The sequence below is a fragment of the Pseudomonas sp. ES1 genome, from assembly GCF_050586605.1.
GTDB classification, from domain to species: Bacteria; Pseudomonadota; Gammaproteobacteria; order Pseudomonadales; family Pseudomonadaceae; genus Aquipseudomonas; species Aquipseudomonas sichuanensis.
Genome location: NZ_JBOBDM010000024.1, coordinates 1 through 55,732 on the forward strand (window position 1 = coordinate 1; position 55,732 = coordinate 55,732).

General features: G+C 60.4%; 59 protein-coding genes and 4 tRNA genes (1 of these 63 cut by a window edge). 62 read left to right on the top strand and 1 reads right to left on the bottom strand.

Translation table 11 applies throughout. The features are described from left to right. Positions 1–113: 113 nt before the first annotated feature. The 50 genes from birA to bfr all read left to right on the top strand — a co-directional run bounded on the left by birA (position 114) and on the right by bfr (position 36,615). Positions 114–1,073, top strand: a complete 960-nt coding sequence (birA, locus tag ACQ4N9_RS12100; protein ID WP_390966500.1) for a bifunctional biotin--[acetyl-CoA-carboxylase] ligase/biotin operon repressor BirA — start codon at positions 114–116, stop codon at positions 1,071–1,073. Next, positions 1,063–1,812, top strand: coding sequence for a pantothenate kinase (locus ACQ4N9_RS12105; RefSeq protein WP_390966502.1), 750 nt, complete (start codon positions 1,063–1,065; stop codon positions 1,810–1,812). Before birA ends, ACQ4N9_RS12105 begins: the two co-directional genes overlap by 11 nt. 7 nt (positions 1,813–1,819) lie before the next feature. Next, positions 1,820–2,245, top strand: coding sequence for a hypothetical protein (locus ACQ4N9_RS12110; protein WP_390966504.1), 426 nt, complete (start codon positions 1,820–1,822; stop codon positions 2,243–2,245). Between the two features lie 152 nt (positions 2,246–2,397). After that, positions 2,398–2,481: transfer RNA gene (locus ACQ4N9_RS12115), tRNA-Tyr, on the top strand. A gap of 24 nt (positions 2,482–2,505) precedes the next feature. Next, positions 2,506–2,579, top strand: a tRNA-Gly gene (locus ACQ4N9_RS12120). A 28-nt stretch (positions 2,580–2,607) separates the two neighbouring features. Further along, positions 2,608–2,683, top strand: a tRNA-Thr gene (locus ACQ4N9_RS12125). A gap of 79 nt (positions 2,684–2,762) precedes the next feature. Continuing rightward, positions 2,763–3,956, top strand: a complete 1,194-nt coding sequence (gene tuf, locus ACQ4N9_RS12130; RefSeq protein ID WP_016484647.1) for an elongation factor Tu — start codon at positions 2,763–2,765, stop codon at positions 3,954–3,956. 54 nt (positions 3,957–4,010) lie between these two features. Next, positions 4,011–4,086 (top strand) — tRNA-Trp (locus ACQ4N9_RS12135). Between the two features lie 43 nt (positions 4,087–4,129). After that, entirely contained in the window at positions 4,130–4,498 is a 369-nt protein-coding gene (secE, locus tag ACQ4N9_RS12140) for a preprotein translocase subunit SecE (RefSeq protein ID WP_125462379.1), read from the top strand. A gap of 9 nt (positions 4,499–4,507) precedes the next feature. After that, the gene (nusG, locus tag ACQ4N9_RS12145; protein WP_110996446.1) at positions 4,508–5,041 is read left to right on the top strand and encodes a transcription termination/antitermination protein NusG; all 534 of its coding nucleotides are present in this window, start codon (positions 4,508–4,510) and stop codon (positions 5,039–5,041) included. Between the two features lie 119 nt (positions 5,042–5,160). Next, positions 5,161–5,592, top strand: coding sequence for a 50S ribosomal protein L11 (gene rplK / locus ACQ4N9_RS12150; RefSeq protein ID WP_003255500.1), 432 nt, complete (start codon positions 5,161–5,163; stop codon positions 5,590–5,592). Then, positions 5,592–6,287 (top strand): 50S ribosomal protein L1, encoded by a 696-nt coding sequence (rplA, locus tag ACQ4N9_RS12155; protein ID WP_125462380.1) that lies wholly within the window; start codon positions 5,592–5,594, stop codon positions 6,285–6,287. Before rplK ends, rplA begins: the two co-directional genes overlap by 1 nt. 199 nt (positions 6,288–6,486) lie before the next feature. After that, positions 6,487–6,987, top strand: a complete 501-nt coding sequence (gene rplJ, locus ACQ4N9_RS12160; protein ID WP_110996444.1) for a 50S ribosomal protein L10 — start codon at positions 6,487–6,489, stop codon at positions 6,985–6,987. A gap of 77 nt (positions 6,988–7,064) precedes the next feature. Then, on the top strand, positions 7,065–7,430 hold the full coding sequence (gene rplL, locus ACQ4N9_RS12165; RefSeq protein WP_007957596.1) for a 50S ribosomal protein L7/L12: 366 nt from the start codon (positions 7,065–7,067) through the stop codon (positions 7,428–7,430). A 218-nt stretch (positions 7,431–7,648) separates the two neighbouring features. Further along, entirely contained in the window at positions 7,649–11,722 is a 4,074-nt protein-coding gene (rpoB, locus tag ACQ4N9_RS12170) for a DNA-directed RNA polymerase subunit beta (RefSeq protein WP_390966507.1), read from the top strand. A 64-nt stretch (positions 11,723–11,786) separates the two neighbouring features. Next, entirely contained in the window at positions 11,787–15,986 is a 4,200-nt protein-coding gene (rpoC, locus tag ACQ4N9_RS12175) for a DNA-directed RNA polymerase subunit beta' (RefSeq protein WP_110996443.1), read from the top strand. A gap of 211 nt (positions 15,987–16,197) precedes the next feature. Beyond that, a complete protein-coding gene (gene rpsL, locus ACQ4N9_RS12180) occupies positions 16,198–16,569 on the top strand; it encodes a 30S ribosomal protein S12 (protein WP_003255492.1) in 372 nt (123 codons plus the stop codon). A 106-nt stretch (positions 16,570–16,675) separates the two neighbouring features. Next, a complete protein-coding gene (gene rpsG / locus ACQ4N9_RS12185; protein ID WP_003246741.1) occupies positions 16,676–17,146 on the top strand; it encodes a 30S ribosomal protein S7 in 471 nt (156 codons plus the stop codon). Between the two features lie 30 nt (positions 17,147–17,176). Continuing rightward, positions 17,177–19,324: an elongation factor G gene (fusA, locus tag ACQ4N9_RS12190; RefSeq protein WP_390966510.1), complete on the top strand. Its 2,148-nt coding sequence runs from the start codon at positions 17,177–17,179 to the stop codon at positions 19,322–19,324. 27 nt (positions 19,325–19,351) lie between these two features. Then, positions 19,352–20,545, top strand: coding sequence for an elongation factor Tu (tuf, locus tag ACQ4N9_RS12195; RefSeq protein WP_016484647.1), 1,194 nt, complete (start codon positions 19,352–19,354; stop codon positions 20,543–20,545). A 141-nt stretch (positions 20,546–20,686) separates the two neighbouring features. Beyond that, a complete protein-coding gene (rpsJ, locus tag ACQ4N9_RS12200; protein WP_003186070.1) occupies positions 20,687–20,998 on the top strand; it encodes a 30S ribosomal protein S10 in 312 nt (103 codons plus the stop codon). Between the two features lie 80 nt (positions 20,999–21,078). Continuing rightward, a complete protein-coding gene (gene rplC / locus ACQ4N9_RS12205) occupies positions 21,079–21,714 on the top strand; it encodes a 50S ribosomal protein L3 (RefSeq protein WP_011531887.1) in 636 nt (211 codons plus the stop codon). 12 nt (positions 21,715–21,726) lie between these two features. Next, entirely contained in the window at positions 21,727–22,329 is a 603-nt protein-coding gene (gene rplD / locus ACQ4N9_RS12210) for a 50S ribosomal protein L4 (protein WP_003255485.1), read from the top strand. Then, on the top strand, positions 22,326–22,625 hold the full coding sequence (gene rplW, locus ACQ4N9_RS12215) for a 50S ribosomal protein L23 (RefSeq protein ID WP_003255484.1): 300 nt from the start codon (positions 22,326–22,328) through the stop codon (positions 22,623–22,625). The genes rplD and rplW overlap by 4 nt, the downstream gene beginning before the upstream one ends. 14 nt (positions 22,626–22,639) lie before the next feature. Continuing rightward, a complete protein-coding gene (gene rplB / locus ACQ4N9_RS12220) occupies positions 22,640–23,464 on the top strand; it encodes a 50S ribosomal protein L2 (RefSeq protein WP_003255483.1) in 825 nt (274 codons plus the stop codon). A gap of 16 nt (positions 23,465–23,480) precedes the next feature. Beyond that, positions 23,481–23,756 (top strand): 30S ribosomal protein S19, encoded by a 276-nt coding sequence (gene rpsS, locus ACQ4N9_RS12225; RefSeq protein ID WP_003255482.1) that lies wholly within the window; start codon positions 23,481–23,483, stop codon positions 23,754–23,756. 11 nt (positions 23,757–23,767) lie between these two features. Beyond that, positions 23,768–24,100 carry a 50S ribosomal protein L22 gene (gene rplV, locus ACQ4N9_RS12230; protein ID WP_003103908.1) on the top strand — a complete coding sequence of 111 codons (333 nt, stop codon included), beginning with the start codon at positions 23,768–23,770 and terminating at the stop codon, positions 24,098–24,100. 13 nt (positions 24,101–24,113) lie between these two features. Beyond that, on the top strand, positions 24,114–24,800 hold the full coding sequence (gene rpsC, locus ACQ4N9_RS12235; protein WP_011531889.1) for a 30S ribosomal protein S3: 687 nt from the start codon (positions 24,114–24,116) through the stop codon (positions 24,798–24,800). Between the two features lie 12 nt (positions 24,801–24,812). Next, positions 24,813–25,226, top strand: coding sequence for a 50S ribosomal protein L16 (gene rplP / locus ACQ4N9_RS12240; protein WP_009397508.1), 414 nt, complete (start codon positions 24,813–24,815; stop codon positions 25,224–25,226). Further along, entirely contained in the window at positions 25,226–25,417 is a 192-nt protein-coding gene (gene rpmC / locus ACQ4N9_RS12245) for a 50S ribosomal protein L29 (protein ID WP_002555481.1), read from the top strand. Before rplP ends, rpmC begins: the two co-directional genes overlap by 1 nt. Before the next feature lie 2 nt (positions 25,418–25,419). Continuing rightward, positions 25,420–25,686 carry a 30S ribosomal protein S17 gene (gene rpsQ, locus ACQ4N9_RS12250; RefSeq protein WP_003255478.1) on the top strand — a complete coding sequence of 89 codons (267 nt, stop codon included), beginning with the start codon at positions 25,420–25,422 and terminating at the stop codon, positions 25,684–25,686. Positions 25,687–25,709: 23 nt separating this feature from the next. Next, on the top strand, positions 25,710–26,078 hold the full coding sequence (gene rplN, locus ACQ4N9_RS12255; RefSeq protein WP_008089810.1) for a 50S ribosomal protein L14: 369 nt from the start codon (positions 25,710–25,712) through the stop codon (positions 26,076–26,078). An 11-nt stretch (positions 26,079–26,089) separates the two neighbouring features. Next, on the top strand, positions 26,090–26,404 hold the full coding sequence (gene rplX / locus ACQ4N9_RS12260; protein ID WP_023629180.1) for a 50S ribosomal protein L24: 315 nt from the start codon (positions 26,090–26,092) through the stop codon (positions 26,402–26,404). A 20-nt stretch (positions 26,405–26,424) separates the two neighbouring features. Then, on the top strand, positions 26,425–26,964 hold the full coding sequence (gene rplE, locus ACQ4N9_RS12265; protein ID WP_003255474.1) for a 50S ribosomal protein L5: 540 nt from the start codon (positions 26,425–26,427) through the stop codon (positions 26,962–26,964). A gap of 13 nt (positions 26,965–26,977) precedes the next feature. Continuing rightward, the gene (gene rpsN / locus ACQ4N9_RS12270) at positions 26,978–27,283 is read left to right on the top strand and encodes a 30S ribosomal protein S14 (RefSeq protein ID WP_023629181.1); all 306 of its coding nucleotides are present in this window, start codon (positions 26,978–26,980) and stop codon (positions 27,281–27,283) included. Between the two features lie 210 nt (positions 27,284–27,493). Continuing rightward, the gene (rpsH, locus tag ACQ4N9_RS12275; protein ID WP_110996348.1) at positions 27,494–27,886 is read left to right on the top strand and encodes a 30S ribosomal protein S8; all 393 of its coding nucleotides are present in this window, start codon (positions 27,494–27,496) and stop codon (positions 27,884–27,886) included. Between the two features lie 12 nt (positions 27,887–27,898). Beyond that, positions 27,899–28,432 (top strand): 50S ribosomal protein L6, encoded by a 534-nt coding sequence (rplF, locus tag ACQ4N9_RS12280; protein WP_110996349.1) that lies wholly within the window; start codon positions 27,899–27,901, stop codon positions 28,430–28,432. 10 nt (positions 28,433–28,442) lie between these two features. Next, on the top strand, positions 28,443–28,793 hold the full coding sequence (gene rplR, locus ACQ4N9_RS12285) for a 50S ribosomal protein L18 (protein WP_011531893.1): 351 nt from the start codon (positions 28,443–28,445) through the stop codon (positions 28,791–28,793). Positions 28,794–28,796: 3 nt separating this feature from the next. Continuing rightward, positions 28,797–29,297: a 30S ribosomal protein S5 gene (gene rpsE / locus ACQ4N9_RS12290; RefSeq protein WP_046857343.1), complete on the top strand. Its 501-nt coding sequence runs from the start codon at positions 28,797–28,799 to the stop codon at positions 29,295–29,297. Between the two features lie 2 nt (positions 29,298–29,299). After that, positions 29,300–29,476, top strand: a complete 177-nt coding sequence (gene rpmD / locus ACQ4N9_RS12295; RefSeq protein WP_011531895.1) for a 50S ribosomal protein L30 — start codon at positions 29,300–29,302, stop codon at positions 29,474–29,476. 3 nt (positions 29,477–29,479) lie between these two features. Next, complete coding sequence (rplO, locus tag ACQ4N9_RS12300) at positions 29,480–29,914, top strand: 50S ribosomal protein L15 (RefSeq protein ID WP_110996350.1); 435 nt, start codon at positions 29,480–29,482, stop codon at positions 29,912–29,914. Beyond that, positions 29,915–31,246, top strand: coding sequence for a preprotein translocase subunit SecY (gene secY / locus ACQ4N9_RS12305; protein ID WP_003257108.1), 1,332 nt, complete (start codon positions 29,915–29,917; stop codon positions 31,244–31,246). Between the two features lie 30 nt (positions 31,247–31,276). Continuing rightward, the gene (gene rpmJ, locus ACQ4N9_RS12310) at positions 31,277–31,393 is read left to right on the top strand and encodes a 50S ribosomal protein L36 (RefSeq protein ID WP_032116397.1); all 117 of its coding nucleotides are present in this window, start codon (positions 31,277–31,279) and stop codon (positions 31,391–31,393) included. Positions 31,394–31,522: 129 nt separating this feature from the next. Then, positions 31,523–31,879 carry a 30S ribosomal protein S13 gene (rpsM, locus tag ACQ4N9_RS12315; protein WP_003255457.1) on the top strand — a complete coding sequence of 119 codons (357 nt, stop codon included), beginning with the start codon at positions 31,523–31,525 and terminating at the stop codon, positions 31,877–31,879. Positions 31,880–31,897: 18 nt separating this feature from the next. Beyond that, on the top strand, positions 31,898–32,287 hold the full coding sequence (rpsK, locus tag ACQ4N9_RS12320; RefSeq protein ID WP_003255454.1) for a 30S ribosomal protein S11: 390 nt from the start codon (positions 31,898–31,900) through the stop codon (positions 32,285–32,287). Between the two features lie 15 nt (positions 32,288–32,302). After that, entirely contained in the window at positions 32,303–32,923 is a 621-nt protein-coding gene (gene rpsD / locus ACQ4N9_RS12325) for a 30S ribosomal protein S4 (protein ID WP_110996351.1), read from the top strand. Between the two features lie 22 nt (positions 32,924–32,945). Next, the gene (locus ACQ4N9_RS12330; RefSeq protein WP_003255452.1) at positions 32,946–33,947 is read left to right on the top strand and encodes a DNA-directed RNA polymerase subunit alpha; all 1,002 of its coding nucleotides are present in this window, start codon (positions 32,946–32,948) and stop codon (positions 33,945–33,947) included. Positions 33,948–33,989: 42 nt separating this feature from the next. Beyond that, a complete protein-coding gene (gene rplQ, locus ACQ4N9_RS12335; RefSeq protein ID WP_003255451.1) occupies positions 33,990–34,376 on the top strand; it encodes a 50S ribosomal protein L17 in 387 nt (128 codons plus the stop codon). Positions 34,377–34,547: 171 nt separating this feature from the next. Continuing rightward, the gene (locus ACQ4N9_RS12340) at positions 34,548–35,987 is read left to right on the top strand and encodes a catalase (RefSeq protein ID WP_390966524.1); all 1,440 of its coding nucleotides are present in this window, start codon (positions 34,548–34,550) and stop codon (positions 35,985–35,987) included. A 163-nt stretch (positions 35,988–36,150) separates the two neighbouring features. Then, the gene (gene bfr, locus ACQ4N9_RS12345) at positions 36,151–36,615 is read left to right on the top strand and encodes a bacterioferritin (RefSeq protein ID WP_347150017.1); all 465 of its coding nucleotides are present in this window, start codon (positions 36,151–36,153) and stop codon (positions 36,613–36,615) included. 65 nt (positions 36,616–36,680) lie between these two features. Here bfr and uvrA read toward each other — a convergent pair whose 3' ends face one another. Next, positions 36,681–39,515, bottom strand: coding sequence for an excinuclease ABC subunit UvrA (uvrA, locus tag ACQ4N9_RS12350; RefSeq protein ID WP_347150018.1), 2,835 nt, complete (start codon positions 39,513–39,515; stop codon positions 36,681–36,683). A gap of 129 nt (positions 39,516–39,644) precedes the next feature. Here uvrA and ACQ4N9_RS12355 point away from each other — a divergent pair, with 129 nt between their 5' ends. The 12 genes from ACQ4N9_RS12355 to tssH form a co-directional block, all read left to right on the top strand. Next, positions 39,645–41,039: an MFS transporter gene (locus ACQ4N9_RS12355; protein WP_110996354.1), complete on the top strand. Its 1,395-nt coding sequence runs from the start codon at positions 39,645–39,647 to the stop codon at positions 41,037–41,039. Positions 41,040–41,048: 9 nt separating this feature from the next. Next, positions 41,049–41,597, top strand: a complete 549-nt coding sequence (locus ACQ4N9_RS12360) for a single-stranded DNA-binding protein (protein ID WP_110996355.1) — start codon at positions 41,049–41,051, stop codon at positions 41,595–41,597. Positions 41,598–41,791: 194 nt separating this feature from the next. Then, positions 41,792–44,125: a hypothetical protein gene (locus ACQ4N9_RS12365; protein WP_390966526.1), complete on the top strand. Its 2,334-nt coding sequence runs from the start codon at positions 41,792–41,794 to the stop codon at positions 44,123–44,125. Continuing rightward, positions 44,122–45,324, top strand: coding sequence for a hypothetical protein (locus tag ACQ4N9_RS12370; RefSeq protein WP_390966528.1), 1,203 nt, complete (start codon positions 44,122–44,124; stop codon positions 45,322–45,324). Before ACQ4N9_RS12365 ends, ACQ4N9_RS12370 begins: the two co-directional genes overlap by 4 nt. 10 nt (positions 45,325–45,334) lie before the next feature. Further along, entirely contained in the window at positions 45,335–45,991 is a 657-nt protein-coding gene (locus tag ACQ4N9_RS12375) for a DUF1266 domain-containing protein (RefSeq protein ID WP_258705592.1), read from the top strand. Positions 45,992–46,434: 443 nt separating this feature from the next. Continuing rightward, positions 46,435–47,991, top strand: coding sequence for a type VI secretion system protein TssA (gene tssA / locus ACQ4N9_RS12380; protein ID WP_125462390.1), 1,557 nt, complete (start codon positions 46,435–46,437; stop codon positions 47,989–47,991). 33 nt (positions 47,992–48,024) lie between these two features. After that, complete coding sequence (gene tssB, locus ACQ4N9_RS12385) at positions 48,025–48,525, top strand: type VI secretion system contractile sheath small subunit (RefSeq protein ID WP_110996291.1); 501 nt, start codon at positions 48,025–48,027, stop codon at positions 48,523–48,525. 28 nt (positions 48,526–48,553) lie between these two features. Further along, complete coding sequence (gene tssC, locus ACQ4N9_RS12390; protein ID WP_110996292.1) at positions 48,554–50,026, top strand: type VI secretion system contractile sheath large subunit; 1,473 nt, start codon at positions 48,554–48,556, stop codon at positions 50,024–50,026. A 6-nt stretch (positions 50,027–50,032) separates the two neighbouring features. Continuing rightward, the gene (gene tssE, locus ACQ4N9_RS12395; protein ID WP_125462391.1) at positions 50,033–50,455 is read left to right on the top strand and encodes a type VI secretion system baseplate subunit TssE; all 423 of its coding nucleotides are present in this window, start codon (positions 50,033–50,035) and stop codon (positions 50,453–50,455) included. 133 nt (positions 50,456–50,588) lie between these two features. Further along, positions 50,589–52,376, top strand: coding sequence for a type VI secretion system baseplate subunit TssF (gene tssF / locus ACQ4N9_RS12400; protein WP_110996294.1), 1,788 nt, complete (start codon positions 50,589–50,591; stop codon positions 52,374–52,376). Then, positions 52,340–53,347 carry a type VI secretion system baseplate subunit TssG gene (gene tssG, locus ACQ4N9_RS12405; RefSeq protein WP_125462392.1) on the top strand — a complete coding sequence of 336 codons (1,008 nt, stop codon included), beginning with the start codon at positions 52,340–52,342 and terminating at the stop codon, positions 53,345–53,347. Before tssF ends, tssG begins: the two co-directional genes overlap by 37 nt. A 6-nt stretch (positions 53,348–53,353) precedes the next feature. After that, positions 53,354–55,732, top strand: partial view of a type VI secretion system ATPase TssH gene (gene tssH / locus ACQ4N9_RS12410; protein ID WP_390966534.1) — the 5' portion only. 246 nt of this gene lie beyond the right edge of the window; only the first 2,379 of its 2,625 coding nucleotides appear in the window; its start codon is at positions 53,354–53,356; its stop codon lies off the right edge, out of view.

Sequence of the window (55,732 nt, forward strand, 5' to 3'; positions counted from 1 at the left end):
GCAGAAATTATTGCAGAGTTGGCGACGGTTTGCCCCCTGCAGGGTGGCCCTTTTCCTATGCAAGGCTTCGGGGCGTGGCTATCATGCCAGCCTTATTCCGAGTCGAGACTGGCATGCTGAAGTTGTTGAATCTCCTCAAGGATGGCCGGTTCCATTCCGGAGAAGCGCTGGGTGCTGCCCTTGGTGTAAGCCGCAGCGCTGTCTGGAAACAGCTGCAACATCTTGAGAGTGAGCTGAACCTGACCATTCATAAGGTCCGTGGGCGCGGCTATCAGCTGGCAGCGCCGTTGAATCTGCTGGAATCGCACGCGATTACCGCGTTCTCCCAGGGCGAGCAGTGGCCTGTGTTCATCCATGAATGCATCGACTCGACCAATGCCGAGGGCTTACGGCTTGCGGCGCAAGGCCAAGCCGCTCCCTTCCTGGTGCTGGCCGAGCGCCAGACTGCCGGTCGTGGCCGTCGCGGGCGGCAGTGGGTAAGCCCGTTTGCTGAAAACCTTTATTACAGCCTTGTGTTGCGGGTTGAGGGTGGCATGCGCCAGCTCGAAGGGCTGAGTCTGGTGGTTGGCCTGGCGGTGATGCGTACCCTGCAAGCTTTTGGGCTCAAAGACGTCGGGCTCAAGTGGCCAAACGATGTCCTGGTAAGGGGGCGCAAGATCACCGGGATCCTGCTGGAGTTGGTCGGTGATCCGGCCGATGTTTGCCATGTGGTGCTGGGTATCGGCATCAACGTGAACATGCAGTCCAGTGAGCAGATCGACCAGCAATGGACCTCCATGCGTAGCGAAGCTGGTCTGGTGATTGACCGTAATCAATTGGTTGCGTTACTCAGTCAGCAGCTGCAGCACGAGCTGGCGCGTCATCGCCGATACGGCTTCGCCGCGTTCCAGGAGGAATGGGAGCAAGCGCACCTGTGGCAGGGGCGTAAAGTCTCACTGGTGGCTGGCAATGCCCGTATTGATGGGGTGGCGCGAGGTGTGGATGGTCAAGGCGGCTTGCGTCTTGATGTAGATGGTGTGGAGAAGAGCTTCAGCGGTGGCGAGCTCAGTCTGAGGTTGCGTGATGATTCTTGAGCTCGATTGCGGGAACAGCTTTATCAAATGGCGGGTGATACACGCTGCAGATGCGGCTATCACTGGGGGAGGAATCGTCGACTCCGACCAGGCCCTTGTGGCAGCTATCTGTGCGCTTCCTGGCTTGCACCTGGCAGGTGGTCGAATGGTCAGCGTGCGCAGCGAGGAAGAAACTACGGCACTTTGTGCTCTTCTTCAGCAAGCGTTCGCCATTGACGTTAAGGTGGCTCAGCCGGTGCAGGAAATGGCTGGGGTGCGCAATGGCTATGAGGATTTCCAGCGCCTGGGAATGGATCGCTGGCTGGGTGCTCTGGGTGCTTTCCATTTGGCCAAAGCTGCTTGCCTGGTCATTGATTTCGGCACGGCGGCAAAGGCGGACTTTGTTGCGGCCGATGGTGAGCATCTGGGGGGGTACATTTGCCCTGGCATGCCGCTGATGCGCAGTCAGTTGCGGACCCACACGCGCCGAATTCGCTATGACGATGCGTCGGCTGAGCGCGCTCTTGGCAGTCTGGCTCCTGGGCGCTCCACGGTAGAGGCGGTAGAGCGCGGCTGTGTGCTGATGCTCCAGGGTTTTGCCCGGATGCAAATCGAGCAGGCGAAAGCCTTGTGGGGTGATGACTTCACGATCTTCCTCACAGGTGGCGATGCTCCGTTGGTGCACGAGGCCGTTCCCCAGGCGCGGATTGTGCCGGATCTGGTATTCGTTGGTCTGGCCATGGCCTGCCCTTTGAGTTGAGGTGTCTATGCGCTGGTTATTTCTGCTGTTACTCGTGCTGAACGTTTTCTATTACGTATGGCATCAGCAGGAGGCTCCGCTGAGGGTCAAAGAGGTCGCACCTCTCTCCTTATATAAAGGCAGCCAGCAAGAGATTCGTCTGCTGCGTGAAACGGGTGTTGCTACACCTGCTCGGCGCCGGGATGAATGCCTGGTGGTGGGTGGGGTTGCTGGGCGAGAGCAACTCGATGCGCTGCGGCAGCGGCTGCTGAGCCTCGATATCGCCTCGCAGCCGGTCGCAGGGCAGCTGCCTGGTGCCGATGGCTTCTGGCTCAAGGTGGCCCCTGAAAGCGAGCGTTTGCTGGACCAATCGGTGCTGGCCATTCTTTCCAAGGATTTCAAAGACTTAAAACACAAAATTATTTTGTGCGAGGGTATTGCAACTGCTGAATAGCTTGATAGAATGGCGCCCGCTTCACAGGGAACGCCACTCAGGTAGCAGAACCAGAAGCAGTGTCAAAGCCGCTAAGTTTCAGATTTGATTGAAAAAATTTGAAAAAGAGCTTGACGCTAGGGCGGCAGCCAAGTAGAATGCCGGCCACATCTGGAGGGATTCCCGAGCGGCCAAAGGGGACGGACTGTAAATCCGTTGCGAGAGCTTCGAAGGTTCGAATCCTTCTCCCTCCACCAGTTTTAGCGAGAGCCGCAAGCTCCGCGGGTATAGTTTAGTGGTAGAACCTCAGCCTTCCAAGCTGATGATGCGGGTTCGATTCCCGCTACCCGCTCCAAGTTTGCAGTTGTTGCGCAAAGTGTTTCGCTCTTGTAGCTCAGTTGGTAGAGCACACCCTTGGTAAGGGTGAGGTCAGCGGTTCAAGTCCGCTCAAGAGCTCCATATAAACAAGGCAGATATGAAAATATCTGCCTTTGTTTTATCGGCGGTATGACTATTTCTTCTGCGGAGGACTGTATCGATGGCTAAGGAAAAGTTTGATCGTTCCCTACCTCACGTTAACGTCGGCACTATCGGCCACGTTGACCACGGTAAGACCACTCTGACTGCAGCGCTGACTCGCGTTTGCTCCGAAGTTTTCGGTTCGGCCGTCGTTGAGTTCGACAAGATCGACTCGGCTCCGGAAGAAAAAGCTCGCGGTATCACCATCAACACCGCGCACGTCGAGTACAACTCGAACATTCGTCACTACGCTCACGTTGACTGCCCAGGTCACGCTGACTACGTGAAGAACATGATCACCGGTGCTGCCCAGATGGACGGCGCGATCCTGGTTTGCTCGGCCGCCGATGGTCCGATGCCACAAACCCGTGAGCACATCCTGCTGTCCCGTCAGGTTGGCGTTCCGTACATCGTGGTCTTCCTGAACAAGGCTGACCTGGTGGACGACGCTGAGCTGCTGGAACTGGTCGAGATGGAAGTTCGCGACCTGCTGTCCACCTACGACTTCCCAGGCGACGACACCCCGATCATCATCGGTTCGGCTCGTATGGCTCTGGAAGGCAAAGACGACAACGAAATGGGCACCAGCGCTGTTAAGAAGCTGGTTGAAACTCTGGACAGCTACATCCCAGAGCCAGAGCGTGCTATCGACAAGCCGTTCCTGATGCCAATCGAAGACGTGTTCTCGATCTCCGGTCGCGGTACCGTTGTTACCGGCCGTATCGAGCGCGGTATCGTTCGCGTTCAAGACCCGCTGGAAATCGTTGGTCTGCGTGACACCACCACCACCACCTGCACCGGCGTTGAGATGTTCCGCAAGCTGCTGGACGAAGGTCGTGCTGGCGAGAACTGCGGCGTTCTGCTGCGTGGTACCAAGCGTGACGACGTTGAGCGTGGCCAGGTTCTGGTCAAGCCAGGTTCGGTCAAGCCGCACACCAAGTTCACCGCAGAAGTCTACGTTCTGTCGAAGGAAGAAGGCGGTCGTCACACTCCGTTCTTCAAAGGCTACCGTCCTCAGTTCTACTTCCGTACCACTGACGTGACCGGTAACTGCGAACTGCCGGAAGGCGTTGAAATGGTAATGCCAGGTGACAACATTCAGATGACTGTCACTCTGATCAAGACCATCGCAATGGAAGACGGTCTGCGTTTCGCCATCCGTGAAGGCGGTCGTACCGTCGGCGCCGGCGTCGTAGCAAAAATTATCGAATAAGTAGTTGATTTACTTGATCAGGTCGGTATAATGGCCGGCCTGATACAGCGTTACAGGTCAGTAGCTCAATTGGCAGAGCGACGGTCTCCAAAACCGTAGGTTGGGGGTTCGATTCCCTCCTGACCTGCCATTCACCTCGGTGTGATGGCTTTCTTCTTACAGGATCCTCCTCGATGACCCCCAAAACTGAAGCCCAAGAATCGCGTTTTGATCTGTTCAAGTGGCTGGCTGTAGTGGCTTTGGTGGTTGTTGCTGTCGTGGGTAATCAGTATTACTCGGCATCCCCGATCCTGTATCGCGTTCTCGCACTTCTTGCTCTGGCTGCGGCTGCTGGCTTTGTTGCTCTGCAGACTGCGAAGGGTAAGTCGTTTTTTGCGTTGGCGAAGGAAGCTCGTACTGAGATCCGTAAAGTCGTGTGGCCGACCCGCCAAGAAACCACTCAGACCACGCTCATCGTAGTGGCTGTTGTTCTGGTTATGGCACTGCTGCTGTGGGGTCTAGACTCCCTGCTCGGCTGGGCGGTCTCCTTGATTGTTGGCTAAGGGTGTCCCGTGGCTAAGCGTTGGTACGTAGTGCATGCTTACTCGGGTTACGAGAAGCATGTGATGCGCTCCCTGGTAGAGCGCGTCAAGCTGGCTGGCATGGAAGACGAGTTCGGCGAGATCCTGGTCCCGACCGAAGAAGTCGTTGAAATGCGCAACGGCCAGAAGCGCAAAAGTGAGCGCAAATTCTTCCCTGGCTATGTATTGGTCCAGATGGAAATGAACGAAGGGACTTGGCACCTTGTCAAGGATACCCCTCGCGTCATGGGTTTCATTGGTGGTACCGCAGACAAACCTGCGCCGATCACTGATAAAGAGGCTGAAGCCATCCTGCGTCGCGTAGCTGACGGCAGTGATAAGCCGAAGCCGAAGACGCTGTTCGAGCCGGGTGAAGTGGTTCGCGTCATTGATGGTCCGTTCGCCGACTTCAATGGCAGTGTCGAAGAGGTTAACTACGAGAAGAGCCGTCTGCAGGTTGCAGTGCTCATTTTCGGTCGCTCTACTCCGGTGGAGCTCGAGTTCAGCCAGGTCGAGAAGGTCTAGCCGAACGAAGCATCCCATACCCCGCAGCCCTATGTGCTGCGGGGTTTTGTCGTCACTGGGATAAAACGCAAGTCATCCGGGGAGCCATCTGGCGTTCGTACCCGATATTGGAGTAGCTCATGGCTAAGAAGATTCAGGCTTACATCAAGCTGCAAGTAAAGGCCGGCCAGGCCAACCCTAGCCCACCCGTTGGTCCAGCACTGGGTCAACACGGTGTGAACATCATGGAATTCTGCAAGGCCTTCAACGCCCGTACTCAGGGTCAAGAAGCCGGCCTGCCGACTCCTGTGATCATCACTGTTTACAGTGACCGTAGCTTCACCTTCGAAACCAAGAGCACCCCTGCCTCGGTTCTGCTGAAGAAAGCTGCTGGCCTGACCAGCGGTTCGGCTCGCCCGAACACCGTCAAAGTCGGTACCGTGACCCGCGCTCAGCTGGAAGATATCGCCAAGGCTAAACAGGCTGATCTGACCGCTGCTGACCTGGACGCTGCTGTACGCACCATCGCTGGCTCTGCCCGCAGCATGGGCCTGAACGTGGAGGGTGTGTAATGGCTAAGCTGACCAAGCGCCAAAAGGCAATCGCCGAGAAAATCGAAGCAGGCAAGGCCTACAACTTCGAAGAAGCCGCAGCTCTGCTGGCTTCGCTGCCGAACGCCAAGTTCGTCGAGTCGTACGACATCGCCGTAAACCTCGGTGTTGACCCGCGTAAATCCGACCAGGTCGTACGTAGCGCTACCGTGCTGCCACACGGCACTGGCAAGACCGTACGCGTTGCCGTCTTCACCCAGGGTCCAGCTGCTGAGGCCGCTCTGGCTGCCGGCGCTGACCGTGTAGGTATGGACGACCTGGCTGCCGAGATGAAAGCCGGCGACCTGAACTACGACGTCGTTATCGCATCGCCTGATGCCATGCGCGTTGTGGGTCAGCTGGGTCAGGTTCTGGGTCCTCGCGGCCTGATGCCTAACCCGAAAGTCGGTACCGTTTCGCCAGACGTAGCCACTGCCGTGAAAAACGCCAAGGCTGGTCAGGTTCGCTACCGCACCGACAAAAACGGTATCATCCACACCTCCGTTGGCAAAGTCGGCTTCGAAGCTGGCAAGCTGAAGGAAAACGTTGAAGCCCTGATCGCTGATCTGAAGCGTATCAAGCCAGCTTCCTCGAAAGGTATCTACGTCAAGCGCGTTACCCTGAGCACCACCATGGGCCCAGGTCTGATCATCGATCAGAGCTCGCTGAGCGTGTAAGACAATGTTGGCGGGTGTCATGCCCGCCAACAGCAAAAATTGGGGTCCCTGCCTGGCGGGGGCTATCCAAGACCGTAGGCGGCGCAAGCCTTAAACAACCAGCCTACGCAGATGGTGCTCCCGGTTCCTTACCGAATCAGACACCAAAACGACATCCGGCTTCGGCCAGATGAAACGGTAACAAGCAGGAGTTTTACCCGTGGCAATTAAACTCGAAGACAAGAAGGCCATCGTCGCTGAAGTCAACGAGGCTGCCAAAGTCGCTCTGTCCGCTGTCGTGGCTGATGCCCGTGGTGTGACTGTAGGCGCAATGACCGGACTCCGTAAAGAGGCTCGTGAAGCTGGCGTATACGTACGTGTCGTACGTAACACCCTGCTCAAGCGCGCTGTTGCTGACACTGAATTCAGTGTCCTCAACGACGCCTTCACTGGCCCTACCCTGATCGCTTTCTCCAACGAGCACCCGGGCGCTGCTGCCCGTCTGTTCAAAGAGTTCGCCAAGGGTCAGAGCAAGTTCGAGATCAAGGCAGCTGCGTTTGACGGCAAGTTCATTGCAGCGAACCAGATCGACGTGTTGGCTACCCTGCCGACCCGCGACGAGGCCATCGCGAAGCTGATGAGCGTGATCCAAGGCGCTACCAGCAAGCTGGCCCGCACCCTGGCAGCTATTCGCGACCAGAAAGAAGCAACCGCCGCCTAAGGCGCGCGAAACTCTTTCGAATCATACGTTTAATTTGATAGCTGCTTAGGCTGTCACCCCAATACAGGATTTAAGTCATGTCCCTGACTAACGAGCAAATCATCGAAGCAATCGGCCAGAAAACCGTTCTGGAAGTTGTTGAGCTGATCAAAGCAATGGAAGAAACCTTCGGCGTTACCGCTGCTGTTGCCGCTGCTGGCCCAGCTGCTGCTGCTGCCGTTGTTGAAGAGCAGACCGAGTTCAACGTTGTTCTGGTTGAAGCCGGCGAGAAGAAAGTGAACGTCATTAAAGCCGTTCGCGAGCTGACCGGTCTGGGCCTGAAAGAAGCCAAAGAGAAAGTCGATGGCGCTCCTCAGGTTGTAGCTGAAGGCGTTTCGAAAGAAGCCGCTGAAGACGCTAAGAAGAAGCTGGAAGAAGCAGGCGCCAAAGTCGAGCTGAAGTAATTTCGACTGTGCGATGCCAGCCCGAGCGTTAAGCGAAGGGCTGATGGCTGGTGGCTTATGCCACCGGCCTTTTTCCGTTATTGGTGGCCGATCAGGTCGGCCCCGATAACGAGCGGTAACCACCATGAGGGTGGCGCAAACCAAAGGGTTTGCACGATTTTCTGGCTGCTCCCGCCGGGAGATGCCAAACAAGCAGGTGACCAAGCTGGGGAATGCTGATGGCTTACTCATACACTGAGAAAAAACGTATCCGCAAGGACTTTAGCAAGTTGCCGGACGTCATGGACGTGCCTTACCTCCTGGCAATCCAGCTGGATTCGTATCGCGAATTCCTGCAGGCAGGAGCATCCAAGGACCAGTTCCGCGACATCGGCCTGCATGCGGCCTTCAAATCGGTATTCCCGATCATCAGCTACTCCGGCAATGCTGCCCTGGAGTACGTCGGCTACCGCCTGGGTGAGCCGGCCTTCGATGTGAAGGAATGTGTCCTGCGCGGTGTGACCTTCGCGGTCCCGCTGCGGGTGAAGGTGCGCCTGATCATCTTCGACAAGGAATCGTCGAACAAAGCGATCAAGGACATCAAAGAGCAAGAAGTCTACATGGGTGAAATCCCCCTGATGACTGAGAACGGTACCTTCGTTATCAACGGTACCGAGCGTGTGATCGTGTCCCAGCTGCACCGTTCGCCGGGTGTGTTCTTCGACCACGACCGTGGCAAGACCCACAGCTCGGGCAAGCTGCTGTACTCCGCACGCATCATCCCTTACCGCGGTTCGTGGCTGGACTTCGAGTTCGACCCGAAGGACTGCGTGTTCGTCCGTATCGACCGTCGCCGCAAACTGCCGGCCTCGGTACTGCTGCGCGCCCTGGGTTACAGCACCGAAGAGGTTCTGAACACCTTCTACACCACCAACGTGTTCCACGTTTCCGGCGAAAAACTGAGCCTGGAGCTGGTACCTCAGCGTCTGCGTGGTGAAGTCGCGGTCATGGACATCCATGACGAGTCCGGCAAGGTCATCGTCGAGCAGGGCCGTCGTATCACCGCACGCCACATCAACCAGCTGGAAAAGGCTGGCGTGAAACAGCTGGACGTGCCGCTGGAGTACATGCTGGGTCGCACCACCGCCAAGGCGATCGTGCACCCGGCTACCGGCGAGATCCTGGCCGAGTGCAACACCGAGCTGACCACCGACCTGCTGGTCAAGGTCGCCAAGGCTCAGGTCGTTCGCATCGAAACGCTGTACACCAACGACATCGACTGCGGTCCGTTCATTTCGGATACCCTGAAGATCGACACCACCAGCAACCAACTGGAAGCGCTGGTCGAGATCTACCGCATGATGCGTCCAGGCGAGCCGCCAACCAAGGACGCCGCCGAGACCCTGTTCAACAACCTGTTCTTCAGCGCCGAGCGTTACGATCTGTCCGCCGTTGGCCGCATGAAGTTCAACCGTCGTATCGGTCGTACCGAGATCGAAGGTTCGGGCGTGCTGAGCAAGGAAGATATCGTCGAGGTTCTCAAGACCCTGGTCGACATCCGTAACGGCAAAGGCATCGTCGACGACATCGACCACCTGGGTAACCGTCGCGTCCGTTGCGTCGGCGAGATGGCCGAGAACCAGTTCCGCGTTGGCCTGGTGCGCGTAGAGCGTGCGGTCAAAGAGCGTCTGTCGATGGCTGAAAGCGAAGGCCTGATGCCGCAAGACCTGATCAACGCCAAGCCGGTTGCGGCGGCGGTGAAAGAGTTCTTCGGCTCCAGCCAGCTCTCGCAGTTCATGGACCAGAACAACCCGCTCTCCGAGATCACCCACAAGCGCCGTGTTTCTGCACTCGGCCCTGGCGGTCTGACCCGTGAGCGTGCTGGCTTCGAAGTCCGTGACGTACACCCGACCCACTACGGCCGTGTGTGCCCGATCGAAACGCCGGAAGGCCCGAACATCGGTCTGATCAACTCCCTGGCGGCCTACGCCCGCACCAACCAGTACGGCTTCCTGGAAAGCCCGTACCGCGTGGTGAAAGAGGGTGTGGTCAGCGACGACATCGTGTTCCTGTCCGCGATCGAAGAAGCCGATCACGTCATCGCCCAGGCTTCGGCCGCGATGAACGAGAAGAAGCAACTGATCGACGAGCTGGTAGCGGTCCGTCACCTGAACGAATTCACCGTCAAGGCGCCGGAAGACGTCACCCTGATGGACGTTTCGCCGAAGCAGGTAGTTTCGGTTGCTGCGTCGCTGATTCCGTTCCTCGAGCACGACGACGCCAACCGTGCGTTGATGGGTTCGAACATGCAGCGTCAGGCTGTACCTACTCTGCGTGCCGACAAGCCGCTGGTCGGTACCGGCATGGAGCGCAACGTTGCCCGTGACTCCGGCGTCTGCGTCGTGGCCCGTCGTGGCGGCGTGATCGACTCCGTCGATGCCAGCCGCATCGTGGTACGTGTTGCCGATGACGAAGTAGAAACCGGTGAAGCCGGTGTCGACATCTACAACCTGACCAAATACACCCGTTCCAACCAGAACACCTGCATCAACCAGCGTCCGCTGGTGAGCAAGGGTGACGTGGTCAAGCGCAACGACATCATGGCCGACGGCCCGTCCACCGACATGGGTGAACTGGCGCTGGGTCAGAACATGCGCATCGCGTTCATGGCCTGGAACGGTTTCAACTTCGAAGACTCCATCTGTCTGTCGGAGCGCGTGGTTCAGGAAGACCGCTTCACCACGATCCACATCCAGGAACTGACCTGTGTGGCCCGTGACACCAAGCTTGGCCCAGAGGAAATCACCGCGGACATCCCGAACGTGGGTGAAGCTGCGCTGAACAAGCTGGACGAAGCCGGTATCGTCTACGTAGGTGCCGAAGTCGGCGCTGGCGACATCCTGGTCGGCAAGGTCACTCCGAAAGGCGAGACCCAGCTGACGCCGGAAGAAAAACTGCTGCGCGCGATCTTCGGTGAGAAGGCCAGCGACGTCAAAGACACCTCCCTGCGCGTGCCGACCGGCACCAAGGGTACCGTCATCGACGTACAGGTCTTCACCCGTGATGGCGTTGAGCGCGACAGCCGCGCCCTGTCCATCGAGAAGATGCAGCTGGACGAGATCCGCAAGGACCTGAACGAAGAGTTCCGCATCGTCGAAGGCGCAACCTTCGAGCGTCTGCGTTCCGCGCTGAACGGCCAGGTGGTTGACGGTGGTGCGGGCCTGAAGAAAGGCACCGTGATCACTGACGACGTGCTGAACGGTCTGGAGCACGGCCAGTGGTTCAAACTGCGCATGGCCGAAGATGCACTGAACGAGCAGCTGGAAAAGGCTCAGCAGTACATCGTCGACCGCCGCCGTCTGCTGGACGACAAGTTCGAAGACAAGAAGCGCAAGCTGCAGCAGGGCGATGACCTGGCTCCGGGCGTACTGAAGATCGTCAAGGTCTACCTGGCAATCCGTCGTCGCATCCAGCCGGGCGACAAGATGGCCGGTCGTCACGGTAACAAAGGTGTGGTCTCGGTGATCATGCCGGTTGAAGACATGCCGCACGACGCCAACGGCACGCCGGTCGACGTCGTACTGAACCCGCTGGGCGTACCTTCGCGTATGAACGTCGGTCAGATCCTTGAAACCCACCTGGGCCTCGCGGCCAAAGGCCTGGGCGAGAAGATCGACCGCATGATCGAAGAGCAGCGCAAAGCCGCTGAGCTGCGTGGTTTCCTCACCGAGATCTACAACGAGATCGGTGGTCGTCAGGAGAACCTGGACGAGTTCACCGACGAAGAGATCCTCGCCCTGGCGCACAACTTGAAGAAGGGCGTGCCAATGGCCACTCCAGTCTTCGACGGTGCCAAGGAGAGCGAGATCAAGGCCATGCTGAAACTGGCAGACCTGCCAGAAAGCGGCCAGATGGTGCTGTTCGATGGCCGTACCGGCAACAAGTTCGAGCGTTCTGTGACCGTCGGTTACATGTACATGCTCAAGCTGAACCACTTGGTGGACGACAAGATGCACGCGCGTTCCACTGGTTCTTACAGCCTGGTTACCCAGCAGCCGCTGGGTGGTAAGGCGCAGTTCGGTGGTCAGCGTTTCGGGGAGATGGAAGTGTGGGCGCTGGAAGCATACGGCGCGGCATACACCCTGCAAGAAATGCTCACAGTGAAGTCGGACGACGTGAACGGCCGTACCAAGATGTACAAGAACATCGTGGATGGCGATCACCGTATGGAGCCGGGCATGCCCGAGTCCTTCAACGTGTTGATCAAAGAGATCCGTTCGCTCGGTATCGACATCGATCTGGAAACCGAATAACACGTGACGCGAAGGGGAGTGCGGCAGCTGCTGCCCACTCCCTGCTCCGCCAGGAGGAAAGGCCTTGAAAGACCTACTGAATTTGCTGAAAAACCAGGGTCAAGTCGAAGAGTTCGACGCCATCCGTATCGGTCTGGCGTCGCCTGAAATGATCCGTTCGTGGTCGTTCGGTGAAGTCAAAAAGCCCGAGACCATCAACTACCGTACGTTCAAGCCTGAGCGTGACGGCCTGTTCTGCGCCAAGATCTTTGGCCCAGTCAAGGACTACGAGTGCCTGTGCGGCAAGTACAAGCGCCTGAAGCACCGTGGTGTGATCTGCGAGAAGTGCGGCGTTGAAGTTGCCCTGGCCAAGGTTCGTCGTGAGCGCATGGCGCACATCGAGCTGGCCTCGCCGGTTGCCCACATCTGGTTCCTGAAGTCGCTGCCGTCCCGTATCGGCCTGCTGATGGACATGACCCTGCGTGACATCGAGCGCGTGCTCTACTTCGAGAGCTACGTCGTGATCGACCCGGGCATGACCACCCTCGAGAAGGGCCAGCTGCTCAACGACGAACAGTACTTCGAAGCGCTGGAAGAGTTCGGTGACGACTTCGACGCCCGCATGGGTGCCGAGGCTGTCCGCGAGCTGCTGCACGCTATCGACCTGGAGCACGAGATTGGCCGCCTGCGCGAAGAAATTCCGCAAACCAACTCGGAAACCAAGATCAAGAAGCTGTCCAAGCGCCTGAAGCTGATGGAAGCTTTCCAGGGCTCGGGCAATCTGCCTGAGTGGATGGTCCTGACCGTCCTGCCAGTGCTGCCGCCGGACCTGCGTCCGCTGGTACCGCTGGATGGCGGCCGCTTCGCGACCTCCGACCTGAACGACCTGTATCGTCGGGTAATCAACCGTAACAACCGTCTGAAGCGTCTGCTCGATCTGTCGGCGCCGGACATCATCGTGCGCAACGAAAAGCGCATGCTGCAGGAAGCGGTCGACGCCCTGCTCGACAACGGCCGTCGCGGTCGCGCCATCACTGGCTCGAACAAGCGTCCGCTGAAGTCGCTGGCCGACATGATCAAAGGTAAGCAAGGTCGCTTCCGTCAGAACTTGCTCGGTAAGCGCGTGGACTACTCCGGTCGTTCGGTAATTACCGTAGGCCCGACCCTGCGCCTGCACCAGTGCGGTCTGCCGAAGAAGATGGCCCTCGAGCTGTTCAAGCCGTTCATTTTCGGCAAGCTGGAAATGCGTGGTCTGGCGACCACCATCAAGGCCGCCAAGAAGATGGTCGAGCGCGAGCTGCCAGAGGTGTGGGACGTTCTCGCCGAAGTGATTCGCGAACACCCCGTACTGCTCAACCGTGCACCGACCCTTCACCGTCTGGGTATCCAGGCCTTTGAACCGGTACTGATCGAAGGTAAGGCTATTCAGCTGCACCCGCTGGTCTGTGCCGCGTACAACGCCGACTTCGACGGTGACCAGATGGCCGTTCACGTGCCGCTGACGCTGGAAGCCCAGCTCGAAGCGCGCGCGCTGATGATGTCGACCAACAACATTCTGTCGCCAGCCAACGGTGAGCCAATCATCGTTCCGTCGCAGGACGTTGTACTGGGTCTGTACTACATGACCCGTGAAGCCATCAACGCCAAGGGCGAAGGTCGCGTATTCGCCGACCTGCAGGAAGTCGACCGCGTATTCCGCGCCGGCGAAGCTGCCCTGCACGCGAAAATCAAGGTTCGTATCAACGAAACCGTGAAAGACCGTGATGGCAGCGTGACCAAGAACACCCGCATCGTCGACACCACCGTTGGCCGTGCGCTGCTGTTCCAGGTTGTACCGGCAGGCCTGCCGTACGACGTGGTCAACCAGCCGATGAAGAAGAAGGCGATCTCCAAGCTGATCAACCAGTGCTACCGCGTGGTTGGTCTGAAAGAGACCGTTATCTTCGCTGACCAACTGATGTACACCGGTTTCGCTTACTCGACCATTTCCGGCGTTTCCATCGGTGTTAACGACTTCGTTATCCCGGACGAGAAAGCCCGCATCATCGGTAACGCCACCGATGAAGTGAAGGAAATCGAGAGCCAGTACGCCTCCGGCCTGGTAACCCAGGGCGAGAAGTACAACAAGGTCATCGACTTGTGGTCGAAGGCGAACGACGAAGTGTCCAAGGCGATGATGGCCAACCTCTCGAAAGAGAAGGTCATCGACCGCGAAGGCAAGGAAGTCGAGCAAGAGTCCTTCAACTCGATGTACATGATGGCTGACTCCGGTGCTCGTGGTTCCGCGGCCCAGATCCGTCAGCTGGCCGGTATGCGTGGCCTGATGGCCAAGCCGGACGGCTCGATCATCGAGACGCCGATCACCGCGAACTTCCGTGAAGGTCTGAGCGTACTGCAGTACTTCATTTCGACTCACGGTGCTCGTAAAGGTCTGGCGGATACCGCATTGAAGACTGCGAACTCCGGTTACCTGACTCGCCGTCTGGTGGACGTTGCCCAGGATCTGGTCGTGACCGAGATCGACTGCGGCACCGACCAGGGTCTGCTGATGACCCCGCACATCGAAGGCGGCGACGTTGTTGAGCCGTTGGGTGAGCGCGTACTGGGTCGTGTCATCGCCCGTGACGTGTTCAAGCCAGGTACCGAGGACGTCATCGTTCCTGCCGGCACCCTGGTCGACGAGCAGTGGGTCGAGTTCATCGAGCTGAACAGCATCGACGAAGTGATCGTGCGTTCGCCGATCAGCTGCGAAACCCGCTACGGCATCTGCGCCAAGTGCTACGGTCGCGACCTGGCTCGCGGTCACCAGGTGAACATCGGTGAAGCTGTCGGCGTAATCGCTGCACAGTCGATCGGTGAGCCGGGCACCCAGCTGACCATGCGTACGTTCCACATCGGTGGTGCTGCAAGCCGTACTTCGGCTGCCGACAGCGTCCAGGTGAAGAACGGCGGTATGGTGCGTCTGCACAACCTGAAGCAGGTCGAGCGTGCCGATGGCAACCTGGTTGCCGTATCGCGTTCCGGCGAGCTGGCCATTGCCGACGAGTTCGGTCGTGAGCGTGAGCGCTACAAGCTGCCTTACGGTGCGGTGATTTCGGTCAAGGAAGGTGACAAGGTCGAAGCTGGCGCCATCGTCGCCAAGTGGGACCCGCACACCCACCCGATCGTTACCGAGCTGAAAGGTACCGTGACCTTCGTGGGCATGGAAGAAAACATCACCATCAAGCGCCAGACCGACGAACTGACCGGTCTGACCAACATTGAAGTCCTGGACGTCAAGGATCGCCCTGCCGCTGGCAAGGAAATCCGTCCGGCCATCAAGATGGTCGATGCCAATGGCAAGGATCTGTACCTGCCAGGTACCGACGTACCTGCTCAGTACTTCCTGCCAGCCAACGCCCTCGTCGGTGTGGCTGACGGTGCTCAGATCGGCGTCGGTGACGTTATTGCGCGTATCCCGCAAGAAACTTCGAAGACCCGTGACATCACCGGTGGTCTGCCACGCGTTGCCGACCTGTTCGAAGCGCGTCGTCCGAAAGAAGCCTCGATTCTGGCTGAAGTCAGCGGCACCATCGCCTTCGGTAAAGAGACCAAGGGCAAGCGCCGTCTGGTCATCACCCCGACCGATGGCAGCGATCCGTACGAAGAGCTGATTCCGAAGTGGCGCCACCTGAACGTCTTCGAAGGCGAACAGGTAAACCGCGGCGAAGTTATCTCCGACGGCCCGAGCGATCCGCACGACATCCTGCGTCTGCTGGGTGTGAGCGCGCTGGCGAAGTACATCGTCAACGAGATCCAGGACGTTTACCGTCTGCAAGGCGTTAAGATCAACGACAAGCACATCGAGACCATCCTGCGTCAGATGCTGCGCAAGGTCGAGATCGCCGAGTCGGGTGACTCCAGCTTCATCAAGGGCGACCAGATGGAACTGACTCACGTGCTGGTCGAGAACGAGCGTCTCGCCGCCGAAGACAAGTTCATCTCGAAGTTCACCCGCGTGCTGCTGGGTATCACCAAGGCCTCGCTGTCGACCGAATCGTTCATCTCCGCGGCTTCCTTCCAGGAAACCACCCGCGTACTGACCGAAGCGGCCGTTACCGGCAAGCGCGATTACCTGCGCGGCCTGAAAGAGAACGTGGTTGTGGGTCGTCTGATCCCGGCCGGTACCGGTCTGGCCTATCACAGCGAGCGCAAGCGTCGCCGTGAAGCCGACAAGCCGCTGCGTGTGAGCGCCAGTGAGGTGGAAGCCGCACTGACCGAAGCGCTGAACTCCAGCGGTAACTAAGTACAGGGCAGGGCCCCGGCAAACCCCGCGTGACCATCGCTGACATGAAATGTTGCCGATGATCGGGCGGGGAGGGCCGGGGCCTCGTCTTGACTGGGTGCAAGATCCTCCGTAGACTTTTGTACCCTTAAATTTGGTGAGGCTCCGTCTCGCCAATTTTTGGCTTTCTTGCAAGACAATTGAGTCGCAAGGCAATCAGTGGAGCTAGTAGATGGCAACTATCAACCAGCTGGTACGTCAGCCGCGTAAGCGTTCGGTCGAGAAATCGGACGTTCCTGCGCTGCAGAACTGCCCGCAACGTCGTGGCGTGTGCACCCGCGTGTACACCACTACGCCGAAAAAACCTAACTCGGCACTGCGTAAAGTATGCCGTGTGCGTCTGACCAACGGTTTCGAGGTTTCCTCGTACATCGGCGGTGAAGGCCACAACCTGCAAGAGCACAGCGTCGTCCTGATCCGTGGCGGCCGTGTAAAAGACTTGCCAGGTGTTCGTTACCACACCGTTCGCGGCTCTCTGGATACTTCGGGCGTCAAAGGCCGTAACCAGGGTCGTTCGAAGTACGGTACCAAGCGTCCGAAGTAATCGGCCGTTTGCAGACATCCATTTTTTTGAGTCGATAAGAGTAAGGTCGGGCAGGGGTCGAAGACCCACGTCCCGGGCTAACCTGAAGACCGTTTGAGGGCTTATCATGCCAAGACGTCGTGTAGCAGCAAAACGTGAGATCCTTGACGATCCGAAGTACGGATCCCAGATCCTCGCCAAGTTCATGAACCACGTGATGGAAAGCGGCAAGAAGGCCGTAGCCGAGCGCATCGTTTACGGTGCCCTGGATACCGTCAAAGCACGCAAGAACAGCGACCCCCTGGAAATCTTCGAGAAAGCTCTCGACGCCATCGCTCCGCTGGTCGAAGTTAAGTCCCGCCGTGTTGGCGGTGCCACTTACCAGGTCCCGGTTGAAGTTCGTCCATCCCGTCGTAACGCTCTGGCAATGCGCTGGCTCGTAGACTACGCCCGCAAGCGCGGCGAGAAGTCGATGGCTCTGCGTCTGGCCGGTGAACTGCTGGATGCTGCCGAAGGCAAAGGTGCTGCAGTCAAGAAGCGTGAAGACGTTCACCGTATGGCTGAAGCCAACAAAGCGTTCTCGCACTACCGCTTCTAATTCAAGCATCAATCATTTTGCGAGGGCTTTATGGCTCGTACTACAGCAATTAACCGCTACCGTAACATTGGTATCTGTGCCCACGTTGACGCGGGCAAGACCACCACTACCGAGCGGATCCTGTTCTACACAGGTCTGAGCCACAAGATGGGCGAGGTGCATGACGGCGCCGCGACCACCGACTGGATGGTGCAGGAGCAGGAGCGCGGTATCACCATTACCTCCGCTGCCGTTACCACCTTCTGGAAAGGTTCCCGTGGTCAGTACGACAACTACCGCGTAAACGTCATCGATACCCCCGGCCACGTTGACTTCACCATTGAAGTAGAGCGTTCGCTGCGCGTACTCGACGGCGCGGTCGTTGTGTTCTGCGGTACCTCCGGCGTTGAGCCGCAGTCCGAAACCGTATGGCGTCAGGCCAACAAGTACGGCGTTCCACGTGTTGTTTACGTGAACAAGATGGACCGTGCTGGTGCCAACTTCCTGCGCGTTATCGGCCAGATCAAGAACCGCCTGGGGCACACCCCGGTTCCGGTCCAGCTGGCTATCGGTGCAGAAGACGACTTCCAGGGTCAGGTTGACCTGATCAAGATGAAAGCCATCTACTGGAACGACGACGACAAAGGTACTACCTACCGCGAGGAAGAGATTCCTGCCGAGCTGGTGGACCTGGCCAACGAATGGCGCAGCAACATGGTCGAGGCTGCTGCCGAGGCCAACGAAGAGCTGATGAACAAGTACCTTGAAGAAGGTGACCTGTCCGTCGAAGACATCAAGGCTGGTCTGCGCGCCCGTACCCTGGCGAGCGAGATCGTTCCTGCAGTCTGCGGTTCCTCGTTCAAGAACAAGGGCGTTCCCCTGGTTCTCGATGCCGTTATCGACTTCCTGCCTGCTCCGACCGAAATCCCGGCGATCAAGGGTATCCACCCTGACCTGATCGACGTGCCGAAGGACGAAGTCACTGCAGAACAGTACGATGAGCGTCCTGCTGACGACAACGCGCCGTTCTCGGCCCTGGCGTTCAAGATTGCCACCGACCCGTTCGTTGGTACTCTGACCTTCGTCCGTGTTTACTCGGGCTTCCTGACCTCCGGTGACTCCGTCATCAACTCGGTCAAGGGCAAGAAAGAGCGCGTTGGTCGTATGGTGCAGATGCACGCCAACCAGCGTGAAGAGATCAAAGAAGTACGCGCTGGCGACATCGCTGCTCTGATCGGCATGAAGGACGTCACCACCGGTGACACCCTGTGCAACGCCGACAAGCCGATCATCCTCGAGCGTATGGACTTCCCTGAGCCGGTAATTTCGCTCTCCGTAGAGCCGAAAACCAAGGCTGACCAGGAGAAGATGGGTATCGCACTGGGCAAGCTGGCCCAGGAAGACCCGTCGTTCCGCGTCAAGACCGACGAAGAAACCGGCCAGACCATCATCTCCGGTATGGGTGAGCTGCACCTGGACATCCTCGTTGACCGCATGAAGCGCGAGTTCAACGTCGAGTGCAACGTCGGCAAGCCGCAGGTTTCGTACCGCGAGAAGATCACCAAGTCCAACGTCGAGATCGAAGGCAAGTTCGTTCGTCAGTCGGGTGGTCGTGGTCAGTTCGGTCACTGCTGGATCCGTTTCTCGGAGCCGGACGTGGACGAGAAGGGCAACATCACCGAAGGTCTGGTGTTCACCAACGAAGTCGTTGGTGGTGTGATTCCTAAGGAATTCATCGCCCCGATCCAGAAGGGTATCGAAGAGCAGATGAAGAACGGCGTTGTTGCCGGCTATCCGCTCCTCGGCCTGAAGGCCACGGTATTCGACGGTTCGTACCACGACGTCGACTCCAACGAAATGGCGTTCAAAATCGCTGCTTCGATGGCAACCAAGCAACTGGCCCAGAAGGGCGGTGGCGTGGTCCTCGAACCGATCATGAAGGTCGAGGTTGTAACCCCGGAAGATTACCTGGGTGACGTGATGGGTGACCTGAGCCGTCGTCGTGGGATGATCCAGGGTAATGAAGACTCGGTGTCCGGCAAGGTAATCACTGCTGAGGTGCCGCTCGGAGAGATGTTCGGTTACGCGACCGACGTTCGTTCCATGTCTCAGGGTCGCGCAAGCTACTCCATGGAATTCTCCAAATACGCCGAAGCTCCGTCGAACATCGTCGAAGCACTCGTTAAAAAACAAGGCTAATCCCCTTTAGGCAAGAGGTTCACTGTCGTGGCTAAAGAAAAATTTGATCGTTCCCTTCCCCACGTTAACGTCGGCACTATCGGCCACGTTGACCACGGTAAGACCACTCTGACTGCAGCGCTGACTCGCGTTTGCTCCGAAGTTTTCGGTTCGGCCGTCGTTGAGTTCGACAAGATCGACTCGGCTCCGGAAGAAAAAGCTCGCGGTATCACCATCAACACCGCGCACGTCGAGTACAACTCGAACATTCGTCACTACGCTCACGTTGACTGCCCAGGTCACGCTGACTACGTGAAGAACATGATCACCGGTGCTGCCCAGATGGACGGCGCGATCCTGGTTTGCTCGGCCGCCGATGGTCCGATGCCACAAACCCGTGAGCACATCCTGCTGTCCCGTCAGGTTGGCGTTCCGTACATCGTGGTCTTCCTGAACAAGGCTGACCTGGTGGACGACGCTGAGCTGCTGGAACTGGTCGAGATGGAAGTTCGCGACCTGCTGTCCACCTACGACTTCCCAGGCGACGACACCCCGATCATCATCGGTTCGGCTCGTATGGCTCTGGAAGGCAAAGACGACAACGAAATGGGCACCAGCGCTGTTAAGAAGCTGGTTGAAACTCTGGACAGCTACATCCCAGAGCCAGAGCGTGCTATCGACAAGCCGTTCCTGATGCCAATCGAAGACGTGTTCTCGATCTCCGGTCGCGGTACCGTTGTTACCGGCCGTATCGAGCGCGGTATCGTTCGCGTTCAAGACCCGCTGGAAATCGTTGGTCTGCGTGACACCACCACCACCACCTGCACCGGCGTTGAGATGTTCCGCAAGCTGCTGGACGAAGGTCGTGCTGGCGAGAACTGCGGCGTTCTGCTGCGTGGTACCAAGCGTGACGACGTTGAGCGTGGCCAGGTTCTGGTCAAGCCAGGTTCGGTCAAGCCGCACACCAAGTTCACCGCAGAAGTCTACGTTCTGTCGAAGGAAGAAGGCGGTCGTCACACTCCGTTCTTCAAAGGCTACCGTCCTCAGTTCTACTTCCGTACCACTGACGTGACCGGTAACTGCGAACTGCCGGAAGGCGTTGAAATGGTAATGCCAGGTGACAACATTCAGATGACTGTCACTCTGATCAAGACCATCGCAATGGAAGACGGTCTGCGTTTCGCCATCCGTGAAGGCGGTCGTACCGTCGGCGCCGGCGTCGTAGCCAAAATCATCGAGTAATCACTCGACCGATTGAAAAAGCCCCCGCTCAGCGGGGGCTTTTTTTATTGGGTTGACACTAAATTGGGGCGTCTATAGAATCACGCCTCCTTTTAGCGGGCGTAGTGCGTCCGTTGGGAACAGCCTGGAGTCTGAAATCCAATGCAAAATCAGCAAATCCGTATCAGGTTGAAGGCTTTCGACCATCGCCTGATCGACCAATCCACCCAGGAAATCGTGGAAACCGCGAAACGTACTGGTGCACAAGTGCGTGGTCCAATTCCACTGCCTACCCGCAAAGAGCGTTTCACCGTTCTGGTCTCCCCGCACGTCAACAAAGACGCGCGTGACCAGTACGAGATTCGCACTCATAAGCGTGTTCTGGACATCGTCCAGCCAACGGATAAAACCGTTGACGCGCTGATGAAGCTTGATCTGGCGGCCGGTGTGGAAGTACAGATCAGCCTCGGCTAAGACTTCGGTCTGGTCGTGTAACGCTCTGAAATGGGCGGCCATAGCGGGTGAAAGCCCCGTACACTCATGAGGTTTACAACATGACTATTGGTGTAGTCGGTCGAAAAGCGGGTATGACCCGTATTTTCACCGAAGAAGGTGTCTCCATTCCGGTCACGGTCATTGAGATCGAGCCGAATCGCGTCACCCAGTTCAAAACCGAAGAAACTGATGGCTACCGTGCAGTGCAAGTCACTGTCGGCGAGCGTCGTGCTTCGCGTGTGACCGCCGCTCAGGCTGGCCACTTTGCCAAGGCCAACGTTGCCGCTGGTCGCGGTGTCTGGGAGTTCCGTCTTGAAGAAGGCGATTTCCAGGCTGGCGATCTGATCAAAGCTGAACTCTTCACTGCAGGCCAGCTGGTAGACGTAACCGGTCAGTCCAAAGGTAAAGGCTTCGCCGGTACCATCAAGCGTTGGAATTTCCGTGGTCAAGATAACACCCACGGTAACTCCGTATCGCACCGTGTCCCTGGCTCCATCGGCCAGTGCCAGACTCCTGGTCGTGTATTCAAGGGCAAGAAAATGTCCGGTCACATGGGCGCTGAGCGCGTGACTGTGCAGTCCCTGGAAGTAGTACGCGTAGACGCTGAACGCAACCTGCTGCTGATCAAGGGTGCCGTTCCAGGCGCTACTGGCGGCGACGTGGTTGTGCGTCCAGCTGTCAAGGCTCGCGGGTAAGGGGAAACTGACATGCAACTTAATGTAAATGACGCTCAGGCGATCGAAGTTTCCGAACTGACTTTCGGTGGCGAATTCAACGAGACGCTGGTACACCAAGCAGTCGTGGCCTACATGGCCGGCGGCCGTCAGGGCACCAAGCAGCAGAAGACCCGTTCTGACGTGGCCGGTGGCGGTAAGCGCCCATGGCGTCAGAAAGGTACTGGCCGTGCTCGTGCCGGTACTACCCGTGGTCCGATCTGGCGTGGCGGTGGTGTAACCTTCGCAGCTCGTCCTCAGGATCACTCGCAGAAGCTCAACAAGAAGATGTATCGCGCAGCTCTGCGCTCCATCCTCGCTGAGCTGGTGCGTAGCGACCGTCTGGTCGTGGTTCAGGACTTCGCTGTTGAAGCTCCGAAAACCAAAGACCTGCTGAACAAGCTGAACGGCATGGGTCTGAGCGATGTTCTGATCGTTTCGGACGCTGTTGATCAGAACCTGTACCTGGCTGCTCGCAACCTGCCGCACGTCGATGTACGTGACGTTCAAGGTTCCGACCCGGTCAGTCTGATCGCATACGAGAAGGTGTTGATCACCGTTTCGGCCGTGAAGAAATTCGAGGAGCTGCTGGGATGAACCAGGAACGCGTATTCAAAGTCCTCCTTGGCCCGCACGTTTCCGAGAAGGCTACCGTTCTGGCTGAGAAGAAAGGCCAGTTCGTATTCAAGGTTGCTACCGATGCAACCAAGCTGGAAATCAAGAAAGCTGTCGAAGGCCTGTTCAACGTAAAAGTTGAAAACGTGTCGACTGTTAACGTTCTGGGTAAAACCAAGCGTACCGCACGTGGTCTGGGCAAGCGTAATGACTGGAAGAAGGCGATCGTCTCCCTTCAGCCAGGCCAAGATCTCGATTTCAGCAGCAGTGCTGAGTAAGGAAGGGGTGCATCATGGCAATCGTTAAATGCAAACCGACTTCCCCTGGCCGCCGTTTTGTGGTCAAGGTGGTCAACAAGGAGCTGCACAAAGGCGCTCCTCACGCACCGCTGATCGAGAAGAAATCGAAGTCTGGTGGTCGTAACAACAATGGCCGCATCACCACGCGTCACGTGGGTGGTGGTCATAAGCAGCATTACCGTCTGGTCGACTTCCGTCGCAACGACAAGGATGGCATTCCAGCCACCGTCGAGCGTATCGAATACGACCCGAACCGTACTGCTCACATCGCCCTGCTGTGCTACGCAGACGGTGAGCGTCGCTACATCATCGCCCCTAAAGGCGTGAGCGCTGGCGACCAGCTGATCGCAGGTGCCCTGGCCCCAATCAAGGCCGGTAACTCCCTGCAGCTGCGCAACATCCCAGTAGGTAGCACCATTCACGGCATCGAACTGAAGCCGGGTAAAGGTGCTCAGATCGCTCGTTCCGCTGGTGCTTCGGCTCAGCTGATCGCTCGCGAAGGTGTCTACGTGACCCTGCGTCTGCGCTCTGGTGAAATGCGTAAAGTCCTGGCTGAGTGCCGTGCGACCCTGGGCGAAGTCTCGAACTCCGAGCACAGCCTGCGTTCGCTGGGTAAAGCTGGTGCCAAACGCTGGCGCGGCGTTCGCCCAACCGTTCGTGGTGTTGCCATGAACCCGGTTGACCACCCACATGGTGGTGGTGAAGGTCGTACCTCCGGTGGTCGTCATCCGGTATCGCCATGGGGCTTCCCAACCAAGGGTGCTAAAACCCGTGGTAATAAGCGTACCGACAACATGATCGTCCGTCGTCGCAAGTAACTAGAGGGATACGACAGTGCCACGTTCTCTGAAAAAAGGTCCTTTTATCGATCTTCACCTGTTGAAGAAGGTCGAAGTGGCGGTGGAGAAGAACGATCGCAAGCCAGTTAAAACCTGGTCGCGCCGTTCGATGATCCTGCCACAAATGGTCGGTCTGACCATCGCGGTACACAACGGTCGCCAACACGTCCCAGTTCTCGTGAACGAAGACATGGTCGGCCACAAACTGGGCGAGTTCGCCGGTACCCGCACCTATCGCGGGCACGTGGCTGACAAGAAAGCCAAGCGTTAAGGGGTAAGGAAATGGAAGTAGCCGCTAAGTTGTCGGGCGCTCGCATCTCCGCCCAGAAAGCCCGCTTGGTCGCCGACCAGATCCGCGGGAAGAAGGTGGGCGAAGCGCTCAACCTGTTGGCCTTCAGCAGCAAAAAAGCCGCTGAAATCATGAAGAAAGTCCTCGAGTCGGCCGTTGCCAACGCCGAACACAACGAAGGCGCAGACGTTGATGACCTGAAGGTCTCCACCGTCTTCGTCAACGAAGGGCGTTCGCTGAAGCGCATCATGCCGCGTGCCAAAGGCCGCGCTGATCGCATCGTCAAGCGGTCTTGCCATATCACTGTCAAGGTTGCGGACAAGTAACGGAGTCGATCAGATGGGTCAGAAAGTACATCCCACTGGCATTCGCCTGGGAATCGTCAAGGAGCACACCTCCGTCTGGTACGCAGACGGCGCGACTTACGCAGATTACCTGCTGAAGGATCTGCAAACTCGTGAGTACCTCCAAGACAAACTAAAAAGCGCGTCCGTAAGCCGTATCGATATTCATCGTCCGGCTCAAACTGCACGCATCACCATCCACACCGCTCGTCCCGGTATCGTTATCGGCAAGAAAGGTGAAGATGTTGAGAAGCTGCGTCAGGACCTGACCAAGCAGATGGGTGTGCCTGTGCACATCAACATCGAAGAGATCCGCAAGCCGGAACTCGACGCTATGCTGGTTGCTCAGAGCGTAGCCCAGCAGCTGGAACGCCGCGTAATGTTCCGTCGCGCCATGAAGCGCGCCGTACAGAACGCCATGCGTATTGGTGCCAAGGGCATCAAGATCCAGGTGAGCGGTCGTCTCGGCGGTGCCGAGATCGCACGTACCGAGTGGTATCGCGAAGGTCGTGTGCCCCTGCACACCCTGCGTGCCGATATCGACTACAACACCTACGAAGCTCACACCACCTACGGTGTGATCGGTGTCAAGGTTTGGATCTTCAAAGGCGAAGTGATTGGTGGTCGCCAGGAAGAGCTGAAGCCTCAAGCACCAGCGCCTCGTAAAAAAGCTGCTAAGTAAGGGGTACGCCAAATGTTGCAACCAAAGCGTACAAAATTCCGCAAGCAGATGACTGGCCACAACCGTGGTCTGGCACTGCGCGGTAGCAAGGTCAGCTTCGGCGAGTTCGCTCTGAAAGCTGTCGCCCGCGGTCGTCTCACCGCTCGCCAGATCGAGTCGGCACGTCGTGCCCTGACCCGTCACGTTAAGCGTGGCGGCAAGATCTGGATCCGTGTGTTCCCGGACAAGCCGGTTACCAAGAAGCCTCTTGAAGTGCGGATGGGTAAAGGTAAGGGTTCCGTGGAATACTGGGTTGCCCAGATTCAGCCAGGCAAAGTCCTGTACGAGATCGAGGGTGTTTCTGAAGAGCTGGCGCGCGAAGCTTTCGCCCTGGCCGCTGCAAAGCTGCCTCTCGCCACCTCCTTTGTTAAGCGGACGGTGATGTGATGAAAGCGAATGAACTTCGTGAAAAATCCGCACAGCAACTGAATGAGCAACTGCTCGGCTTGCTGCGCGACCAGTTCAATCTGCGCATGCAGAAAGCAACTGGCCAGTTGGGGCAGTCGCACCTGCTCTCGCAAGTTAAGCGTGACATCGCTCGCGTGAAAACTGTGCTCAACCAGCAGGCAGGTAAGTGATCATGGCTGAAGCTGAAAAAACCGTCCGTACGCTGACTGGCCGTGTCGTCAGCGACAAAATGGACAAGACCATCACCGTTCTGATCGAGCGTCGCGTAAAGCACCCGATCTACGGTAAATACGTTAAGCGTTCGACTAAGCTGCACGCGCACGACGAAGCCAACCAGTGCAAGATCGGCGACAAGGTTTCCATTCGCGAAACCCGTCCGCTGGCCAAGACCAAGTCCTGGGCACTGGTTGAAGTCCTCGAACGCGCTGTTGAAGTCTAAGGGCTAGGGGTCGGAGAAATTTTATGATTCAGACTCAATCCATGCTCGATGTGGCCGATAACAGCGGCGCTCGTCGCGTCATGTGCATCAAGGTGCTCGGCGGTTCGCACCGCCGTTACGCCGGCATCGGTGACATCATCAAGGTAACCGTCAAGGAAGCAATTCCGCGCGGTAAGGTCAAAAAAGGCCAAGTGATGACTGCTGTTGTCGTCCGTACCCGTCACGGTGTACGTCGCGCTGACGGTTCCATCATTCGTTTCGACGGCAACGCTGCTGTTCTGCTGAACACCAAGCAAGAGCCGATCGGCACTCGCATCTTCGGGCCAGTGACCCGTGAACTTCGTACCGAGAAGTTCATGAAGATCGTCTCGCTCGCCCCTGAAGTGCTCTAAGGAGATCCGACATGCAAAAGATTCGTCGTGACGACGAGATCATCGTGATCGCCGGCAAAGACAAAGGTAAGCGCGGTAAGGTGCTGAAGGTTCTCGCTGATGACCGTCTGGTCATCGGTGGTGTCAACCTGGTCAAGCGTCATACCAAGCCTAACCCGATGGCGGGCGTCCAGGGCGGTATCGTCGAGAAAGAAGCGCCACTGCACGCTTCCAACGTTGCCATCTTCAACAGCGAAACCAACAAAGCTGACCGCGTTGGTTTCAAAGTAGAAGAAGGTAAGAAAATTCGTGTCTTCAAGTCGACCCAAAAAGCGGTTGATGCTTGAACACTGCTAGGTAGAAGACCATGGCACGACTGAAAGAGATTTACCGGAACGAAATCGCTCCTAAGCTTAAGGAAGAACTTAAGCTGTCGAACGTGATGGAAGTTCCTCGCGTTACCAAAATCACCCTGAACATGGGTCTGGGCGAAGCGATCGGCGACAAGAAAGTCATCGAGCACGCTGTTGCTGACCTGGAAAAGATCACCGGTCAAAAGCCGGTCGTGACTTTCGCTCGTAAATCCATCGCGGGCTTCAAAGTCCGTGAAGGCTGGCCGATCGGCGTCAAGGTGACCCTGCGTAGCGACAAGATGTACGAATTCCTGGACCGCCTGCTGGCGATCTCCCTGCCTCGGGTTCGCGACTTCCGCGGCCTGAATGCCAAGTCCTTCGATGGTCGTGGCAACTACAGCATGGGCGTGAAAGAGCAGATCATCTTCCCGGAAATCGACTACGACAAGATCGATGCTCTGCGCGGTTTGGACATCACCCTGACCACCACTGCTCGTTCGGACGACGAAGGCCGCGCTCTGCTGCGCGCTTTCAAGTTCCCGTTCCGCAACTGATTGGAGTAGGAAAATGGCCAAGAAGAGCATGAAAAACCGCGAGCTGAAGCGTCAGCTCACGGTAGCCAAGTACGCCAAAAAGCGTGCCGAGCTGAAAGCGACCATCGTCAACCTGAACGCCTCTCCTGAAGAGCGTTTCGCTGCCGTTGTCGCCCTGCAGAAGCAGCCACGTGACGCCAGCGCTTCGCGCATGCGTAACCGCTGCCGCATCACCGGTCGTCCGCACGGCGTGTACCGCAAGTTCGGCCTCGGCCGTAACAAGCTGCGCGAAGCCGCCATGCGTGGTGATGTGCCAGGTCTGGTCAAGGCCAGCTGGTAATCCCAGTTGGCGTGACCACCGGCGGAAGGGGAGAGATCTTCCGACCGCCGGTGACCTCGCAAAGAAACAAGCCCCTATATGGGGCTTGTTTCGTTTCTGCCTTGTGTCTAGAATGACCGGCTCACCTGAGCCTGGGTTTTTTACCCTGCCTGCCCGGGTGGTTGTGATAGCCGCAAGGCTAATAATTCTTGTATCAGGAGCATCTAGCCCATGAGTATGCAGGACCCGTTAGCGGACATGCTAACTCGCATCCGTAATGCCCAGATGGCTGAAAAGTCTGTCGTAAGCATGCCTTCCTCCACGCTGAAGGTTGCGGTTGCCAAAGTACTGAAAGACGAAGGTTACATCGCCGGCTACGAAGTCAGCGGCGAAGCCAAGCCTTCCCTGTCGATCGAACTGAAGTACTTCGAAGGCCGTCCGGTCATCGAGGAACTGAAGCGCACCAGCCGTCCAGGCCTGCGCCAGTACAAGGCCGTCACTGACCTGCCGAAAGTACGTGGCGGTCTGGGCGTGTCTATCGTCTCCACCAACAAAGGTGTGATGACTGACCGCGCTGCGCGCGCTGCCGGTGTCGGCGGCGAAGTTCTGTGCACAGTGTTCTAAGGGGAGATAGGCATGTCTCGCGTCGCTAAGAACCCCGTTAAGCTGCCAGCAGGCGTCGAAGTCAAATTCGCCGGCCAGCAGCTTTCGGTGAAGGGTGCCAAGGGCACTCTCGAACTGAACGTTCACTCGTCTGTTGAAGTTACCGAAGAAGCTGGCGAGCTGCGTTTCGTCGCTCGCAACGGTGATCAGCAAGCTCGCGCCATGGCCGGTACCACCCGCGCCCTGGTGAACAACATGGTCCAGGGCGTAAGCCAAGGCTTCGAGCGCAAGCTCCAGCTGGTCGGTGTTGGTTACAAGGCACAGGCCAAGGGCACCATCCTGAACCTGGCTCTGGGCTTCTCGCACCCAGTGGATTACGAACTGCCAGCCGGTATCACCGCTGAAACTCCTAGCCAGACCGACATCCTGATCAAGGGTATCGACAAGCAGCTGGTAGGTCAGGTGGCCGCTGAAGTCCGCGGTTTCCGTCCGCCAGAGCCTTACAAGGGCAAGGGTGTGCGTTACGCGGATGAAGTAGTCCGTCGTAAAGAAGCCAAGAAGAAGTAGGGCCTAGCAAATGACCGACAAAAAAGTTACTCGACTGCGTCGCGCTCGCAAAGCACGCCTGAAAATGCACGAGCTCGAAGCCGTGCGTCTGTGCGTGTTCCGCTCCTCGCAGCACATCTACGCCCAGGTCATCTCGGCCGACGGCAGCAAGGTTCTGGCAAGTGCCTCGACCTTGGACAAAGAACTGCGTGATGGTGCCACCGGCAACATCGACGCGGCCACTAAGGTTGGCAAGCTGGTAGCTGAGCGTGCGAAAGCCGCCGGTGTATCTCAAGTTGCCTTTGACCGTTCCGGCTTCAAGTACCATGGCCGCGTCAAAGCGCTGGCTGATGCTGCTCGTGAAGGCGGGCTGGAGTTCTAAGTTATGGCAAATAACGATCAAAAGCGCGACGAAGGCTACATCGAGAAGCTGGTTCAAGTTAACCGCGTTGCCAAGACCGTCAAAGGCGGCCGTATCTTCACCTTCACCGCGCTGACCGTGGTAGGTGATGGCAAGGGCCGCGTTGGCTTCGGCCGTGGCAAATCGCGCGAAGTACCAGCTGCGATCCAGAAAGCTATGGAAGCTGCTCGTCGCAACATGATTCAGGTTGACCTGAAAGGCACCACCCTGCAGTACGCCACCAAGGCCGCCCACGGCGCCTCGAAGGTTTACATGCAGCCTGCCTCGGAAGGTACCGGTATCATCGCCGGTGGCGCAATGCGTGCCGTCCTGGAAGTTGCTGGCGTTCAGAACGTCCTGGCCAAGTGCTACGGCTCGACCAACCCAGTGAACGTGGTACACGCCACCTTCAAGGGTCTGAAAGCCATGCAATCCCCTGAGTCCATTGCTGCCAAGCGCGGCAAGACTGTTGAGGAGATCCGCTGATCATGGCAACCGTTAAAGTTACGCTGATCAAGAGCGTCTCGGGCCGTATCCCTAACCACAAACTGTGCGTCAAGGGTCTGGGTCTGCGTCGTATCGGTCACACTGTAGAAGTCCAGGATACTCCCGAGAACCGCGGGATGATCAACAAGGCTTACTACATGCTGAAGGTCGAGGGTTAATCGATGAAACTCAATGATCTGAGTCCAGCGCCGGGTTCCCGTCGCGAGAAGCACCGTCCGGGCCGTGGTATCGGTAGCGGTCTGGGCAAGACTGGTGGCCGTGGTCACAAAGGTCAGACTTCGCGTTCCGGTGGCACCATTGCTCCAGGCTTCGAAGGCGGTCAACAGCCGCTGCACCGTCGCCTGCCGAAGTTCGGCTTCGTATCCCTGAAAGCCATGGACCGCGCAGAAGTGCGTCTGTCCGAGCTGGCCAAGGTGGAAGGCGATCTGATCACCGTTCAGTCCCTCAAGGACGCCAACGTGATCGGCCAGCACGTACAGCGTGTGAAAATCATGCTGTCGGGCGAAGTCACTCGCGCAGTCACCCTCAAGGGTATCGCCGTCACCAAAGGTGCACGTGCGGCTATCGAAGCAGCTGGCGGCAAGTTCGAGGAATAAATGGCTAAGCAAGGTGCTCTCTCTTCGCTCGGTAAGGGCGGGATGTCGGAACTCTGGGCTCGTCTGCGTTTTCTGTTCATGGCGATCATCGTCTATCGGATTGGCGCGCACATCCCGGTACCAGGCATTAACCCGGACCGTCTCGCGGATCTGTTCCGGCAGAATGAGGGGACCATTCTTAGCTTGTTCAACATGTTTTCCGGCGGCGCGCTGGAGCGCATGAGCATCTTTGCACTGGGGATCATGCCGTACATCTCGGCATCGATCATCATGCAGCTCATGACCGCTGTCAGCCCGCAGCTGGAGCAGTTGAAGAAGGAAGGTGAAGCTGGCCGTCGCAAGATCAGCCAGTACACCCGCTACGGCACCGTTATCCTGGCGCTGGTTCAAGCCATTGGCATGTCCATTGGCCTGGCCAACCAGGGCGTGGCGTTTTCTGTTGGCCTCGGCTTCCATGTCGTCGCCGTCTCCACCTTTGTGGCAGGCGCGATGTTCATGATGTGGCTGGGTGAGCAGATCACCGAGCGCGGTGTGGGCAACGGTATCTCGATGTTGATCTTCGCAGGTATCGTTGCCGGTCTTCCGAGAGCAATCGGGCAGTCTTTCGAGTCTGCGCGTACAGGCGATATCAACATCTTCGCCCTGGTCGCTATCGGTTTGCTGGCAGTAGCGATTATCGGTTTCGTGGTGTTCATTGAGCGTGGTCAGCGTCGTATCGCCGTTCACTACGCCAAGCGTCAGCAGGGCCGCAAGGTCTTCGCTGCGCAGACCAGCCACCTGCCGCTGAAAGTGAACATGGCGGGCGTAATCCCGGCCATTTTCGCGAGCAGCATCTTGCTGTTCCCGGCTTCGCTGGGTGCCTGGTTCGGTCAGTCCGAAGGTATGGGCTGGCTGCAGGACATCTCGCAGTCGATCGCTCCTGGTCAGCCGTTGAACATTCTGCTGTTTAGTGCAGGGATCATTTTCTTCTGCTTCTTCTACACAGCGTTGATGTTCAATCCGAAAGACGTAGCGGAAAACCTGAAGAAGTCCGGTGCCTTTATTCCGGGCATCCGTCCTGGTGAGCAGTCGGCGCGCTACATTGATGGCGTTCTGACCCGTTTGACCATGTTCGGTGCTCTTTACATGATGGCCGTGTGCCTGCTGCCCCAGTTCCTGGTGGTGGCTGCAAACGTGCCGTTCTACCTTGGCGGGACCTCGTTGCTGATTGTGGTAGTGGTTGTGATGGACTTCATGTCCCAAGTACAATCGCACCTCGTTTCGCACCAGTACGAATCCCTGATGAAGAAAGCCAACCTGAAAGGCTACGGCGGCAGCGGTCTGCTGCGCTGATCTAGCCCCTTAAGGTTCGAGGAGTCGGTAATGAAAGTTCGTGCATCGGTGAAAAAGCTGTGCCGCAACTGCAAGATTATTCGTCGCGAAGGTATCGTGCGCGTGATCTGCAGCGTGGAACCGCGTCACAAGCAGCGCCAAGGCTGAGTGTGATCTGCGTCAAACCCAGCAGCTAGTGTGCTGCTGGGTTGATTATTCGTTTCTACAGCGATATTATCTCGCGCCCTATTTCTTGGCTTCCGGGGCGTAGGTAGCTGTCAATTGGAGTCCCACTGAATGGCCCGTATTGCAGGCGTCAACATTCCAGATAACAAGCATACTGTTATCTCGCTGACCTACATCTATGGTGTCGGTCGCACTACTGCACAGAAAATCTGTGCAGACGCTGGTGTCAACCCAGCCGCAAAGATCAAGGATCTGAGCGACGAGCAAATCGAAACCCTGCGTGGCGAAGTTGCGAAGTTCACCACCGAAGGTGACCTGCGTCGTGACATCAACATGAAGATCAAACGCTTGATGGACCTGGGTTGCTACCGCGGCCTGCGTCATCGTAAAGGTCTGCCGGTTCGCGGTCAGCGCACCAAGACCAACGCACGCACCCGTAAGGGCCCGCGTAAGCCGATCCGCAAGTAATCGCCCAGGAATATAGACATGGCAAAACCTGCTGCTCGTCCTCGTAAAAAAGTCAAAAAGACAGTGGTTGATGGCATCGCCCACATCCATGCGTCTTTCAACAACACCATCGTGACCATCACCGACCGTCAGGGCAACGCACTGTCCTGGGCGACCTCCGGTGGTTCGGGTTTCCGTGGTTCGCGCAAATCCACCCCGTTCGCAGCTCAGATCGCTGCTGAGCGTGCTGGTCAAGCTGCGCTGGAATACGGTCTGAAAAACCTCGACGTCAACGTCAAGGGTCCAGGTCCGGGTCGTGAATCCGCCGTTCGTGCACTGAACAGCTGCGGCTACAAGATCGCCAGCATCACCGACGTGACGCCAATCCCGCATAACGGGTGCCGTCCGCCGAAGAAGCGTCGCGTGTAATCAGGAGACAGATAAATGGCACGTTACATTGGTCCAAAATGCAAACTGTCTCGCCGTGAAGGCACTGACCTGTTCCTGAAGAGCGGCGTTCGCGCTCTGGAATCGAAGTGCAACATCGAAGCAGCCCCAGGTATCCACGGCCAGCGCCGTGGCCGTCAGTCCGACTACGGTACCCAGCTGCGCGAGAAACAAAAAGTTCGTCGTATCTACGGTGTTCTGGAGCGTCAATTCCGCGGTTACTACCAAGCGGCTGCCTCGAAGAAAGGCGCCACTGGTGAGAACCTGCTGCAGATGCTCGAGTCCCGTCTGGACAACGTCGTCTACCGTATGGGCTTCGGTTCTACCCGTTCCGAGTCCCGTCAGCTGGTTTCGCACAAAGCGATCAGCGTCAACGGCAAGACCGTGAACATTCCATCCTACCAAGTTCGTCCGGGTGACGTGGTCGCAGTTCGCGAGAAGTCGCTGAACCAGCTGCGCATTGTTCAAGCCCTTGAACTGTGCTCTCAGCGTGGCCGCGTTGAGTGGGTAGACGTGGATGCTGCTAAAAAGTCGGGCGTTTTCAAGAACGTTCCTGCTCGCAGCGACCTGTCCGCCGACATCAACGAAAACCTGATTGTCGAGCTCTACTCCAAGTAAGGGCTAGAAAATAGGTGCATCCATGCAGATTTCGGTAAATGAGTTTCTGACACCCCGCCACATTGATGTGCAGGTTGTCAGTCCAACCCGCGCCAAGATCACGCTCGAGCCTCTCGAGCGTGGCTTCGGCCATACCCTGGGCAACGCGCTGCGCCGCATCCTGTTGTCCTCCATGCCTGGCTGTGCAGTAGTCGAGGCCGAGATCGATGGCGTACTCCATGAGTACTCCGCGATCGAAGGTGTACAGGAAGACGTCATTGAAATCCTGTTGAACCTGAAAGGCCTGGCTATCAAACTGCACGGTCGTGACGAAGTTACGCTGACCTTGTCGAAAAAGGGTTCGGGGGTGGTTACCGCTGCCGATATTCAGCTGGATCACGATGTCGAGATCGTCAACCCCGATCACGTAATCGCGAACCTGGCGTCCAACGGCGCCCTGAACATGAAGCTCACTGTAGCTCGTGGTCGCGGTTACGAGCCGGCCGACTCCCGTCAGACCGACGAAGACGAAAGCCGTAGCATTGGCCGTCTGCAGCTGGACGCTTCGTTCAGCCCGGTGCGTCGTATCGCCTATGTGGTCGAGAACGCCCGTGTTGAACAGCGTACCAACCTGGACAAGCTGGTCATCGATCTGGAAACCAACGGTACCCTGGATCCTGAAGAGGCCATCCGTCGTGCCGCGACCATCCTGCAACAGCAGCTGGCCGCGTTCGTCGACCTCAAAGGTGACAGCGAGCCGGTTGTGGTCGAGCAGGAAGACGAGATCGATCCGATCCTGCTGCGCCCGGTTGACGACCTGGAACTGACCGTACGTTCGGCCAACTGCCTCAAGGCGGAGAACATCTACTACATCGGCGACCTGATTCAGCGTACCGAAGTAGAGCTGTTGAAGACTCCTAACCTGGGCAAGAAGTCCCTGACTGAAATCAAGGACGTCCTGGCCTCCCGTGGTCTGTCTCTCGGCATGCGCCTCGACAACTGGCCGCCTGCAAGCCTTAAGAAAGACGACAAGGCGACAGCCTGATCGTCGTAATCACCGAACGTTGTGTTTGGTAAGGAATGAATCATGCGTCATCGTAAAAGTGGACGTCACCTGAGCCGTACCAGCTCTCACCGCAAAGCTATGTTCCAGAACATGGCTGTGTCGCTGATCGAGCACGAGCTGATCAAAACCACCCTGCCGAAAGCCAAGGAACTGCGCCGCGTTGCCGAGCCGCTGATCACCCTGGCCAAGGAAGACAGCGTTGCCAACCGCCGTCTGGCCTTCGACCGTACTCGTTCGAAGTCCGCTGTTGGCAAACTGTTCAACGATCTGGGCAAGCGCTACGCCACCCGTCAGGGCGGCTACCTGCGCATCCTGAAGTGCGGTTTCCGCGCTGGCGACAACGCGCCTATGGCGTACGTCGAGCTGGTTGATCGTCCAGTCGGTGGTGCTGTAGAAGCTGCCGAGTAAGACGTTCTGTCTGCTACAAAGAACCGGGCCTAGTGCCCGGTTTTTTGTTGCCTGATGAATTGTCATTTTCTATTGATGCAAGTCAGGCAATGAATTTGTTCGTGTAACACCGCTCGTCAATACTCTCTCCAAGCCGATTAGCCGGCCATTCAAGACCGATAAGGAGAGCCCATGAGCAAGATTCTCACCACCGCCAGCGGTGCACCTGTAGCCGATAACCAGAATTCCCGTTCCGCCGGCCCGCGCGGCCCGCTGTTGCTCGACGATTTCCACCTGCTCGAGAAGCTCGCCCACTTCAACCGCGAGAACATTCCTGAGCGCCGTGTACATGCCAAAGGCTCGGGCGCCTACGGTACTTTCACCGTTACCGGCGATATCACCGGCTACACCAGCGCCAAGCTGTTCAGCGCCGTCGGCAAACAGACCGAGACCTTCCTGCGTTTCTCCACCGTGGGTGGCGAGCGCGGCTCTGCCGATACCGAGCGCGACCCACGCGGCTTTGCGGTCAAGTTCTACACCGAGGAAGGCAACTGGGACATTGTCGGCAACAACACGCCGGTCTTCTTCATTCGTGACCCGCTGAAATTCCCGGATTTCATTCACACCCAGAAGCGCCACCCGCAGAGCAACCTGAAGAACGCCCAGATGATGTGGGACTTCTGGTCGCATTCGCCCGAGGCACTGCATCAGGTCACCATCCTGTTCTCCGATCGCGGCATCCCGGACGGCTACCGTCACATGCACGGTTTCGGCAGCCATACCTACAGCCTGATCAACGACAAGGGTGAGCGCACCTGGGTCAAGTGGCACTACAAGACACAACAGGGCATCAAGAACCTGGCCCCTGCCGAAGCCGCGCGCCTGGCCGGCAGCGACCCTGATTACGCCCAGCGCGACCTGTTCGAGGCCATCGAACGTGGCGATTACCCGCGCTGGACCGTGTGCATCCAGGTGATGAGCGAAGCCGAGGCTGCAAGCCGTCAGGAGAACCCGTTCGACGTGACCAAGACCTGGTCGCAAAAGGACTATCCGCTGATCGAGGTCGGCGTGCTGGAGCTCAACCGCAATCCGCTCAACTACTTCGCCGAAGTCGAGCAGGCCACGTTCGGCCCGAGCAATATGGTCCCGGGTGTGGGGCTGTCGCCAGACCGCATGCTGCAAGGCCGCGTATTCGCCTACGCCGACGCCCACCGCTACCGCGTGGGTACCAATCACCAGCATCTGCCGGTGAACGCGCCGCGCAGTCCCGTGCACAGCTACCAGCGCGATGGCGCCATGGCGAGCGGCAGCTACGGCAGCGCGCCGAACTACGAACCGAACAGCTTCAGCGATGCGCCCAAGCAGTCGCCGCGTCATGCCGAGCCGTCGTTGGCCCTCGATGGTGCGGCTGATCGCTACGATCACCGCGAGGACAACGACTACTACAGCCACGCCGGCGCACTGTTCCGCCTGATGAGCAACGAACAACGAGCGCTGCTGATCAACAACATCGCCGGTACCATGGCCAATGTCAGCGAGGACGTCATCCAGCGCCAACTGCAGCACTTCTACAAGGCCGCTCCGGCCTATGCGCAAGGCATTGCCAAAGCTCTGGGCATAACCCTTGCCTAAGTCGAAGTGATAAAAAGAACCGCCCTCATTTGGGCGGTTTTTCAATGAAAATCACTACGGTTTAGCCGATTATTTGCCGTTAATTGCGCATTTTCCCGTGACCACGCGCAAAAGCTGGTTCAAACTATGAGCTATCGACGCATTCACAGGGAGAAGCAGGGCGATGCAAGGTCACCCGGACGTAATCAACTACCTCGTCATGTTGCTGAAGGGCGAACTGGCAGCACGCGATCAATACTTCATTCATTCACGGATGTATGAAGATTGGGGCCTGGGCAAGCTCTTCGAGCGCATCAACCACGAGATGGAAGAAGAGACGCAGCACGCCGATGCGCTGATGCGCCGTATCCTCATGCTCGAAGGCACCCCGGACATGCGCGCTGACGATCTGGAAGTGGGCAGCACCGTGCCCGAGATGATCGCTGCCGACCTCAAGCTCGAGTACAAAGTCCGCGCCGCGCTGTGCAAGGGCATCGAGCTGTGCGAGCTGCACAAAGACTACATAAGCCGCGACATCCTGCGCGCGCAGTTGGCCGATACCGAAGAAGATCACACCTACTGGCTGGAGAAGCAGCAGGGCCTGATCAAGGCCATCGGCCTGGAGAACTACCTGCAGTCGCAGATGTAAGTTATCCACAGCTGCAAAAAAGCCCCTGTCACTCGCATGACAGGGGCTTTTTCATGGGCGCGAGATCAGGCCCGATCTCGCTCCAGCAGTGGTTTCAGGTAGTGCCCGGTATAGGACTGCTGCTTCTCGGCCAGCTCTTCAGGCGTACCGACGGCAATGATCTGCCCACCCTTGGAGCCACCCTCCGGCCCCAGGTCCACCAACCAGTCCGCCGTCTTGATCACATCCAGGTTGTGCTCGATGACCACCACGGTGTTGCCGTGGTCGCGCAGACGATGCAGCACGTCCAGCAGTTGCTGGATATCGGCGAAGTGCAAACCTGTGGTCGGTTCGTCGAGGATGTACAGGGTCTTGCCGGTATCGCGCTTGGACAGTTCGCGCGACAGCTTGACCCGCTGCGCCTCGCCGCCCGACAGCGTGGTGGCTGACTGCCCCAGCTTGATGTAGGAAAGCCCCACGTCCATCAGCGTCTGCAGCTTGCGCGCCAGTGCCGGCACCGCGTCGAAGAACCCACGGGCATCCTCGATGGTCATTTCCAGCACCTCGTGGATGTTCTTGCCCTTGTACTTGATCTCCAGGGTTTCGCGGTTATAGCGCTTGCTCTTGCACACATCGCACGGCACGTAGATGTCCGGCAGGAAGTGCATTTCCACCTTGATCAGGCCGTCGCCCTGGCACGCCTCGCAGCGCCCGCCCTTGACGTTGAACGAGAAGCGCCCCGGGCCATAGCCACGGGAGCGTGCCTCTGGCACGCCGGCGAACAGCTCACGGATCGGCGTGAAGATGCCAGTGTAGGTCGCCGGGTTCGAACGCGGGGTGCGGCCGATCGGGCTCTGGTCGATATCGACCACCTTGTCCAGGTGTTGCAGGCCATCGATGCTGCTGTGCGGTGCCGGCTCCAGGGTGCTGGCACCGTTGAGCGCGGTGGCCGCCAAGGGGAACAGGGTGTTGTTGATCAGCGTCGATTTACCCGAGCCGGACACACCGGTCACGCAGGTCAAAAGGCCAATCGGCAGTTCCAGGTCGACGTTCTGCAGGTTGTTGCCGCGCGCGCCCTTGAGCTTGAGCGACAGCTTCTTGTTGCGCGGGGTGCGCTTGGCCGGCACGACAATCTTCTTGCGCCCGGACAGGTACTTGCCGGTCAGCGAATCGGGGTGTGCCATCACTTCGTCCGGTGTGCCCTCGGCGACGATCTGCCCGCCATGCACGCCGGCCCCAGGGCCGATATCGACCACGTAGTCGGCCAGGCGGATAGCGTCCTCGTCGTGTTCCACCACGATCACCGTGTTGCCCAGGTCGCGCAGGTGGTTGAGGGTGGCCAGCAGGCGGTCGTTGTCCCGTTGATGAAGGCCGATGGACGGTTCGTCGAGGATGTACATGACGCCCACCAGGCCGGCGCCGATCTGGCTGGCCAGGCGGATCCGCTGGGCCTCACCGCCGGACAGGGTGTCGGCGCTGCGGTCGAGGGTCAGGTAGTCGAGGCCGACATTGACTAGGAACTGCAAGCGCTCGCAGATCTCTTTGAGGATCTTCGCCGCGATCTCGCCACGGCGGCCGGTCAGGGTCAGGTCGCTGAAGTAGTTGCTGGCTTCACCGATCGGCAGGTTGGTCACCGCCGGCAGGGTCTTCTCGCCCACCCACACATGCCGCGCCTCACGGCGCAGGCGGGTGCCGCGGCAGTCGGGGCAGGGCTGGGTGCCAAGGAACTTGGCCAGCTCTTCGCGCACGGTGGCCGACTCGGTCTCGCGGTAGCGGCGCTCGAGGTTGGGCACGATGCCTTCGAACGGGTGCGAGCGCTTGACGATATCGCCCCGGTCGTTGAGGTACTTGAAGTCGACGCTTTGCTTGCCGCTGCCGTGCAGGATGACCTTCTGGTCCTCGGCCGACAGCTCGCCGAACGGCTGTTCAAGGCTGAAGCCATAGTGCGCCGCCAGCGAGCCGAGCATCTGGAAGTAATAGACGTTGCGCCGGTCCCAGCCGCGTATCGCCCCCTCGGCCAGGGTCAGCTCGCTGTTGACCAGGCGCTTGGTATCGAAGAACTGCTTCACCCCCAGGCCATCGCAGGTCGGGCAGGCGCCGGCCGGGTTGTTGAAGGAGAACAGCTTAGGTTCCAGCTCGCTGATCGCATGGCCGCAGATCGGGCAGGCGAAGCGCGCGGAGAAGATCGTCTCTTCGCCGTCCTCGTCATCCATCGGCGCTACCAGGGCGATGCCGTCCGCCAGCTTGAGCGCGGTCTCGAACGACTCGGCCAGGCGCTGTTGCAGGTCGGCGCGCACCTTGAAGCGGTCCACCACCACATCGATGCTGTGCTTCTTCTGCTTGTCCAGCTTGGGCAGTTCGTCCAGTTCGTAGAGCTTGCCGTTGACCCGCGCACGCACGAAGCCCTGGGCGCGCAGCTCGTCGAACACCGCCAGGTGCTCACCCTTGCGCTCGCGGATCACCGGCGCCAGCAGCATCAGCTTGCTGCCTTCGGGGTTTTCCAGCACCAGGTCGACCATCTGGCTGATCGTTTGCGCTTCCAGCGGGATATCGTGGTCCGGGCAGCGCGGCGTGCCCACCCGCGCATAGAGCAGGCGCAGGTAGTCGTAGATCTCGGTGATGGTGCCCACGGTGGAGCGCGGGTTGTGCGAGGTGGACTTCTGCTCGATGGAAATCGCCGGCGACAGGCCTTCGATGGTGTCGACGTCGGGCTTTTCCATCATCGACAGGAACTGCCGGGCGTAGGCCGACAGCGATTCCACATAGCGGCGCTGGCCCTCGGCGTACAGCGTGTCGAACGCCAGCGACGACTTGCCGGAGCCGGACAGGCCGGTGATCACGATCAGCTTGTCCCGCGGTAGCGTGAGGTCGATGTTCTTCAGGTTGTGGGTACGTGCCCCACGAATCAGGATCTTGTCCACTGCGGCCTCGCTCGGCGGGCATAAACAAAGGAGTATACGGCGCGCTGCCAGTACGCGGCAAAGCGTCGCGCAGATGCCGCCAAGCCGTCGGACTGGTAGAATCGCCGCCGGTTCACACGAGGTTAATCCATGCACGACACCCACAACGAGCGCATGAGTGGCAGCGAAACCCGCGCCGCTAGCGGCCTGGCCCTGGTCTTTGCCTTTCGTATGCTGGGCATGTTCATGGTATTGCCGGTGCTGGCCACCTACGGCATGGACCTGGCCGGTGCCACGCCTACGCTGATCGGCCTGGCCATCGGCGCCTACGGCCTGACCCAGGCCGTGCTGCAGATTCCGTTCGGCATGATCTCCGACCGCATCGGCCGCCGCCCGGTGATCTACCTGGGCTTGGTGATCTTCGCCCTCGGCAGCGTGCTGGCGGCCCAGGCCGATTCGATCTGGGGCGTGATCGCCGGGCGCATCCTGCAAGGTGCCGGGGCCATTTCCGCAGCCGTGATGGCGCTGCTGTCCGACCTCACCCGCGAGCAACACCGCACCAAGGCCATGGCCATGATCGGCATGAGCATCGGCCTGTCGTTTGCCGTTGCCATGGTCGTCGGGCCGCTGCTGACTCGCGCCTTCGGCTTGTCAGGATTGTTCCTCGCCACTGCAGGACTTGCCCTGGTCGGTATCGCCCTGATCGCCTTCGTCGTGCCCAACACCCACAAGACCCTGCAGCACCGCGAGTCCGGCGTGGCCCGCCAGGCCCTGGGCCCGACCCTGCGCCATCCGGACCTTCTGCGCCTGGACGTGGGCATTTTCGTCCTGCACGCCATCCTCATGGCCAGCTTCGTCGCGCTGCCGCTGGCCTTCGTCGAGCGTGGCGGGCTGCCGAAGGAAGAGCACTGGTGGGTGTACCTGACCGCGCTGCTGGTTTCATTTTTTGCAATGATCCCCTTCATCATCTACGGCGAGAAGAAGCGCAAGATGAAACGCGTGCTGCTTGGCGCGGTCAGTGTGTTGCTGCTGGTGGAGCTGTTCTTCTGGCAGTGGGCTGACAACTTGCGCGGACTGGTGATCGGCACCGTGGTATTCTTTACCGCCTTCAACCTGTTGGAGGCATCCTTGCCTTCGCTGGTCAGCAAGGTGTCGCCCGCCGGTGGCAAAGGGACTGCAATGGGTGTGTACTCCACCAGTCAGTTCCTGGGTGCCGCGCTGGGAGGAATCATCGGTGGCTGGTTGTTCCAGCACGGTGGCCTGAGCATGGTGTTTCTCGGTTGCGCGGGGCTGTGTGCCCTGTGGCTGGTCACTGCGTTGCGCATGAACGAGCCGCCTTACGTGACCAGCCTGCGCATGCCGCTGACGCCAGAGGCAGTCCGGGAAGCCGGGCTTACCGAGCGCCTGATGGCCGTGCCGGGTGTGACCGACGCCGTGGTGGTGGCAGAAGAAGCCGCCATCTATATCAAACTGGATACGAAAATTTTGGACCGTGCGACCCTCGAGCGTCTGGTGAACCCAGCCTCTTCGGCGTGCGAAGCCTAGGAGAACGTTATGGCCCGTGGGGTTAACAAAGTCATTCTGGTCGGTACCTGCGGTCAGGATCCCGAAGTCCGCTACCTGCCCAACGGTAACGCCGTGACCAACCTGAGCCTGGCCACCAGCGAGCAGTGGACCGACAAGCAGTCCGGTCAGAAGGTCGAGCGCACCGAGTGGCACCGCGTTTCGCTGTTCGGCAAGGTTGCCGAAATCGCCGGCGAGTACCTGCGCAAAGGTTCGCAGGTGTACATCGAAGGCAAGCTGCAGACCCGCGAGTGGGAAAAAGACGGCATCAAGCGCTACACCACCGAGATCATTGTCGACATCAACGGCACCATGCAGCTGCTCGGCGGCCGTCCGCAGAACCAGCAGGGTGGCGGCGACCAGTACAACCAGGGTGGTGGCAACAACTACAACCAGGGTGGCGGCCAGCAGCAGTACAACCAGGCCCCGCGTCAGCAAGCCCAGCGTCCTCAGCAGGCGCCACAGCGCCCAGCGCCGCAGCAGCCGGCTCCGCAGCCAGCCGCCGACTTCGACAGCTTCGACGACGATATTCCGTTCTGATCGCAAGCGGTCGGCGTCACGCCAACTCCAAAACCCAGGGCATTTGCCCTGGGTTTTTTTATGGCCCTCGCGCAGTAGCGCAATCACCGGCCGATGGCATATTGGCGCCAGGAATCTTGGCTTTGTCTGGCGCAACTGGTAGCGTGCGCGCCACGACGCACAGGGTGTGCGCAGGTCATCACAGGGAGCAGCACATGACAGTCGCCAATACCGTCATCACCGGCATTGAACTCGAGCAATTGCTGGACCGCCTCGACGGCGTCCTCCAGGACCATGGCGCGGCCGCGCTGCTGGAGCAGCTGCAGGCCGAGCCGCTGCAAGCCGATTCGATCGGCTCGATCGAGCGCCTGCATGTGCTGTGGGTCAACGCCGGTGACCTCCATGCCGCCACCCGCGTGCTCGAGCATGACGGCCAACGCCTGCTTGAACACTGCGACCCCGCCGCCCGCGCCGAACTGAGCATGTGCCTGCTGCTCAAGCGCCTGCGCCTGGCCAATTACCGCGACGACGAAGCGCTGCTGGAACAACTGCTCGACCAAGCCCAGGCCATGGCCCAGGTCGCGCCGGACTACGACGTCGAGCACTACCGCCGCGCGCGCATCTTCGAGCAGCTCGAGCAGCGTTCCCTGGCGCTGGCGCTCAAGGCCATCGATGCCCGCCACGCCCTGACCCTGCTCAACCCCGGGCGTGCCAGCCTGCGCGCCTGGGATCAGGCCGACCGCGCCTGCCGCCGCGCCTGGGCGCTGCACAACCATCAGCAGCAGGCCGAAGCCCGCGAGGTCGCCCTCGAAGCCGTGGCCGCATTGCGCCAGGCGGGCCCGGATCAGGACATCGACCAAGGCGACTGGACCTGGCTGGGCAATAGCCTGATCGAGCTGATCCCGCTGCGCCTGGCCATGTTCGAGCAACCGGTGATGGGGCTGATCGCCGACCTGCCGCTGGCCCGGCGCCGCGAGTGGGAAGTGCGCCTGGCGCGCCTCGCCGCCCGGGCCATGCATGCCCAGGGCGACCTGCCGGGCGCCTTGCGCATCCTGCCGGCCGCGGCCATTGCCCTGGACTGCGAAGGCGACAACAGCTTCATCGCCTATGAGCTGCCTTGGCTGGTCGAGGCAGGCGAAATCGAACGGGCAGGGCGCCGAGCCTTCCACGAGATCTACGACCTGCGCGCATCCGCCGCGCCCGTCGCGGCCCAGGTGGTGGTCGAGCGCCTGCTCGCCCAGGACCCGAGCGTCTGGTGGCCACTGTGCGTCATGCGCGCCTGTGACAGTGAAGAGGTGCTGGAGCACTTCCTGGCGTGCCTGCCGGCCCTCGACGAGTCGCCAGCGGGGAAGGGCGCGCTGCTCGAAGCGCTGTACGACGATGGCGAACAGCCCGAACGGCTCGCGCGCTTGTATGCCCTGGCCCTGGCCGAAGCCCAGCGCATCGCCCCGCGCCACCCCTGGATCCTGCGCTTGCAGGCCGTGCGTGACCGGCAGGCCGGGCGCATCGACGCCACCACCGAGCTGGCCCTGCTGCAGGAAGCCTTCGCCAGCGGCCAGCTGGATGACCATCGCAGCAGCTATGCCCTGATGTACGCCACGGCCAGTGCGCAGGGCCTGCTCGCTGCCTTGCACCTGCCAGCGTTCACCCTGGCTAGTGGTTACGACTACTACAACCACGGCTGCAAAATGTCGGGGCTGGTCGAGCACTTCATCGAAACCCTCGCGCCCGAGCAGCAGGCAGAAGCCTGGCACTTGTGCGAGATGGTCCAGCGCGAAAGCTACGAGCGCGGCCAGGCATGCCTGGAACGCTACTTCGCCAGCGGCCAGGGGCATCGCGGCGACGGTTGCGCGCACCTGTACTCGATGCTGTGCAACAACCTGGCGATCAACTACCGCTACCTCAAGGGCCAGGAGCGCGTCGCGGCGTCCATCGAACTGCACCAGCGCGGCATCGACGCCAGCCCCTTCGCCGAGCACTACCACGGCCTGCTCAACGCCCAGCTCGCCCTCGACGACCACGCCGCGGTGTGCCAGGCGGCGGAGGCCCTGTGGCACTTCGTCCTGGCCCATGGCTACGGCCGTCACGACCCGGATGGCTACATCGGCAAGGTCGCCAGGGCGCTGTATTTCCTCGACCGCGACCACGAGATCACGATCTGGCTGCAGCGCTTGCTCGACTGGCAGGCCGAGCAGGAAATCACCGATCAGCAAGTGGACTACGACGGCCTGCGCTGCCGGATGAAGGTAGCCCTGCACCTGGCCCCCACCCAGCCGGACGCCGCGCTGGCGCTGTGGCAGCGCTTTGAAGCGATCATCGTTGGCCACAACGACACGCTGCTGACCTGGGATGCCGGTGACCTGTTCAAGAACCTCGGTCGCAAGGATGAAGCCATCGCTCGCTACACCGCGGCACTGGCCCTGTGTGCCGGCAGCGAGGCGCCCCACGACGTGGCCAACGCCGCCACCCTGCGCCAGATCATCGACGAGATGCAGCAGGAGCCGGTGCAGGAGCCTGTGGCCAAGCGCTGGTGGCAAGTGTGGAAATGATCGCCACCCCGCGCGCCGGCGCCTATGCGCCGCGCAACCTGCTCAACGCCGAAGCGCTCAAGCGCCGGCTTGAGCAACGCAGCCAGGCCAGGGGCGACGAAGCGCCGGTGCGTAGCTGGCTGCTCAACCATTTCTACCGCCAGCTGGTCGGCAACTTCGAGCCGGTGCATAGGGTGAACAGCCTCGAGCAGGCCGCGACCTTGCTGCAAGGCCAGGCCGTACCGGCCTGGGTCGGCCGCCACCTGGAGCAGGCAGCCAAGGCGGACGGCGCCGTGACGCTCGCCTGGCTCGACCCGGAACACCCCGCGGTGCTGGAGCAGGAAGCGATGCTGGTGGAGTTCCTCGCCGCGCGCAAAGGCACGGCGCTGGACGGCAAGCTCGAACGCATCAACTGCCCGCAGGCCCTGGCGCTGTGGCACCAGGAGCACGCCCGCATGGCCGCGCGCCAGGCCCAAGGCTGGCGCCAGAGCCGGCCGGAGGCCGTGCGCCAGGTGGTCGAATGCGAAGAGCACGCGCTGGTCGAGCTGCTGCCGGACGGCCCGCACCTGCGTGAGGAAATGGCCTTCGAAAGCTACGTGATGCGCCACTGCCTCGGCCAGTTCGCCGACCGCCGCGCCCTGCACGGTGGCTACGGCGAAAGCTACGCCGAGGCCGTGGAGGCCGGGCGCATGCGCATCTTCAGCCTGCGCGATGGCCAGGGCCAGCCGCACATCACCATCAGCCTGCTGGTCATGGCCGACGGCAGCCTGCGCCTCGACCAGCTCAAGGGCAAACAGAACCGCCCGCCGGTCGCCCGCTACCTGGACGACGTGCTCAGCTGCCTGAATGCGCTGGGCACCGACCGGCAAACGCCGGCGGATTGCCTGGCCATCGGTGTGGTGCGCTGTGACGCGGGCTGGTGTCGGCTGGAAGCGGTGACCGACCCCGCTACCCAGGCGCGGCTGATCGCCCAGCACCCGCAGTTGTTCGACCGTTTCGCCGCGCCCTCGGCGCTGGTGGAATGGCTGGTGGCGGCGCGTCAGCCCGAACAGTTGCGCGTGACGCCACCGCGCACCGCCACGTTGCGCTACGCCTTGCGCCACCTGCTTGGCCAGCCCGCACACGACGGCCCGGTCTACGCCACTGAAGCCGTGACCTGGCCCGGCATGACCGCGGCCATGGCCGCTGGCATCGCCGATTGGCTATCCACCCCCCGCTGAGGCAATTGCGATGTTGATCTTCCTGGGCATGCTGGTCGCCACCTGGCTCCTTGCACGCTGGCTGCGCCCGCGCGCGCCGGATTTCGAGCTGTACAGCCCCCGCAGGCACCTTGCGCTGGCGCTGGCGAGCCCGATGGCAGAGGCCATGCAGGTGGACGGTTTCTACAACAAGCACTGCACGAACTTCACCCAAAGTGCCCAGGACTTCCTGCGCATACCCTTGCTGCACATCGCCGGCCTGCAAGGCAGCGCCAGCGACGAAGAGATCCAGCGCTACTTCGCCACCGACTTCGAGCGCCAGTGGTTCCGCCTCGACCTGCTCAACCTGCAACCGACCGACGACCCGCGTGCCTCGCTGGCCTTCGCCTGCCTGCGCTGCGCTTTTCTTGTGCGCTGCGCCCTGTTGCTGGGTTGGCTGGCGCCCGACATTGGCTGGCGCGTGCTGTTGCTCAACGCCCAGCGCGCCCAGGACTGTTTCGATGGCTGGGCGGATTTCGGCGCGGCCTACCTTGCCGGTCGTCGGCAATGGGTCGGGGCCTTTCGCGCCGATTCGTTGGGTCTTTTTGACGAACAGCGGCTTCAGGCATTGCTGGCGCCCGAGGGGCGTTGGGCCGAGCTGCCGTGGCGCGAAGTGCCTGCATTGAGTCCAGAACTTCAGCCGGCATGAGCGCATGTTCTTGTTGCAAGATGCTGCGGGGCTCGATGTAGGAATGCCCTGAAATTTGATTCAAGTAATTGTGTTTCGAGCGCATCACTGATTACTGTTGCGGCCCTTCAATGAAGTCTGGTGTTGGCGCTAACATGTGTTGTTGCTTATGTGTGTGAAATTTAAGTTAAAACAACGGAATATTGTTTCAAACATTAACCTGACAACTTTCCCAGGTGGGTCAGGGTATATATGAGCGCCATCAGGGAAACCCCTAGAAGCCCGCTGCTCCTGCGTTTGCTATCCATTTGAGTGATTGCAAAGCGCTATTGATAGCATTAGGCTATTCGACCGTTTGATCGACTGCCCGCCGGATTGTGGGCTGAATCAATAGAACTTCCAGATCGGCAAATCCTGAACGTCAGTTCCAGGGTCGATGGCGAGGTTCTAACTGTGAGAAAAGGATGTCCTACTCTTCGAAGCTGGCCGCGCGCTATCTTGAACTTGGCAAAAATGCTGTCTCCCCCGGCTCTTTCGGCGGTGAAGACGTGCGTTTTTCCACCGAGTTCGAAGCCCTCGAAAACGAGCTGACCCGCGCCCAGTCGATCCACGCCAGCGGCCAGGTGGACTGGCTGAAAATCCTCGAGAACAGCGAAGCGCTATTGCGCGACCAGTCCAAGGATCTGCGCGTGGCCTCGTGGTTCACCTGGGCCCTGTTCCAGCGTGAATCCTACGCCGGCCTGCTGGCCGGCATCAGCGTGCTGCGCGAGCTGTGCGAGCAGCATTGGGACGACGTCCACCCCGCCAAACCCCGTACCCGTTCCGCCGCCATCGGCTGGCTGGTGCCGCGCCTCGAACAGGCGCTGGGTGCGGATATCGCCATCAAGGAGCAGTTGCCGCTGTTCCAGCAGATGGTCGAGCAGCTAAGCGGCCTGGAGGCGGCGCTGTCCGCCCGGCTGGGGGACGACGCGCCTCTGCTGCTGCCGATCTGCCGCGCACTCAAAGGCCAGGTCCAGCGCTCCGCCGACAACGAACCACAACCCGGCGCAGTCGGCGCCATCGTCGCCCAGGTCAAGCAGGCCGCCACCCAGCTGTTCACCCCCGGCGAGCCGGTGGAGAACGAGAAGGACGCCAACAAGGCCCTGCGCGCCCAGCAAGAGCAGGGCCGGCAGCTGTGCGTATGGTGGCAGCGGCAGAAAGCCACCGACCTGCGCGCCCTGCGCCTGAACCGCACGCTGCTGTGGTTGCCCATCGAAGCGATGCCCGAGCGCAACGCCGAGAACGTCACCGCCCTGCGCGGCCTGCCCGCCGACAAACTCAAGAGCTACAAGGACCGCTTCGAGCAGGGCAACTATGCCGACCTGTTGGTTGAGCTGGAAAACAGCGTGGCCAAGGCACCGTTCTGGTTCGATGGCCAGCGCCTGGTGTGGGAGTGCTGCCAGGCCCTGAACGTCGAAGCCGGCATGCGCGAAGTGGAGATGAACTTCGCCTCGCTGCTGCAACGCCTGCCCAGCGTCATCGAGCTCAAGTTTCACGACGGCACCCCGTTCGCCGACCCCGAAACCCGCGCCTGGGTCGCCGCCCAGGTCACCCCCCACCTGCAAACCGCCGTGGCCCAGCCAGTGGCCGAGCCCGGCGTGCGCCAGGCCCCCTGGGATGAAGCCCTGGAGGCGAGCCTGCCGATCCTGCGCAAGGACGGCCTCAAGAGCGCGGTGCAGCACCTCAAGCAGCAGATGCAGGGCGCCCACGGCGGGCGCGAGCGCTTTTTCTGGCAACTGAGCCAGGCGCGCCTCTGCTACACGGCCAAGAAATACGAACTGGCCAAGACCCAACTGGAAGCCCTCGACGAGCAACTGCGCCAATCCGGCCTGGATGCCTGGGAGCCAGACCTGTCGTTGCAGGTATTGCACCTGTTGCACACCTGCTGCGAGCTGCTGCCGCAGAACCATGTGGTGCGCGAACGCAAGGACGAGATCTACCGCAGGCTGTGCCACCTCGATCTCGAAGTCGTACTCGAATAGGCCCAAGGGCCATAACCCTCAAGGAGAAAACCAATGGCCAAAGAAGGCTCGGTAGCCCCCAAGGAACGCATCAACGTTACCTTCAAACCCGCCACCGGCGGAGCTCAGGAAGAGATCGAACTGCCATTGAAGCTGCTGGCGATCGGTGACTACACCCTGCGTGCCGACGATCGCAAGATCGAAGACCGCAAGCCGATCAGCATCGACAAGATGAACTTCGACGAAGTGCTGGCCAAGCAGGAACTGAGCATGACCCTGGCCGTGCCGAACCGCCTGCAGGAAGGCGCCGAAGGCGACGAGCTGGCGGTGAGCCTGCGCGTCAACACCATGAAGGACTTCAACCCGGCCAGCCTGGTCGAGCAAGTCCCTGAGCTGAAGAAGCTGATGGAGCTGCGTGAAGCCCTGGTTGCCCTGAAAGGCCCGCTGGGCAACGCCCCGGCCTTCCGCAAGGCCATCGAGGGTGTGCTGGCCGACAACGAGTCCCGCGAGCGCGTGCTCGGCGAGCTGGGCCTGAACGCTCAGCCGGACGCCTGATCCCCCTAGTCAAGGAAGCCTAATTGCCATGAGCACCGCAGCAGAGCAACAGAGCGCCGAGAACAGCGAATTCAGCATTCTCGACAGCATCATCGCCGAAACCCGCCTGACCCCGGATGACGAAGCCTACGACATCGCCAAGCGCGGCGTGTCGGCCTTCATCGAAGAACTGCTCAAGCCGCAGAATGACGGCGAGCCGGTCAAGAAAGCGCTGGTCGACCGCATGATCGCCGAGATCGATGCCAAACTCAGCCGCCAGATGGACGAGATCCTCCACCACCCGGACTTCCAGTCCATGGAGTCTGCCTGGCGCGGTCTGCAGTTGCTGGTCGACCGCACCAACTTCCGCGAAAACATCAAGATCGAGATCCTCAACGTCTCCAAGCAGGACCTGCTGGACGACTTCGAAGACTCGCCGGAAGTCATGCAGGCTGGCCTGTACAAGCACATCTACACCGCTGAATACGGCCAGTTCGGTGGCCAGCCGGTCGGCGCGGTCATCGCCAACTACTTCATGTCGCCGAGCTCGCCCGACGTCAAGCTGATGCAGTACGTCTCCAGCGTCGCCTGCATGTCCCACGCGCCGTTCATCGCCGCGGCCGGCCCGAAATTCTTCGGCCTCGAAAGCTTCACTGGCCTGCCAGACCTGAAGGACCTGAAGGATCACTTCGAAGGCCCGCAGTTCACCAAGTGGCAGAGCTTCCGCGAGTCCGAGGACGCGCGCTACATCGGCCTGACCGTGCCGCGTTTCCTGCTGCGCAACCCGTACGACCCGGAAGAGAACCCGGTCAAGTCGTTCGTCTACAAGGAAACCGTGGCCAACAGCCACGAGCACTACCTGTGGGGCAACACCGCCTACGCCTTCGGCACCAAGCTGACCGACAGCTTCGCCAAGTTCCGCTGGTGCCCGAACATCATCGGCCCGCAGAGCGGTGGCGCGGTGGAAGACCTGCCGCTGCACCACTTCGAGAGCATGGGCGAGATCGAGACCAAGATCCCGACCGAAGTGCTGGTGTCCGACCGTCGCGAGTACGAGCTGGCCGAAGAGGGCTTCATCGCCCTGACCATGCGCAAGGGCAGCGACAACGCGGCGTTCTTCTCGGCCAACTCGGCGCAGAAACCGAAGTTCTTCGGCATCAGCGCCGAAGGCAAGACTGCCGAGCTGAACTACAAGCTGGGCACCCAGCTGCCGTACATGATGATCGTCAACCGCCTGGCCCACTACATCAAGGTCCTGCAGCGCGAGCAGCTGGGCTCCTGGAAGGAGCGCACCGACCTGGAGCTGGAACTGAACAAGTGGATCCGCCAGTACGTGGCCGACCAGGAGAACCCGAGCGCCGAAGTGCGTGGCCGTCGTCCGCTGCGCGCCGCCCAGGTGATCGTCAGCGACGTGGAAGGTGAGCCGGGCTGGTACCGCGTCAGCCTGAACGTGCGTCCGCACTTCAAGTACATGGGCGCCGACTTCACCCTGTCGCTGGTCGGCAAGCTGGACAAGGAGTAAGCGACGATGGGCAATGGTTACGGAAGCCTGTTCGAGCGCCTGAGCGGCGAAGCCGACCAGCGCGCCAACTGGCGGCGTGAAGACGCCGCCATGGCTTCCGTGGCCGCTCATCTTGCGAAGATGCTCAGCACCCGGGCCGGCAGCGTGCAGACGCTCGCCGACTACGGGCTGCCCGACCTCAACGACATGCGCCTGAGCCTGCACGACGCGCTCAGCCAGGCACGCCGGGCCATCGAGTACTTCATCGAAGCCTACGAACCGCGCATGTCCGATGTCCGGGTGGTGTCCCGCCCGCGTGATCACGATCAGCTCAAGCTGGCTTTCAGCATCGAAGGCCAGCTTGAGGTGGACGGAATCAAGCGCCAGGTCAGTTTTGCCGCGCGCCTGGATGGCAGTGGGCAAGTCAGAGTCAGTCAAGGAGACGAGTGATGTTGCGCCTCCCATAGCCTGAGTTTTCCCCCAATCCTTGCGCGGCAAACGGTCGGCCCTGTGGCCCGGCCCCGCGCATGCGCAGTACCGGCCACTGGCGGTACCCGAGAGCTGAATTCAGGCGGAACGACGGATGTCCTTCAATTACTACTACCAAAGCGAGCTGACGGCACTGCGCCAGCTGGGTCGGCGTTTTGCCGAACGCAGCCCGGCGCTGGCGCCGTACCTCGGCCAGGCCGGGCGCGACCCGGACGTCGAGCGCCTGCTTGAAGGTTTTGCCTTCCTCACCGGCCGCCTGCGGCAGAAGCTCGACGACGAACTGCCCGAGCTGACCCACTCGCTGATGCACCTGCTGTGGCCGAACTACATGCGCCCGCTGCCGGCCTTCAGCATCTTGCAGTTCGACCCCCTGCGCCAGGCCGGCCCGGCGCTGCGGGTCGAGCGTGACACCCCGGTGGAAGGCCGGCCGATCGAGGGCGTCAGTTGCCGCTTTCGCACCTGTTACCCCACCGAAGTCCTGCCCCTGCGCCTGAGCGCGCTGAACTACTCGCTCAATGGCCAGGGCGCGCTGCTCAGCCTGCGCCTGGACATGAACTGCGACGGCAACCTGGGCGACGTCAAGCTCAGCAAGCTGCGCCTGCACCTGGCCGGCGAGCGCTACATCAGCCAGATGCTCTACCTGAGCCTGCTGCGCGGCCTGGCCGGCATCGAGCTGATGCCGCTGGACAGCCACGGCAAACCGATGGTCAACGCCAAGGGCGAGCCGCTGCTGCTGCGTGCACCGGCGGCCAAGGTGCACCCGGTGGGCTTCGCCGAGGAAGAGGCGCTGATTCCCTACCCGCTGAACACCTTCCGCGGCTACCGCTTCCTGCAGGAGTACTTCGCCTTCCAGGACAAGTTCCTGTTCGTCGACGTCACCGGCCTGGACGTGTTGCAGAGCCTGCCCGAGGAAACCCTCAAGCAGGTGCATGGCATCGAGCTGCGCTTCGACATCCGCCAGGGCGAGGCCCAGCGCCTGCGCCCGACCCTGGACAACGTCAAGCTGTACTGCACGCCGATCGCCAACCTGTTCAAGCACGACGCCCTGCCTATCCGCCTGGATGGCAAGCAGGACGAATACCTGCTGCTGCCGGCCGAGCTCGACCCTGAGCACTGCGGGGTGTTCTCGGTCGACGGCGTGACCGGCTGGAGCCCCGGCGGCCTCGGCTACCAGAGCTACGTACCCTTTGAATCGTTCGAGCACGACGCCAGCTTCGACGTGCCGGAGAACCGCTCGCACTACAGCATCCGCCAGCGCTCCTCGCTGCTGCATGACGGCCTCGACACCTACTTGAGCTTCGGCGTGCACCAGGCCGAATCCCACGAGACGCTGTCGATCGAGCTCACCTGCACCAACCAGAACCTGCCGCGGCGCCTGAAGCTCGGCGACATCTGCATGCTCAGCGAAGAGACCCCCGAGTTCCTCACCTTCCGCAACATCACCCCGGTCACCGCCAGCTACGCGCCGCCGCTGAACCGCGACTTCCTGTGGAAGCTGATCAGCAACATGTCGCTGAACTACCTGTCGCTGGCCGACGTTGATGCACTCAAGGTGATCCTCGAAACCTACGACCTGCCGCGTTACTACGACCAGCACGCGGAAAAGGTCAGCCGCCGCCTGCTTGGCGGGCTCAAGGCGATCCGCCACCAGCACGTCGACCGCCTGCACCGGGGCCTGCCGCTGCGCGGCCTGCGCACCGAACTGACAATCGACCCGGAGGGCTACATCGGCGAGGGCGACCTGTTCGTCTTCGCCTCGGTGCTCAATGAATTCTTCGCACTCTACGCCAGCCTCAACTCGTATCACGAGCTGCGGGTGAAAAGCACACAGGGGGAGGTGTACCAATGGACACCACGCATGGGCCTGCAACCGCTGCTGTAAGCCGGCTGAGCCGGAGCATCCGCGAGTACTCGCTGTTCCAGGCCGTGCTGCTGGTGATGGAACAGCTGCGCGAGGCGTACCCGTACCTGGAAGACGAAGAGCTCTACGACCTGGTCGAGTTCCAGGCCAACCCCAGCCTCGGTTTCCCCGGCAGCGACGTCGATCGCATCGAGTTCTTCCGCGAGCACGGCCAGCTGCGCGCGCGCATGCGCTTCAACCTGATCGGCCTGGTCGGCTCCAGCTCGCCGCTGCCGGCGTTCTATGGCGAACAGGCGCTGGGCGACAACGAGGACGGCAACCCCACGCGGATGTTCCTCGACCTGTTCCACCATCGCCTGCAACGCCTGATGCTGCCGATCTGGCGCAAGTACCGCTACCGCGCCAGCTTCGAGAGCGGCGCGCTGGATGGTTTCTCGTCGCACCTGTTCGCCCTGATCGGCCTGGGCGGCGACCAGATCCGCCAGGCCAAGGAACTGAACTGGAAACGCCTGCTGCCGTACCTCGGCGTGCTCAGCCTGCGCGCCCACTCGGCGGCGCTGATCGAGGCCGTGCTGCGTTACTACTTCAAGCACGCCGACCTGGTGATCGAGCAGTGCCTGGAGCGGCGCGTCGACATCCTCGAAGAGCAGTGCAACCGCCTGGGGCTGGCCAACAGCCTGCTGGGCGAGGACGCCGTGCTGGGCGAGCGCGTGCGCGACCGCAGCGGCAAGTTCCGCATCCACATCACCCAGCTGGACTGGCAGCGCTTTCACGAATTCCTGCCGATCGGTTTCGGCTACCAGCCGCTGTGCGCGCTGACCCGCTTCACCCTGCGCGACCCGCTGGACTACGACATCCGCCTGGAGTTGCGCCGTGAAGAGATCCGCGAGCTGCGCATCGGCGAACAGAACGTATGCCACCTGGGCTGGACCAGCTGGCTGGGTCGCGAGCGCGCCGATGGCGTGGTGACCCTGGGAAGCAAAATTCATTAAGGACCAATGGCCATGATCAACGTAGACCTGCAACAACTCGTCCAGGCCCTGGACGCCGACAGCCGCCGCGACCTTGAGCGTTCCGCCGAGCGCTGCGTCGCCCGCGGCGGCAGCAAGATCCTCATCGAGGACCTGTTGCTGGGCCTGCTCGAGCGCCCCGACAGCCTGTTGCAGCGTGCGCTGCAGGACGCCGCGATCGATACCGGCGCGTTCAGCGCCGCGCTGCAACCCAACGTCGAGCACAGCGCCACCCGCAACCCGGTGTTTGCCCCGGAGCTGGTGCAGTGGCTGCAGGACGCGTTGTTGGTCTCCAACCTCGAGCTGGGCCAGAGCCAGGTCGACCAGGCCGCGCTGATCCTCGGCCTGCTGCGCAACCCGCTGCGCTATGCCGGCAGCCGCTACCACAAGCTGCTCGGCGGCCTGGATATCGAACGCCTCAAGGGCTACGCCCTGGCCCAGCAACCGGCCGCCGCCAAGGCCCCCGGCGCGCCCCAGGGCGAATCGATGTTGCAGCGATTCACCCACAACCTCACCCAGCAGGCCCGTGACGGCAAGCTCGACCCGGTCCTGTGCCGCGATGCGTCGATCCGCCAGATGATCGATATCCTCGCTCGCCGGCGCAAGAACAACCCGATCGTGGTCGGCGAAGCCGGCGTGGGCAAGACCGCCGTGGTCGAAGGCCTGGCCGCGCGCATCGTCGCTGGCGAAGTGCCGCCGGCCCTGCAAGGGGTCGACCTGCTGGCGCTGGACATGGGCCTGTTGCAGGCCGGCGCCAGCGTCAAAGGTGAGTTCGAGCGCCGCCTCAAGGGTGTGATCGACGAGGTCAAGGCCGCGCCGCGCCCGGTGATCCTGTTCATCGACGAAGCCCACACCCTGATCGGCGCCGGCGGTAACGCCGGTGGCTCCGACGCCGCCAACCTGCTCAAGCCAGCCCTGGCCCGTGGCGAGCTGCGCACCATCGCCGCCACCACCTGGGCCGAGTACAAGAAGTACTTCGAGAAAGACCCGGCCCTGGCCCGTCGCTTCCAGCCGGTGCAACTGCTCGAGCCCACCGTGGGCGAGGCGGTGACCATCCTGCGTGGCCTGGCCCAGCTGTACGAGAAGAGCCACGGCATCTACCTGCGCGACGACGCCGTGGTCGCCGCCGCCGAACTGTCGGCGCGCTACCTGACCGGCCGGCAGCTGCCCGACAAGGCCGTCGACGTGCTCGACACCGCCTGCGCCCGGGTGCGCATCAGCCTGGCTGCCGCCCCCGACAGCCTCGAGCGCCTGCGCGCCGAACTGGCCGAGGGCGAGCGCCAGCGCAATGCCCTGCGCCGTGACGCCGAGGCGGGCCTGGCCATCGACCAGGAGGCATTCGTAGCCCTGGAGCAGCGCCTGGCCGAAGCCCACGGGCAAGAGATCGAACTGGCCGACCGCTGGGCCCGTCAGCGTGAGCTGGCCGAGCAGGTACTGGAGCTGCGCCAGCAGGTTGCCAACGCCGCTGTCGCACCGGCTGCGCAAACCGAAGGCGAGGAGGGCGAGGCCGTCGTCGAAGGCGAAAGCCGCGAACAACTGCAACAACGCCTGGCCGAGACCCATCAGGCCCTGCTCGACGCCCAGGCCGAAGAACGCCTGGTCAGTGCCGAAGTGTGCCCGCGCCTGGTGGCCGAAGTGATCAGCGCCTGGACCGGCGTGCCGCTGAGCCAGCTGGCCCGCGAGCACAATGCCAAGGTGATCACCTTCGCCGACGACCTGCGCGCCCGCATCCGTGGCCAGGAGCAGGCGGTGCATGCACTCAACCGCTCCATGCGCGCCACCGCCGCCGGCCTGAACAAGCCCGACGCACCGGTGGGCGTGTTCCTGCTGGTCGGTCCCAGCGGCGTCGGCAAGACCGAAACCGCGCTGGCGCTGGCCGACCTGCTGTACGGCGGCGACCGCTTCATCACCACCATCAACATGTCCGAGTTCCAGGAGAAGCACACCGTCTCGCGCCTGATCGGCGCGCCGCCCGGCTACGTCGGTTACGGCGAAGGCGGCATGCTCACCGAGGCGGTGCGCCAGAAACCGTATTCGGTGGTGCTGCTGGACGAGGTGGAGAAGGCCGACCCGGACGTGCTCAACCTGTTCTATCAGATCTTCGACAAGGGCGTGGCCAACGACGGCGAAGGCCGCCAGATCGACTTCCGCAACACGCTGATCCTGATGACCTCCAACCTGGCCAGCGACCAGATCAGCGCCCTGTGCGAAAACGGCGAGCGCCCTGACGCCGAGCTGCTTGAACAGCACATCCGCCCGGCGCTCAGCCGCCACTTCAAGCCGGCGCTGCTGGCGCGCATGCGCGTGGTGCCGTACTACCCGGTGGGCGGCCCGGTGCTGCGCGAACTGATCGAAATCAAACTGGGC

Excerpts from the sequence above, each read along its gene's own strand:
- rplK (WP_003255500.1), top strand. The coding sequence starts at position 5,161 with ATGGCTAAGAAGATTCAGGCTTACATCAAGCTGCAAGTAAAGGCCGGC.
- rplR (WP_011531893.1), top strand. The coding sequence starts at position 28,443 with ATGACCGACAAAAAAGTTACTCGACTGCGTCGCGCTCGCAAAGCACGC.
- rplW (WP_003255484.1), top strand. The coding sequence starts at position 22,326 with ATGAACCAGGAACGCGTATTCAAAGTCCTCCTTGGCCCGCACGTTTCC.
- rplA (WP_125462380.1), top strand. The coding sequence starts at position 5,592 with ATGGCTAAGCTGACCAAGCGCCAAAAGGCAATCGCCGAGAAAATCGAA.
- ACQ4N9_RS12365 (WP_390966526.1), top strand. The coding sequence starts at position 41,792 with ATGACAGTCGCCAATACCGTCATCACCGGCATTGAACTCGAGCAATTG.
- birA (WP_390966500.1), top strand. The coding sequence starts at position 114 with ATGCTGAAGTTGTTGAATCTCCTCAAGGATGGCCGGTTCCATTCCGGA.
- rpmD (WP_011531895.1), top strand. The coding sequence starts at position 29,300 with ATGGCAACCGTTAAAGTTACGCTGATCAAGAGCGTCTCGGGCCGTATC.
- rpsE (WP_046857343.1), top strand. The coding sequence starts at position 28,797 with ATGGCAAATAACGATCAAAAGCGCGACGAAGGCTACATCGAGAAGCTG.
- ACQ4N9_RS12105 (WP_390966502.1), top strand. The coding sequence starts at position 1,063 with ATGATTCTTGAGCTCGATTGCGGGAACAGCTTTATCAAATGGCGGGTG.
- ACQ4N9_RS12355 (WP_110996354.1), top strand. The coding sequence starts at position 39,645 with ATGCACGACACCCACAACGAGCGCATGAGTGGCAGCGAAACCCGCGCC.
- rpmC (WP_002555481.1), top strand. The coding sequence starts at position 25,226 with ATGAAAGCGAATGAACTTCGTGAAAAATCCGCACAGCAACTGAATGAG.
- rplE (WP_003255474.1), top strand. The coding sequence starts at position 26,425 with ATGGCACGACTGAAAGAGATTTACCGGAACGAAATCGCTCCTAAGCTT.
- rpsM (WP_003255457.1), top strand. The coding sequence starts at position 31,523 with ATGGCCCGTATTGCAGGCGTCAACATTCCAGATAACAAGCATACTGTT.
- secY (WP_003257108.1), top strand. The coding sequence starts at position 29,915 with ATGGCTAAGCAAGGTGCTCTCTCTTCGCTCGGTAAGGGCGGGATGTCG.
- rplV (WP_003103908.1), top strand. The coding sequence starts at position 23,768 with ATGGAAGTAGCCGCTAAGTTGTCGGGCGCTCGCATCTCCGCCCAGAAA.
- tuf (WP_016484647.1), top strand. The coding sequence starts at position 2,763 with ATGGCTAAGGAAAAGTTTGATCGTTCCCTACCTCACGTTAACGTCGGC.
- ACQ4N9_RS12340 (WP_390966524.1), top strand. The coding sequence starts at position 34,548 with ATGAGCAAGATTCTCACCACCGCCAGCGGTGCACCTGTAGCCGATAAC.
- tssC (WP_110996292.1), top strand. The coding sequence starts at position 48,554 with ATGAGCACCGCAGCAGAGCAACAGAGCGCCGAGAACAGCGAATTCAGC.
- rplX (WP_023629180.1), top strand. The coding sequence starts at position 26,090 with ATGCAAAAGATTCGTCGTGACGACGAGATCATCGTGATCGCCGGCAAA.
- rplN (WP_008089810.1), top strand. The coding sequence starts at position 25,710 with ATGATTCAGACTCAATCCATGCTCGATGTGGCCGATAACAGCGGCGCT.
- rplL (WP_007957596.1), top strand. The coding sequence starts at position 7,065 with ATGTCCCTGACTAACGAGCAAATCATCGAAGCAATCGGCCAGAAAACC.
- ACQ4N9_RS12330 (WP_003255452.1), top strand. The coding sequence starts at position 32,946 with ATGCAGATTTCGGTAAATGAGTTTCTGACACCCCGCCACATTGATGTG.
- ACQ4N9_RS12110 (WP_390966504.1), top strand. The coding sequence starts at position 1,820 with ATGCGCTGGTTATTTCTGCTGTTACTCGTGCTGAACGTTTTCTATTAC.
- rpmJ (WP_032116397.1), top strand. The coding sequence starts at position 31,277 with ATGAAAGTTCGTGCATCGGTGAAAAAGCTGTGCCGCAACTGCAAGATT.
- rpsJ (WP_003186070.1), top strand. The coding sequence starts at position 20,687 with ATGCAAAATCAGCAAATCCGTATCAGGTTGAAGGCTTTCGACCATCGC.
- tssB (WP_110996291.1), top strand. The coding sequence starts at position 48,025 with ATGGCCAAAGAAGGCTCGGTAGCCCCCAAGGAACGCATCAACGTTACC.
- rplQ (WP_003255451.1), top strand. The coding sequence starts at position 33,990 with ATGCGTCATCGTAAAAGTGGACGTCACCTGAGCCGTACCAGCTCTCAC.
- tssE (WP_125462391.1), top strand. The coding sequence starts at position 50,033 with ATGGGCAATGGTTACGGAAGCCTGTTCGAGCGCCTGAGCGGCGAAGCC.
- fusA (WP_390966510.1), top strand. The coding sequence starts at position 17,177 with ATGGCTCGTACTACAGCAATTAACCGCTACCGTAACATTGGTATCTGT.
- rpsQ (WP_003255478.1), top strand. The coding sequence starts at position 25,420 with ATGGCTGAAGCTGAAAAAACCGTCCGTACGCTGACTGGCCGTGTCGTC.
- ACQ4N9_RS12370 (WP_390966528.1), top strand. The coding sequence starts at position 44,122 with ATGATCGCCACCCCGCGCGCCGGCGCCTATGCGCCGCGCAACCTGCTC.
- rpsL (WP_003255492.1), top strand. The coding sequence starts at position 16,198 with ATGGCAACTATCAACCAGCTGGTACGTCAGCCGCGTAAGCGTTCGGTC.
- tssF (WP_110996294.1), top strand. The coding sequence starts at position 50,589 with ATGTCCTTCAATTACTACTACCAAAGCGAGCTGACGGCACTGCGCCAG.
- rpsG (WP_003246741.1), top strand. The coding sequence starts at position 16,676 with ATGCCAAGACGTCGTGTAGCAGCAAAACGTGAGATCCTTGACGATCCG.
- rplB (WP_003255483.1), top strand. The coding sequence starts at position 22,640 with ATGGCAATCGTTAAATGCAAACCGACTTCCCCTGGCCGCCGTTTTGTG.
- rplF (WP_110996349.1), top strand. The coding sequence starts at position 27,899 with ATGTCTCGCGTCGCTAAGAACCCCGTTAAGCTGCCAGCAGGCGTCGAA.
- ACQ4N9_RS12375 (WP_258705592.1), top strand. The coding sequence starts at position 45,335 with ATGTTGATCTTCCTGGGCATGCTGGTCGCCACCTGGCTCCTTGCACGC.
- rplO (WP_110996350.1), top strand. The coding sequence starts at position 29,480 with ATGAAACTCAATGATCTGAGTCCAGCGCCGGGTTCCCGTCGCGAGAAG.
- rpsD (WP_110996351.1), top strand. The coding sequence starts at position 32,303 with ATGGCACGTTACATTGGTCCAAAATGCAAACTGTCTCGCCGTGAAGGC.
- rpsC (WP_011531889.1), top strand. The coding sequence starts at position 24,114 with ATGGGTCAGAAAGTACATCCCACTGGCATTCGCCTGGGAATCGTCAAG.
- rplP (WP_009397508.1), top strand. The coding sequence starts at position 24,813 with ATGTTGCAACCAAAGCGTACAAAATTCCGCAAGCAGATGACTGGCCAC.
- tssA (WP_125462390.1), top strand. The coding sequence starts at position 46,435 with ATGTCCTACTCTTCGAAGCTGGCCGCGCGCTATCTTGAACTTGGCAAA.
- rpsH (WP_110996348.1), top strand. The coding sequence starts at position 27,494 with ATGAGTATGCAGGACCCGTTAGCGGACATGCTAACTCGCATCCGTAAT.
- rpsK (WP_003255454.1), top strand. The coding sequence starts at position 31,898 with ATGGCAAAACCTGCTGCTCGTCCTCGTAAAAAAGTCAAAAAGACAGTG.
- secE (WP_125462379.1), top strand. The coding sequence starts at position 4,130 with ATGACCCCCAAAACTGAAGCCCAAGAATCGCGTTTTGATCTGTTCAAG.
- rpoB (WP_390966507.1), top strand. The coding sequence starts at position 7,649 with ATGGCTTACTCATACACTGAGAAAAAACGTATCCGCAAGGACTTTAGC.
- rpsN (WP_023629181.1), top strand. The coding sequence starts at position 26,978 with ATGGCCAAGAAGAGCATGAAAAACCGCGAGCTGAAGCGTCAGCTCACG.
- tssG (WP_125462392.1), top strand. The coding sequence starts at position 52,340 with ATGGACACCACGCATGGGCCTGCAACCGCTGCTGTAAGCCGGCTGAGC.
- rplD (WP_003255485.1), top strand. The coding sequence starts at position 21,727 with ATGCAACTTAATGTAAATGACGCTCAGGCGATCGAAGTTTCCGAACTG.
- ACQ4N9_RS12360 (WP_110996355.1), top strand. The coding sequence starts at position 41,049 with ATGGCCCGTGGGGTTAACAAAGTCATTCTGGTCGGTACCTGCGGTCAG.
- bfr (WP_347150017.1), top strand. The coding sequence starts at position 36,151 with ATGCAAGGTCACCCGGACGTAATCAACTACCTCGTCATGTTGCTGAAG.
- rplC (WP_011531887.1), top strand. The coding sequence starts at position 21,079 with ATGACTATTGGTGTAGTCGGTCGAAAAGCGGGTATGACCCGTATTTTC.